General features: G+C 66.3%; 66 protein-coding genes (2 of these 66 cut by a window edge). 40 read left to right on the plus strand and 26 right to left on the minus strand.

Annotation, left to right across the window (positions count from 1 at the left end; genetic code table 11):
* The 8 genes from IEW02_RS03515 to IEW02_RS03550 all read left to right on the plus strand — a co-directional run.
* On the plus strand, positions 1 to 383 hold the 3' portion of the coding sequence (locus IEW02_RS03515; protein ID WP_188543284.1) for a Yip1 family protein. The gene continues 673 nt to the left of window position 1, outside the view; 383 of the gene's 1,056 nt are visible here — the last part of the coding sequence; the start codon falls outside the window, past its left edge; its stop codon occupies positions 381 to 383.
* A 14-nt stretch (positions 384 to 397) separates the two neighbouring features.
* A complete protein-coding gene (locus IEW02_RS03520) occupies positions 398 to 1,219 on the plus strand; it encodes a sugar phosphate isomerase/epimerase family protein (protein WP_188543986.1) in 822 nt (273 codons plus the stop codon).
* The gene (locus tag IEW02_RS03525) at positions 1,216 to 2,091 is read left to right on the plus strand and encodes a thioesterase family protein (protein WP_188543285.1); all 876 of its coding nucleotides are present in this window, start codon (positions 1,216 to 1,218) and stop codon (positions 2,089 to 2,091) included. The genes IEW02_RS03520 and IEW02_RS03525 overlap by 4 nt, the downstream gene beginning before the upstream one ends.
* A gap of 90 nt (positions 2,092 to 2,181) precedes the next feature.
* Positions 2,182 to 2,997, plus strand: a complete 816-nt coding sequence (proC, locus tag IEW02_RS03530) for a pyrroline-5-carboxylate reductase (RefSeq protein WP_188543286.1) — start codon at positions 2,182 to 2,184, stop codon at positions 2,995 to 2,997.
* Positions 2,998 to 3,122: 125 nt separating this feature from the next.
* On the plus strand, positions 3,123 to 3,362 hold the full coding sequence (locus IEW02_RS03535; RefSeq protein ID WP_188543287.1) for a helix-turn-helix domain-containing protein: 240 nt from the start codon (positions 3,123 to 3,125) through the stop codon (positions 3,360 to 3,362).
* A 222-nt stretch (positions 3,363 to 3,584) separates the two neighbouring features.
* Positions 3,585 to 3,686: a 30S ribosomal protein bS22 gene (locus IEW02_RS03540; protein ID WP_003402602.1), complete on the plus strand. Its 102-nt coding sequence runs from the start codon at positions 3,585 to 3,587 to the stop codon at positions 3,684 to 3,686.
* A 285-nt stretch (positions 3,687 to 3,971) separates the two neighbouring features.
* A complete protein-coding gene (locus tag IEW02_RS03545; protein WP_188543288.1) occupies positions 3,972 to 5,081 on the plus strand; it encodes an NAD-dependent epimerase/dehydratase family protein in 1,110 nt (369 codons plus the stop codon).
* Positions 5,078 to 6,139 carry a lysophospholipid acyltransferase family protein gene (locus IEW02_RS03550; RefSeq protein ID WP_188543289.1) on the plus strand — a complete coding sequence of 354 codons (1,062 nt, stop codon included), beginning with the start codon at positions 5,078 to 5,080 and terminating at the stop codon, positions 6,137 to 6,139. The genes IEW02_RS03545 and IEW02_RS03550 overlap by 4 nt, the downstream gene beginning before the upstream one ends.
* Positions 6,140 to 6,144: 5 nt before the next feature.
* On the opposite strand, the gene IEW02_RS03555 is transcribed toward IEW02_RS03550, so the two are convergent.
* Positions 6,145 to 7,077: an HAD family hydrolase gene (locus IEW02_RS03555; RefSeq protein WP_229745757.1), complete on the minus strand. Its 933-nt coding sequence runs from the start codon at positions 7,075 to 7,077 to the stop codon at positions 6,145 to 6,147.
* 109 nt (positions 7,078 to 7,186) lie between these two features.
* Here IEW02_RS03555 and IEW02_RS03560 point away from each other — a divergent pair, with 109 nt between their 5' ends.
* The 13 genes from IEW02_RS03560 (at position 7,187) to IEW02_RS03615 (ending at position 17,327) form a co-directional block, all read left to right on the plus strand.
* Positions 7,187 to 7,465 (plus strand): glutaredoxin family protein, encoded by a 279-nt coding sequence (locus IEW02_RS03560; protein ID WP_268236692.1) that lies wholly within the window; start codon positions 7,187 to 7,189, stop codon positions 7,463 to 7,465.
* Between the two features lie 124 nt (positions 7,466 to 7,589).
* Positions 7,590 to 8,348, plus strand: coding sequence for a redox-sensing transcriptional repressor Rex (locus IEW02_RS03565; RefSeq protein WP_188543291.1), 759 nt, complete (start codon positions 7,590 to 7,592; stop codon positions 8,346 to 8,348).
* The gene (locus IEW02_RS03570) at positions 8,345 to 9,715 is read left to right on the plus strand and encodes a glutamyl-tRNA reductase (protein WP_188543292.1); all 1,371 of its coding nucleotides are present in this window, start codon (positions 8,345 to 8,347) and stop codon (positions 9,713 to 9,715) included. Before IEW02_RS03565 ends, IEW02_RS03570 begins: the two co-directional genes overlap by 4 nt.
* A gap of 44 nt (positions 9,716 to 9,759) precedes the next feature.
* Entirely contained in the window at positions 9,760 to 10,728 is a 969-nt protein-coding gene (hemC, locus tag IEW02_RS03575; protein WP_188543988.1) for a hydroxymethylbilane synthase, read from the plus strand.
* 165 nt (positions 10,729 to 10,893) lie between these two features.
* On the plus strand, positions 10,894 to 12,447 hold the full coding sequence (locus tag IEW02_RS03580) for a bifunctional uroporphyrinogen-III C-methyltransferase/uroporphyrinogen-III synthase (RefSeq protein ID WP_188543293.1): 1,554 nt from the start codon (positions 10,894 to 10,896) through the stop codon (positions 12,445 to 12,447).
* 71 nt (positions 12,448 to 12,518) lie between these two features.
* Positions 12,519 to 13,493, plus strand: a complete 975-nt coding sequence (hemB, locus tag IEW02_RS03585) for a porphobilinogen synthase (RefSeq protein WP_188543989.1) — start codon at positions 12,519 to 12,521, stop codon at positions 13,491 to 13,493.
* Positions 13,490 to 14,062, plus strand: coding sequence for a hypothetical protein (locus tag IEW02_RS03590; protein ID WP_188543294.1), 573 nt, complete (start codon positions 13,490 to 13,492; stop codon positions 14,060 to 14,062). The genes hemB and IEW02_RS03590 overlap by 4 nt, the downstream gene beginning before the upstream one ends.
* Positions 14,063 to 14,134: 72 nt before the next feature.
* The gene (locus IEW02_RS25050; protein WP_229745758.1) at positions 14,135 to 14,254 is read left to right on the plus strand and encodes a DUF3827 domain-containing protein; all 120 of its coding nucleotides are present in this window, start codon (positions 14,135 to 14,137) and stop codon (positions 14,252 to 14,254) included.
* Between the two features lie 236 nt (positions 14,255 to 14,490).
* Positions 14,491 to 14,940 (plus strand): hypothetical protein, encoded by a 450-nt coding sequence (locus IEW02_RS03595; RefSeq protein ID WP_188543295.1) that lies wholly within the window; start codon positions 14,491 to 14,493, stop codon positions 14,938 to 14,940.
* Positions 14,933 to 15,424, plus strand: coding sequence for a transport-regulating membrane protein Mce1N (mce1N, locus tag IEW02_RS03600; protein ID WP_188543296.1), 492 nt, complete (start codon positions 14,933 to 14,935; stop codon positions 15,422 to 15,424). The genes IEW02_RS03595 and mce1N overlap by 8 nt, the downstream gene beginning before the upstream one ends.
* Complete coding sequence (locus IEW02_RS03605; RefSeq protein WP_188543297.1) at positions 15,421 to 15,660, plus strand: hypothetical protein; 240 nt, start codon at positions 15,421 to 15,423, stop codon at positions 15,658 to 15,660. Before mce1N ends, IEW02_RS03605 begins: the two co-directional genes overlap by 4 nt.
* Positions 15,661 to 15,747: 87 nt before the next feature.
* Positions 15,748 to 16,092 carry a YciI family protein gene (locus IEW02_RS03610; RefSeq protein WP_188543298.1) on the plus strand — a complete coding sequence of 115 codons (345 nt, stop codon included), beginning with the start codon at positions 15,748 to 15,750 and terminating at the stop codon, positions 16,090 to 16,092.
* Entirely contained in the window at positions 16,089 to 17,327 is a 1,239-nt protein-coding gene (locus IEW02_RS03615) for an RNA polymerase sigma factor (RefSeq protein WP_371829919.1), read from the plus strand. Before IEW02_RS03610 ends, IEW02_RS03615 begins: the two co-directional genes overlap by 4 nt.
* Here IEW02_RS03615 and IEW02_RS03620 read toward each other — a convergent pair.
* From IEW02_RS03620 to IEW02_RS03630, 3 genes are all read right to left on the minus strand, one after another.
* Entirely contained in the window at positions 17,317 to 19,272 is a 1,956-nt protein-coding gene (locus IEW02_RS03620; RefSeq protein WP_188543299.1) for an acyl-CoA dehydrogenase family protein, read from the minus strand. The two genes, IEW02_RS03615 and IEW02_RS03620, sit on opposite strands and share 11 nt — an antisense overlap.
* 40 nt (positions 19,273 to 19,312) lie before the next feature.
* The gene (locus tag IEW02_RS03625; protein WP_188543300.1) at positions 19,313 to 19,519 is read right to left on the minus strand and encodes an inositol 2-dehydrogenase; all 207 of its coding nucleotides are present in this window, start codon (positions 19,517 to 19,519) and stop codon (positions 19,313 to 19,315) included.
* A gap of 67 nt (positions 19,520 to 19,586) precedes the next feature.
* Positions 19,587 to 20,045: a group II truncated hemoglobin gene (locus IEW02_RS03630; RefSeq protein WP_188543301.1), complete on the minus strand. Its 459-nt coding sequence runs from the start codon at positions 20,043 to 20,045 to the stop codon at positions 19,587 to 19,589.
* Positions 20,046 to 20,085: 40 nt separating this feature from the next.
* Between IEW02_RS03630 and IEW02_RS03635 the strand changes: the two genes are divergently transcribed.
* The 9 genes from IEW02_RS03635 to IEW02_RS03675 all read left to right on the plus strand — a co-directional run bounded on the left by IEW02_RS03635 (position 20,086) and on the right by IEW02_RS03675 (position 28,267).
* Positions 20,086 to 20,652, plus strand: coding sequence for a TetR/AcrR family transcriptional regulator (locus tag IEW02_RS03635; protein ID WP_188543302.1), 567 nt, complete (start codon positions 20,086 to 20,088; stop codon positions 20,650 to 20,652).
* A gap of 80 nt (positions 20,653 to 20,732) precedes the next feature.
* Positions 20,733 to 21,245 (plus strand): GNAT family N-acetyltransferase, encoded by a 513-nt coding sequence (locus IEW02_RS03640; RefSeq protein WP_188543303.1) that lies wholly within the window; start codon positions 20,733 to 20,735, stop codon positions 21,243 to 21,245.
* A 35-nt stretch (positions 21,246 to 21,280) separates the two neighbouring features.
* Complete coding sequence (gene hemL / locus IEW02_RS03645; RefSeq protein ID WP_188543304.1) at positions 21,281 to 22,576, plus strand: glutamate-1-semialdehyde 2,1-aminomutase; 1,296 nt, start codon at positions 21,281 to 21,283, stop codon at positions 22,574 to 22,576.
* Positions 22,573 to 23,223, plus strand: coding sequence for a histidine phosphatase family protein (locus tag IEW02_RS03650; RefSeq protein ID WP_188543305.1), 651 nt, complete (start codon positions 22,573 to 22,575; stop codon positions 23,221 to 23,223). The genes hemL and IEW02_RS03650 overlap by 4 nt, the downstream gene beginning before the upstream one ends.
* Positions 23,224 to 23,230: 7 nt before the next feature.
* Complete coding sequence (locus tag IEW02_RS03655; RefSeq protein WP_188543306.1) at positions 23,231 to 23,827, plus strand: TlpA disulfide reductase family protein; 597 nt, start codon at positions 23,231 to 23,233, stop codon at positions 23,825 to 23,827.
* Positions 23,820 to 24,611, plus strand: coding sequence for a cytochrome c biogenesis CcdA family protein (locus IEW02_RS03660; protein ID WP_188543307.1), 792 nt, complete (start codon positions 23,820 to 23,822; stop codon positions 24,609 to 24,611). The genes IEW02_RS03655 and IEW02_RS03660 overlap by 8 nt, the downstream gene beginning before the upstream one ends.
* Positions 24,608 to 26,185: a cytochrome c biogenesis protein ResB gene (resB, locus tag IEW02_RS03665; RefSeq protein ID WP_188543308.1), complete on the plus strand. Its 1,578-nt coding sequence runs from the start codon at positions 24,608 to 24,610 to the stop codon at positions 26,183 to 26,185. Before IEW02_RS03660 ends, resB begins: the two co-directional genes overlap by 4 nt.
* 5 nt (positions 26,186 to 26,190) lie before the next feature.
* A complete protein-coding gene (gene ccsB, locus IEW02_RS03670; protein WP_188543309.1) occupies positions 26,191 to 27,162 on the plus strand; it encodes a c-type cytochrome biogenesis protein CcsB in 972 nt (323 codons plus the stop codon).
* A 58-nt stretch (positions 27,163 to 27,220) separates the two neighbouring features.
* Positions 27,221 to 28,267: a nucleotide-binding protein gene (locus IEW02_RS03675; protein WP_188543310.1), complete on the plus strand. Its 1,047-nt coding sequence runs from the start codon at positions 27,221 to 27,223 to the stop codon at positions 28,265 to 28,267.
* A 31-nt stretch (positions 28,268 to 28,298) separates the two neighbouring features.
* On the opposite strand, the gene IEW02_RS03680 is transcribed toward IEW02_RS03675, so the two are convergent.
* Positions 28,299 to 28,499 carry a hypothetical protein gene (locus IEW02_RS03680; protein WP_188543311.1) on the minus strand — a complete coding sequence of 67 codons (201 nt, stop codon included), beginning with the start codon at positions 28,497 to 28,499 and terminating at the stop codon, positions 28,299 to 28,301.
* A gap of 102 nt (positions 28,500 to 28,601) precedes the next feature.
* Positions 28,602 to 28,811 (minus strand): BldC family transcriptional regulator, encoded by a 210-nt coding sequence (locus tag IEW02_RS03685; protein ID WP_188543312.1) that lies wholly within the window; start codon positions 28,809 to 28,811, stop codon positions 28,602 to 28,604.
* Between the two features lie 136 nt (positions 28,812 to 28,947).
* On the opposite strand from IEW02_RS03685, the gene IEW02_RS03690 reads away from it, so the two are divergent.
* Positions 28,948 to 29,235 (plus strand): DUF4229 domain-containing protein, encoded by a 288-nt coding sequence (locus IEW02_RS03690; RefSeq protein WP_188543313.1) that lies wholly within the window; start codon positions 28,948 to 28,950, stop codon positions 29,233 to 29,235.
* Between the two features lie 105 nt (positions 29,236 to 29,340).
* Positions 29,341 to 29,727 (plus strand): VOC family protein, encoded by a 387-nt coding sequence (locus IEW02_RS03695; RefSeq protein WP_188543314.1) that lies wholly within the window; start codon positions 29,341 to 29,343, stop codon positions 29,725 to 29,727.
* On the opposite strand, the gene IEW02_RS03700 is transcribed toward IEW02_RS03695, so the two are convergent.
* Genes IEW02_RS03700 through IEW02_RS03710 form a run of 3 tightly spaced genes read right to left on the minus strand, consistent with a single transcriptional unit; the run spans position 29,697 to position 32,177 of the window.
* On the minus strand, positions 29,697 to 30,377 hold the full coding sequence (locus tag IEW02_RS03700) for a helix-turn-helix domain-containing protein (RefSeq protein WP_188543315.1): 681 nt from the start codon (positions 30,375 to 30,377) through the stop codon (positions 29,697 to 29,699). The genes IEW02_RS03695 and IEW02_RS03700 overlap by 31 nt on opposite strands.
* A 13-nt stretch (positions 30,378 to 30,390) precedes the next feature.
* A complete protein-coding gene (locus tag IEW02_RS03705) occupies positions 30,391 to 31,044 on the minus strand; it encodes a response regulator (protein ID WP_268236694.1) in 654 nt (217 codons plus the stop codon).
* Entirely contained in the window at positions 31,035 to 32,177 is a 1,143-nt protein-coding gene (locus tag IEW02_RS03710; protein ID WP_188543316.1) for a sensor histidine kinase, read from the minus strand. Before IEW02_RS03710 ends, IEW02_RS03705 begins: the two co-directional genes overlap by 10 nt.
* A gap of 135 nt (positions 32,178 to 32,312) precedes the next feature.
* Here IEW02_RS03710 and IEW02_RS03715 point away from each other — a divergent pair, with 135 nt between their 5' ends.
* Complete coding sequence (locus IEW02_RS03715) at positions 32,313 to 33,383, plus strand: alpha/beta hydrolase family protein (protein ID WP_188543317.1); 1,071 nt, start codon at positions 32,313 to 32,315, stop codon at positions 33,381 to 33,383.
* On the opposite strand, the gene pepN is transcribed toward IEW02_RS03715, so the two are convergent.
* Positions 33,376 to 35,793: an aminopeptidase N gene (pepN, locus tag IEW02_RS03720; RefSeq protein WP_188543318.1), complete on the minus strand. Its 2,418-nt coding sequence runs from the start codon at positions 35,791 to 35,793 to the stop codon at positions 33,376 to 33,378. The genes IEW02_RS03715 and pepN overlap by 8 nt on opposite strands.
* Positions 35,794 to 35,869: 76 nt before the next feature.
* On the opposite strand from pepN, the gene IEW02_RS03725 reads away from it, so the two are divergent.
* Genes IEW02_RS03725 through IEW02_RS03735 form a run of 3 tightly spaced genes read left to right on the plus strand, consistent with a single transcriptional unit; the run spans position 35,870 to position 37,029 of the window.
* Positions 35,870 to 36,085, plus strand: a complete 216-nt coding sequence (locus IEW02_RS03725) for a helix-turn-helix domain-containing protein (RefSeq protein WP_188543992.1) — start codon at positions 35,870 to 35,872, stop codon at positions 36,083 to 36,085.
* Positions 36,085 to 36,633, plus strand: coding sequence for a Clp protease N-terminal domain-containing protein (locus IEW02_RS03730; RefSeq protein WP_188543319.1), 549 nt, complete (start codon positions 36,085 to 36,087; stop codon positions 36,631 to 36,633). The genes IEW02_RS03725 and IEW02_RS03730 overlap by 1 nt, the downstream gene beginning before the upstream one ends.
* A gap of 12 nt (positions 36,634 to 36,645) precedes the next feature.
* Positions 36,646 to 37,029: a phage holin family protein gene (locus IEW02_RS03735; RefSeq protein ID WP_188543320.1), complete on the plus strand. Its 384-nt coding sequence runs from the start codon at positions 36,646 to 36,648 to the stop codon at positions 37,027 to 37,029.
* Here the strand turns inward: IEW02_RS03735 and IEW02_RS03740 are convergent.
* Positions 37,026 to 37,895: a 1,4-dihydroxy-2-naphthoate polyprenyltransferase gene (locus IEW02_RS03740; RefSeq protein ID WP_188543321.1), complete on the minus strand. Its 870-nt coding sequence runs from the start codon at positions 37,893 to 37,895 to the stop codon at positions 37,026 to 37,028. The genes IEW02_RS03735 and IEW02_RS03740 overlap by 4 nt on opposite strands.
* A gap of 41 nt (positions 37,896 to 37,936) precedes the next feature.
* Here IEW02_RS03740 and IEW02_RS03745 point away from each other — a divergent pair, with 41 nt between their 5' ends.
* Positions 37,937 to 41,194, plus strand: a complete 3,258-nt coding sequence (locus IEW02_RS03745) for an AfsR/SARP family transcriptional regulator (RefSeq protein WP_188543322.1) — start codon at positions 37,937 to 37,939, stop codon at positions 41,192 to 41,194.
* Between the two features lie 5 nt (positions 41,195 to 41,199).
* Here IEW02_RS03745 and IEW02_RS03750 read toward each other — a convergent pair whose 3' ends face one another.
* Together IEW02_RS03750 and IEW02_RS03755 are read right to left on the minus strand one after the other, a co-directional pair.
* A complete protein-coding gene (locus IEW02_RS03750; RefSeq protein WP_188543323.1) occupies positions 41,200 to 42,057 on the minus strand; it encodes an ABC transporter permease in 858 nt (285 codons plus the stop codon).
* Positions 42,054 to 43,004 (minus strand): ATP-binding cassette domain-containing protein, encoded by a 951-nt coding sequence (locus tag IEW02_RS03755; RefSeq protein ID WP_188543324.1) that lies wholly within the window; start codon positions 43,002 to 43,004, stop codon positions 42,054 to 42,056. The genes IEW02_RS03750 and IEW02_RS03755 overlap by 4 nt, the downstream gene beginning before the upstream one ends.
* Positions 43,005 to 43,208: 204 nt before the next feature.
* On the opposite strand from IEW02_RS03755, the gene IEW02_RS03760 reads away from it, so the two are divergent.
* Complete coding sequence (locus IEW02_RS03760) at positions 43,209 to 43,406, plus strand: hypothetical protein (protein WP_188543325.1); 198 nt, start codon at positions 43,209 to 43,211, stop codon at positions 43,404 to 43,406.
* Here the strand turns inward: IEW02_RS03760 and IEW02_RS03765 are convergent.
* From IEW02_RS03765 to IEW02_RS03805, 9 genes are all read right to left on the minus strand, one after another.
* Positions 43,397 to 44,428: a GAF domain-containing protein gene (locus tag IEW02_RS03765; RefSeq protein ID WP_188543326.1), complete on the minus strand. Its 1,032-nt coding sequence runs from the start codon at positions 44,426 to 44,428 to the stop codon at positions 43,397 to 43,399. The two genes, IEW02_RS03760 and IEW02_RS03765, sit on opposite strands and share 10 nt — an antisense overlap.
* Position 44,429: 1 nt before the next feature.
* On the minus strand, positions 44,430 to 45,620 hold the full coding sequence (gene menE, locus IEW02_RS03770; RefSeq protein WP_188543327.1) for an o-succinylbenzoate--CoA ligase: 1,191 nt from the start codon (positions 45,618 to 45,620) through the stop codon (positions 44,430 to 44,432).
* Complete coding sequence (locus IEW02_RS03775) at positions 45,617 to 45,895, minus strand: DUF3349 domain-containing protein (RefSeq protein ID WP_188543328.1); 279 nt, start codon at positions 45,893 to 45,895, stop codon at positions 45,617 to 45,619. Before IEW02_RS03775 ends, menE begins: the two co-directional genes overlap by 4 nt.
* 9 nt (positions 45,896 to 45,904) lie before the next feature.
* Entirely contained in the window at positions 45,905 to 46,213 is a 309-nt protein-coding gene (locus tag IEW02_RS03780) for a DUF3349 domain-containing protein (RefSeq protein ID WP_229745760.1), read from the minus strand.
* Positions 46,214 to 46,220: 7 nt separating this feature from the next.
* Complete coding sequence (locus IEW02_RS03785; protein WP_188543329.1) at positions 46,221 to 46,505, minus strand: hypothetical protein; 285 nt, start codon at positions 46,503 to 46,505, stop codon at positions 46,221 to 46,223.
* A 14-nt stretch (positions 46,506 to 46,519) separates the two neighbouring features.
* Complete coding sequence (locus IEW02_RS03790) at positions 46,520 to 47,677, minus strand: inorganic phosphate transporter (protein ID WP_188543330.1); 1,158 nt, start codon at positions 47,675 to 47,677, stop codon at positions 46,520 to 46,522.
* 131 nt (positions 47,678 to 47,808) lie between these two features.
* Positions 47,809 to 48,879 (minus strand): amidohydrolase family protein, encoded by a 1,071-nt coding sequence (locus tag IEW02_RS03795; RefSeq protein ID WP_188543331.1) that lies wholly within the window; start codon positions 48,877 to 48,879, stop codon positions 47,809 to 47,811.
* A gap of 19 nt (positions 48,880 to 48,898) precedes the next feature.
* Positions 48,899 to 49,699, minus strand: a complete 801-nt coding sequence (locus IEW02_RS03800; protein WP_188543332.1) for an SDR family oxidoreductase — start codon at positions 49,697 to 49,699, stop codon at positions 48,899 to 48,901.
* Positions 49,700 to 49,765: 66 nt separating this feature from the next.
* Complete coding sequence (locus tag IEW02_RS03805; RefSeq protein WP_188543333.1) at positions 49,766 to 50,434, minus strand: TetR/AcrR family transcriptional regulator; 669 nt, start codon at positions 50,432 to 50,434, stop codon at positions 49,766 to 49,768.
* 52 nt (positions 50,435 to 50,486) lie between these two features.
* Here IEW02_RS03805 and IEW02_RS03810 point away from each other — a divergent pair, with 52 nt between their 5' ends.
* Positions 50,487 to 51,020, plus strand: a complete 534-nt coding sequence (locus IEW02_RS03810) for an ester cyclase (protein WP_188543334.1) — start codon at positions 50,487 to 50,489, stop codon at positions 51,018 to 51,020.
* On the opposite strand, the gene IEW02_RS03815 is transcribed toward IEW02_RS03810, so the two are convergent.
* From IEW02_RS03815 to IEW02_RS03825, 3 genes are read right to left on the minus strand one after another with little or no spacing between them, the layout of a single operon-like run.
* Positions 51,000 to 51,365 carry a VOC family protein gene (locus IEW02_RS03815; RefSeq protein WP_188543994.1) on the minus strand — a complete coding sequence of 122 codons (366 nt, stop codon included), beginning with the start codon at positions 51,363 to 51,365 and terminating at the stop codon, positions 51,000 to 51,002. The genes IEW02_RS03810 and IEW02_RS03815 overlap by 21 nt on opposite strands.
* Positions 51,366 to 51,382: 17 nt before the next feature.
* Positions 51,383 to 51,826, minus strand: coding sequence for a hypothetical protein (locus tag IEW02_RS03820; protein ID WP_188543335.1), 444 nt, complete (start codon positions 51,824 to 51,826; stop codon positions 51,383 to 51,385).
* 23 nt (positions 51,827 to 51,849) lie between these two features.
* Positions 51,850 to 52,743 carry a 1,4-dihydroxy-2-naphthoyl-CoA synthase gene (locus IEW02_RS03825; protein WP_188543336.1) on the minus strand — a complete coding sequence of 298 codons (894 nt, stop codon included), beginning with the start codon at positions 52,741 to 52,743 and terminating at the stop codon, positions 51,850 to 51,852.
* Positions 52,744 to 52,772: 29 nt separating this feature from the next.
* Between IEW02_RS03825 and IEW02_RS03830 the strand changes: the two genes are divergently transcribed.
* Complete coding sequence (locus tag IEW02_RS03830) at positions 52,773 to 53,393, plus strand: PaaI family thioesterase (RefSeq protein ID WP_188543337.1); 621 nt, start codon at positions 52,773 to 52,775, stop codon at positions 53,391 to 53,393.
* On the opposite strand, the gene IEW02_RS03835 is transcribed toward IEW02_RS03830, so the two are convergent.
* A protein-coding gene (locus tag IEW02_RS03835) for a GNAT family N-acetyltransferase (RefSeq protein WP_188543338.1) crosses the window boundary here: on the minus strand, positions 53,362 to 53,641 show its 3' end. The gene runs 614 nt beyond the window's last position; the window shows 280 of its 894 coding nt (coding positions 615–894); its start codon lies off the right edge, out of view; its stop codon occupies positions 53,362 to 53,364. The genes IEW02_RS03830 and IEW02_RS03835 overlap by 32 nt on opposite strands.

The raw sequence follows: 53,641 nt of genomic DNA on the forward strand, positions 1-53,641 counted from the left end.
AGCACGTCGACGAAGCAGCCGTCGACGAAGCAGCCGTCGACAACCAAGCCACCGACGAACACGTCACCGACGACCCCGACTCCGAGGAACCGGCCCCGCCCGCGGCGACCGGTAAGCGCAGTCCGCTGCGTCAGTGGGCCGGCATCGTCGGTCAGGGTCTCGTGGCCATCGTGCTCGGTGCGTTGCTGTTCAAGGGCTTCGAACGGCTGTGGGACGTACTGCCGTGGGTTGCGCTGGTGCTGTCGTTCTTCGTCATCGTCGGGCTCGTTGCAGTGGTCCGGGTGTTGCGCAGGACCGACGACATCGTCAGCATCCTGCTGGCCGTCCTGGTCGGCGGTTTCGTGACGCTGGGTCCTCTGGCGTTCATTCTGAGTACGAATTGAGCGTGCGGATCCCGATAGGACTCTCGACGGCATCGGTCTACCCGCAGACGACGGAATCAGCGTTCCGATTTGCCGCCGACCTCGGGTACGACGGCGTCGAAATCATGGTGTGGGCCGACGCGGTCAGCCAGAACGTCGGCGCCGTCGCTGCGCTCAGCCGCAAGTACGGGATGCCGGTCGTGTCCCTGCACGCACCCTGCCTGCTCATCACGCAACGAATCTGGGGAGCGGATCCCGTCGCCAAGCTCGCTCGTTCGGTCCAGGCGGCGCAGGATCTGGACACGACGACGGTCGTCATCCACCCGCCGTTCCGGTGGCAGCGCAAGTACGCCGACGGGTTCGCAGATCAGATCGCGGAACTCGAGGACAAGTCGGACGTCGTGGTCGCGGTGGAGAACATGTTCCCGATGCGCGCGGACCGCTTCTTCGGCGCGAAGGAACGGTCGGCGGGTCGGTTGGCCAAGCGCGGCGGGCCCGGACCGGCCGTGTCGGCGTTTCAGCCGTCGTACGACCCCACCGATGTGGGCCACCGGCACTTCACGCTCGACTTCTCGCACGTCGCGACCGCGGGTTCCGACGCGATGGCCATGGCCGAGCGGATGGGTGACGGTTTGACTCACCTCCATCTGGCGGACGGACGCGGCGCCTCGGTGGACGAGCATCTGATCCCCGGTGACGGAACCGTGCCGGTCGCGGAGGTGTGCGCGGCGTTGATGAAGCGGGGCTTCGACGGCCGGGCGGCCGTGGAGATCAACACGCAGAACGCTCGAACCAAACCGGAGCGCGCGGCAATGCTGTCCCGCGCCCTCGACTTCGGAAGGAAACATCTGTCGTGAGCGGGCAGGCCGGAGGCCGGTCGGAATCAGGCGGGCAGGCCGGAGGCCGGTCGGAATCGGGCAGTCCGTTTCAGGACTTGACGACTTTGGAAAGACAGGGCGACGACGTCTTCGGCGCGACGATCGCCGACACCTGGACCATCGGTCCGAAGGTGCACGGCGGGGCGATGATGGCCCTGTGCGGCGCTGCCGCGGAGCAGCGACTGGCCGTTCCCGACGTGTTGCCCCTGGCGGTGAGCGCCAACTATCTGAACGCTCCCGACCCCGGTCCGGTGACACTCGAAACCGTCGTCCGCAAGCAGGGTCGACGGGTGTCCCACGTCGACGTAGTTCTGTCGCAGAACGGTAAGCCTGCGGTGAGAGCCGTTGTTACACTGGGTGTTCCGGATTCGCAGGCACCCCGCCACACCGTGGGTTCGAGCTCGATGTCGGCGTCGCCGCCCGACGACGCGTCTGCCGTCGCGGCGGGCCACCCCATGGCCGAGATCGTGCATGTGGCGACCGGCTGCGACATGCGGATCGATCCGTCGTCGGCGCATTTTCTCACCGGCGCGGTCGGTGAGTCGGAGATCCGGCTGTGGGTGCGGCCGAGACCGGACGACGAGGCCGACCCGACCACGGCGGCGCTGTTCGCGATCATGACCGGTGACATCTCTCCGCCCGCCACGATGAATCGCGGCATGTTCGGCTGGGCGCCGACGGTGCAGCTCACCACCTACCTCCGGCGACGCCCCGCGCCCGGCTGGTTGCGGGTGGTCGCGTCGAGCACGGTCATCGGGGAGACGTGGTTCGAAGAGGACCACACCGTCGTCGACTCCACGGGCGCCGTGGTGGTGCAGAGCCGCCAGCTGGCCATGGTGCCGTTCAACTGACCCGTGCCGTTCAACTGACCAGTGCCGTTCGACAGATCGACCGACTGCCGCTTTTCGGCTGAGGCACCGCGGCATGGCACGCTTGCCGCCATGACGAGGATTGCGGTGATCGGTGGTGGCCGGATCGGCGAGGCGCTGATCGCGGGACTGGTGGAAGCGGGCTTTGCTCCCAAGGACCTGGTGGTCGCGGAGAAGTCCCCGACGCGTGCGGCAGAGATCGCGAAGGAGTTCGGCGTCGCGACCCGCAGCATCGCCGATTCCGTCGAGGGCGCCGACGTGATCGTGGTTGCGGTGAAGCCGAGCGACGTCGACGCCGTGGTGACGCAGATCGCCGCCGGTGAGATCGACGGTGAGCAGGAGCAGATCATCGTCTCGCTCGCAGCCGGCATCCCCACGAGCCGGTTCGAACCCAAGTTGCCCGCCGGCATGGCCGTTGTCCGGGTGATGCCGAACACGCCGATGCTCGTGGGCGAGGCGATGAGCGTCATGTCGCCCGGTCGGCACGCTCGACCGGAGCACCTCGACGTGGTCCGCAAGATCCTCGGAACGGTCGGCAAGGTGGCCGAGGTACCGGAAAGCCAGATCGACGCCGTGACGGCCGTCTCGGGCTCCGGACCGGCCTATTTCTTCCTCGTTGCGGAGGCCATGATCGACGCTGCGGTGGGGCTCGGATTGACGCGCGCAACTGCGACGGAACTGGTGAATCAGACGATGACGGGTGCCGCCGCGATGCTGGATCGGTCGGGAGAGACCCCCACGGAGCTGCGCGCAGCGGTCACATCGCCCGGCGGAACCACTGCAGCGGCGGTCTCGGAATTGGAGCGAAACGGACTCCGAGCTGCCTTTTTGGACGCGTTGGATGCCGCGAAGAAGCGTTCGGTGGACCTGGGCCGGGCGCACGAATAAAAACCCGATAGTCCACATGTGTCGCAGAAACCCCACAAGTCCCGCTAAGCTCTCCCCAGCACGTGCGTGTCTGTTCAGCAGGAGGGGAAGCCTGCTGCGCGGACGTGCCGGAGGTAAGTGAATAGATGGCGTCCAATATCAACAAGCCGTCGAAGGGTTCGTCCCCCGACGGTCAACCGGCGGTTGCCGGAACGCAGTTCCTCACGGTCGCCGAAGTGGCGACGCTGATGAGGGTGTCCAAGATGACCGTGTACCGATTGGTGCACGGTGGCGAGTTGCCGGCTGTTCGAGTCGGCAGGTCGTTCCGAGTGCACGCCAAAGCGGTGCACGACTACCTGGAGACGTCGTACTTCGACGCGGGCTGACCCGCCCGGTTTCGCTCTCGTTCCCTCGCGCCCGATCCCTGCTGTTCGCAGCGGGAGCGGGGGCGAGTTTCGGTGTGGACGGTATCCGGCGGTAGTATGACGGTTCGTCGCGGCTGCGGCGCCGCATCCGGCGCCGACGCGTGCATCAGTACCTGTCCTGTTGTCAGCACCTGTTCGTGTTCCACACCGAGCAACGAAGAAAGAACGTGAGGGTCACCCACTATGGGTTCAGTGATCAAGAAGCGTCGCAAGCGCATGTCGAAGAAGAAGCACCGCAAACTGCTTCGTAGGACACGCGTGCAGCGTCGGAAACTCGGCAAATAGTCTTTACCGCAGGCAACTGCGTAGATGCCCGCTACCGGTCTCCGGTGGCGGGCATTGCCGTCGGTAAGGCGGCCTGCTCGGGCGCGGTGCGGGCTATGATCGACTCATCCAGTCGCCTGGATATGGTGTGTGAGGTTTCACAGGCTTCATGATCGATTTCTTGTTCATGGGCACAATGCTGATATGCGTGCAATCCTTGCGGGTACACGCTCGACTACCGATCGGTAAGTTCCGAGTCAGCGGTACGGGTCCACACGAAGAACAGCACGGTTGGGGGACAACACAGTGGCTGCCCAAGATCGAGGTGCATCGCCTCCACGAGTCGTCCTGGTGACCGGAGCGTCGCGGTTTCTCGGCGGTTACCTGACCATGCGTCTCGCGCAGAATCCTGCGATCGATCGAGTCATCGCGGTCGACGCCGTTGCGCCCAGCAAGGACATGATCCGGCGGATGGGTCGCGCGGAATTCGTGCGGGCCGACATTCGGAACCCCCTGATCGGCAAGGTCATTCGTAACGCCGGCGTCGACACGGTCGTGCATGCGGCGCTGATCTCCCGCCCGCCCACCGGCGGCGGTCGCACGGTGATGAAGGACATGAACGTTCTCGGCGCCATGCAGCTGTTCGCCGTGTGCCAGAAGGCGCCCAGCGTGCAGAAACTCGTACTCCGGTCGTCGTCCGCCGTGTACGGGAGCAGCGCCAAGGATCCGGCCAAGTTCACCGAGGAGATGGGCGCGAAGGTGCGCCCGCACGGCGGCTACGCACGCGACGCCATCGAGACCGAGGGATACGCCCGCGGGCTCGGTCGCCGCAGGCCCGACATCGCGGTGTCCATCCTGCGCAACGCGCCGATGATCGGTCCTCGAATGAACGGGACGGTCTCGCGGTACCTGACCTCGCCGTTCATTCCGTCGATCGTCGGACGAGACGCACGCATGCAGCTTCTGCACGAGGAAGACGCGCTGGCCGCGCTCGAACGGGCCACGCTGACCGGGCGGGCAGGCACGTACAACATCGCGGCAGACGGCATCGTCATGCTGTCGCAGGCCATTCGCCGCGCCGGTCGCGTCGAGATTCCGATCCCGTTCGCACTGTTCCGCACCACCGGCCAGTCGGCGATGGGGTCGGTTCTGCGTGGTCTCACCACCGAACAACTCGACTACTTCAACTTCGGTTGCGGACTGGACACCACGCGTATGAAGAACGATCTCGGCTTCACCCCGCGCTGGACCACCATGCAAGCTCTGGACGACTTCGTTCGCGGAGCAGGCCTCTCTCCGGTGATCAAGCGAGAGTGGCTGGACGCCATCGAGGCTCGGCTGACGGGCTTGCTCGGTGGGGCCGTGCACTCCGTGCCGGCTCTCGTCGGCGTCGACGAGCATCCGAGGGGGAGATGAGCAACATGGCGAAAGTCATTCCCCTGCGCGGTAATTCGGCGTCCCGACGCGTCGGGGCGAGCGATGGTCGCGACCGGCATCCGTCGACGATCCTGCGTCCCGACATCGCTCCCGACATCGCCGGCGTGCCCACCACCCCGTCCGGACTCGTCCCGACGGAACGCCGTGACACCACCGCGGACAGCGTCGCGGCGTCGGCTGTCGACGCAGTGCGTCGCACCCTGATCGACGGGGTCGCAGGCACCGCGGACTTCGTTCGAAAGCGACTCGCCGGTGACTACGAAGTGGACGAATTCGGCTACGACGAGCATTTCGCCGACAACGTCTGGCTGCCCCTGCTGCGGCCGCTGTTCGACAAGTGGTTCCGCGTCGAAGTGCGGGGCATCGAGAACATTCCCGACGTCGGCGGCGCCCTGGTCGTCTCCAACCACGCCGGTGTCGTCCCGCTCGACGGGCTCATGACGTCGGTGGCCGTGCACGATCACCACCCGATGCACCGGCCCCTGCGCATGCTGGCCGCAGACCTCGTGTTCGAACTGCCGCTGTCGGGTTCGCTTGCGCGCCGCGCCGGGCACACCCTCGCCTGCCAACCCGACGCCGAGCGTCTGCTGCGCGACGACGAGTTGGTCGCGGTGTTCCCCGAAGGCTTCAAGGGCATCGGCAAACCGTTCAGCGAACGCTACAAGCTGCAGAGGTTCGGTCGAGGCGGGTTCGTCTCCGCCGCGCTGCGCACGCAGAAGCCGATCATTCCGTGCTCGATCGTCGGATCCGAGGAGATCTACCCGAAGATCGGCGACATGACGACCCTCGCCCGCATACTCGGCTTGCCCTACCTGCCGATCACACCTCTGTTCCCGGCGTTCGGACTCCTCGGCGCAGTCCCGCTGCCGTCCAAGTGGTACATCGAGTTCGGCGAGCCGATCGCCACGGACACCTACGATCCGTCGGCCGCGGACGACCCGATGGAACTGTTCGAGGTCACCGACCACGTGCGCGAGACCATTCAGCAGACGCTGTACCGCTTGCTCGCTCGACGTCGAAACGTGTTCTTGGGCTGAGTTTCTCAGCTCCTGCGGCGACCCAGTACCGCAGCCAGACCGCCGCCGGCCGCCCCGAGTGCCAACGCGGTGGGCACCCCGATCTTCGCGGCCTTGCGGCCCGTGCGGAAGTCGCGAATCTCCCAGCCCCGGTTCTTGGCGAGCTCGCGGAGGTCGGCGTCGGGATTGACGGCCACGGCGGTGCCCACGAGCGAGAGCATCGGGACGTCGTTGTGACTGTCCGAGTACGCCGTGCATCGACGCAGATCGAGCCCTTCGCGTACCGCCAGCGTGCGGACGGCGTGCGCCTTGCCGAGCCCGTGCAGGATGTCGCCGACGAGGCGGCCGGTGAACAGACCGTCCTTGCTCTCGGCGACGGTGCCGAGCGCTCCGGTGAGGCCGAGACGTTTGGCGATGATCGACGCCAGTTCGACGGGCGTCGCGGTGACGAGCCAGACCTGCTGGCCCGCGTCGAGATGCATCTGGGCGAGGGCGCGAGTGCCGGCCCAGATCTTGTCGGCGATCAGTTCGTCGTAGATCTCCTCGCCCAGCCGGGCGAGCTCGGCGGTGGATCGGCCGGCGACGAACGACAGTGCCTTCTCCCGGCCGCTCGCGACCTCGCCGAGATTCTCCTTACCGCTGACCCTGAATTTGACTTGCTGCCAAGCGAATTCGCTGATGTCACGCGTGGTGATGTACTTACGCGACGCGAGGCCGCGGGCGAAGTGAATGATCGAGGCGCCCTGCACCATCGTGTTGTCGACGTCGAAGAAGGCTGCCGCGGTGAGGTCGAGGGGAACGGACGACTGTTCGGCCGGATCGGCGTCTTCCTGCGCAATCGCGATGGCGGCGTCGGCGCTCGCCTCCCCGGCCAGGCTCGCCCTGATCTGGGCAGCGGTGGGTCCGAGCGGATTACGGATCCGGCGCCGTCGCTTCTCGGATTCCCCGGTCTCGCTCACCCGCACCTCCTACGTTCTTCGCGTCAGGGGTAACCCTAGTCCGAACGGGCCGAGTGACCTCCGACTCACGGCATCGTCGCAGGTCCACCGACGGGTGCATCATCGATGGGTGACCGCAACGAAGCCCGACTCACAGATGCACGGCTTGATCTTGTTGACCCGTGAGGGGTGCGCGTCGTGCGTCGCCGCGAGATCGCAGTTGGAGGCGATCGGTGCGGAGTACGGGCTGACGGTGACGGTGATCGACGTGGACGAGGCGGCGAGCACCGATCCGGAGCTGCGAGCCGAGTACGGCGATCGGTTGCCCGTGGTCCTGCTCGACGGTGCGGAACACAGCTACTGGGATGTCGACGAAGTGCGGCTGCGACGCGATTTGACCGGAAGATGACGTTTTCGCGGGGGCGGAGGCGCATCGTACAACACGCCTCGGTGACTTTGTTCATCGCTGTACGAGCAGTTAACGTGGTGTCAATCAATCCACGGACCAGCCGCGATGACCGAGGGGACCCGACGTGAGCGAAGAGCAGCGCGTACCTGTCGTGGGTAACCTGCGCTCTCGCACTCGGCCCATCCCACAGGCTACGGTCACCCGTCTCGCGACCTACCTCCGGGTCCTGGCTTCGCTCGACGAGGACGGCGTGACCACCGTCTCCAGTGAAGCACTCGCGTCGGCCGCGGGTGTCGGTTCGGCCACTCTGCGCGAGGACCTGTCGTTCCTAGGCCCCACCGGTGTTCGCGGCGTCGGGTACGACGTTCGCTTCGTCCGCACGCGCATCGAGGCCACTCTCGGACTCGACGTCGGGCACCGAGTGGTTCTCGTCGGCCTCGGGTACCTGGGATCGGCCCTGGCCAGCTACCGGCTGGACCGCCTCGGGTTCACCACGGTCGGCCTCTTCGACAGCGACGAGTCCCGGGTCGGGACCGTCGTGGATCGGCTCGTCGTACGGCCGGTGTCCGAGCTCGTTGCCGGCTGCCGTGAACTCGACGCCACAGTGGGTGTTATCGCAACTCCGGACGCATCCGCGCAGGCGGTCGCCGACGAATTGATAAAGGGTGGGGTTCGATCCATTCTCAGCTTCGCGCAGGGCGACGTGCTCGTGCCGCCGCACGTCGAGGTGAAGAACATCGATCTCGCCCTCGAACTACAGGTCCTCTCGTTCAACAGCGTGCGCAACGGACTTGTCGGCGCTCAGAGCCCTCGCCTCGGCAGAGCGGCGTGTGCACCGCAGCCAGTGTCAATCAGTAGAAACGGATCGGTGATTGCACCGTGAGTGTCCTTCTTCTCGGGATTTCGCATCGAAGCGCACCCGTCTCGGTGCTCGAACGTGTCGCGATCAGCGACACCGAGCGGCCGAAGTTGACCGACAAGATCATGTCGAGCAGCCACGTCTCGGAAGTCATGATCGTCTCGACGTGCAACCGCGTCGAGATCTACGCAGTGGTCGACGCGTTCCACGGTGCCTTGACCGACCTCGGTGCGTTGCTCTCCACGCACTCGGGCCTCGAACTCGGTGAGCTCACCAAGCACGCGTACGTCCGCTACAGCGAGGCAGCCGCCGAGCACCTGTTCGCAGTGGCCAGTGGCCTCGACTCGATGGTCATCGGCGAGCAGCAGATTCTCGGCCAGATTCGCGCTGCGTACGCGGCGTCGGACGCGCAGCAGGCGTCGGGCCGTGTGGTGCACGAACTCGCACAGCAGGCGCTGCGTATCGGTAAGAAGGTGCACTCCGAGACCGGGATCGACGCCGCGGGTGCCTCCGTGGTGTCCGTTGCGCTGGACCGTGCGTCGGACGTCGTCGGCGGACTGACCGGCAAGACCGCGGTCGTTCTCGGCGCCGGGTCCATGGGCGGACTGTCCGTTGCACACCTCATTCGTTCCGGAGTAGGCCGCGTCGTGGTGGTCAACCGCACCGCGGCCCGTGCCCAGCACCTGGCGGCGTCCGTCACCGACGGCAGCGTGGTGGCCGAGTCGCGCCCGTTCGACGAGCTCGGTGACGCACTGGCCGACGCAGACATCCTCGTGACCTGTACCGGCGCGGTGGGCGCCGTCGTCACCATCGCCGACGTGCATCGCGCACTCGCCCGCCGCGACACCACCGACCGTCCCCTCGTGATCTGCGACCTCGGACTGCCGCGCGACGTCGAACACGCCGTCTCGGGTCTTCCGGGCGTCACCGTGTGGGACATGGAGACCCTCCAGCACGATCCCGCTGCCGGAGCCGCTGCGTCCGACGAGCGTGCCGCCCGCGAGATCGTGGCCACCGAACTGTCCGCGTACCTGGCCGGCCAGCGCCTCGCCGAGGTCACGCCCACCGTCACCGCACTGCGGCAGCGCGCCGCCGAGGTGGTCGAATCCGAGCTGATGCGCCTCGAGTCCCGTCTGCCCGGTCTGGACGATCCACAGCGCGACGAGGTCGCCCGCACCGTCCGCCGCGTCGTCGACAAGCTTCTGCACGCGCCGACCGTGCGCGTGAAGCAACTCGCGTCCACCCCGGGCGGCGACTCGTACGCCGAGGCGCTGCGCGAGTTGTTCGAGCTTTCGCCCAACACCGTTCAGGCCGTGGCATCGCCCATGGAGGTCCTCGCCGACGACTTCACCGTCGAGGGTGCCGACGTCGAGAAGGGGTTCCTCGGATGACGTCTGTCTCCACCGCGGCTCCCGGCAGCGCACTCGACGGCCGCGTGGTCCGAATCGGTACGCGCGGAAGCCTTCTCGCCCGAACTCAGGCCGAAACGGTTCGTTCTGCACTCACTGCGGCGGGCGTCACCACCGAGTTGGTCGTCGTTACCACCGCCGGCGACAAGTCGATCGCTCCGGTGCGGGAGATCGGCGTGGGTGTGTTCACCACCGCCCTCCGAGATGCACTGGCCGACAAGACGATCGACGTCGCCGTGCACTCGTACAAGGATCTGCCCACGGCCGAGGATTCGCGCTTCGTCATCGCCGCCATCCCGCCCCGCGAGGACGCCCGCGACGCGCTGGTCGCGCGCGACGGCCTGGTGCTCGGTGAGCTCCCGGCCGGATCCACCGTCGGCACCTCCGCTCCGCGTCGTGTTGCTCAATTGCGCGCTCTCGGACTGGGTCTCGACGTCCGGCCGCTGCGCGGCAACCTCGACACCCGCATCGGCAAGGTGGCGAGCGGCGAACTCGACGCCGTCGTCGTCGCGCGGGCGGGGCTCGCGCGCATCGGACGTCTCGAGGTGGTGACGGAAGCGCTCGAGCCCGTGCAGTTCCTCCCGGCTCCCGCGCAGGGCGCACTGGCCGTCGAATGTCGCGGCGACGACGATCATCTTGCCGCAGTCATCGCGACGCTGGACGACGAACACTCACGTGTCGCCGTCGTCGCCGAGCGCGCATTGCTGGCCGAACTCGAAGCCGGCTGCACAGCGCCCGTCGGAGCGACCGCTGAAGTGGTCGAATCCATCGACGAGGACGGCCGCATCTTCGACGAACTGTCGGTGCGCGGCGTGGCCGCGGCGATCGACGGGTCCGACACGATCCGCGCGTCGGCGGTCGGAAAGCCCTCCGACGCAGACGCATTGGGCCGCTCCGTGGCCCGTGAACTTCTCGACCTGGGCGCGCGCGAACTGGTCGACGTCACCGAACCATCCACCCCGAACGTTTCGAAAGGCGAATCGACCGATGCGTGACTCCAAAGCATGGCCGACGCCTGGCGAGAGAAAGCTACGCCGTCCGATCGCGCCGAGACCCGGCCGTACCGACCGCATTGCCACGGGACGCTTGATCCCGAAGCGGGGTCCGGCAACCCCCATAGAACTGAAATTCCGCAACAAGAGCGCACTGGAGAACAAGCAATGACCCGAGTCCGCAAGAACACCCCGGGACGGATCCTGTTCGTGGGTTCCGGTCCCGGTGACCCCGCGCTGCTGACCGTTCGCGCTCGTGACGCACTCGGATCGGCGGAACTTGCGTTCACCGATCCCGACGTCGACAAGGGCGTCATCGCTCTGGTCGGTATCGATCATGCCGCGGATCTCGAGAACGCGGTCGAGGTGCGTCCCGCGCTGGGCGAGCCGGCCGAGGTTGCGAAAACGCTTGTCGCCGAGGCGAAGAACGGCCACGACGTGGTCCGGTTGGTCTCGGGTGATCCGCTCACCACCGATTCGGTCATCGCCGAGGTCACCGCGGTTGCGCGGACGCAGATCCAGTTCGAGGTGCTCCCGGGACTGACCGCAGGGTCGGCCGTCCCGAGCTACGCGGGTATGGCGCTCGGCTCCGAGCACACCGAAGCGGACGTGCGCGGCGTCGTCGACTGGGCCGCTCTCGCCGCCGCGCCCGGCCCGCTGGTGCTGCACGCCACCGCCGGTCACCTGGCCGAGACCGCCAGTGCCCTTGTCGAACACGGCCTTGCGCCGCAGACGCCCGCCGCCATCACGGTGCGCGGAACCACGCGTCAGCAGCGCACCGTCGAAGCAACGCTGGCCACCCTGAACGATGCCGGAGCCGATCTCGTCGGGTCGCTCGTCGTCACCGTGGGCAAGGTCGTGTCGCAGCGTTCGAAGATGTCCTGGTGGGAATCACGCGCCCTGTACGGCTGGACCGTGCTGGTGCCGCGCACAAAGGACCAGGCCGGGGAGATGAGCGAGCGTCTGGTCACCCACGGCGCCATCCCGATCGAGGTACCGACCATCGCCGTCGAACCGCCTCGCAGCCCGGCCCAGATGGAACGGTCTGTCAAGGGTCTCGTCGACGGCCGCTACCAGTGGGTCGTCTTCACCTCCACCAACGCGGTACGTGCGGTGTGGGAGAAGTTCGAGGAGTTCGGGCTCGACGCTCGCGCGTTCTCGGGCGTGAAGATTGCGTGCGTCGGCGAAGCGACGGCCGAGAAGGTGCGGTCGTTCGGCATCAACCCCGAACTCGTTCCCGCCGGTGAGCAGAGCTCGCTCGGATTGCTCGAGGACTTCCCGCCGTACGACGAGGTGTTCGACCCGGTCAACCGAGTCCTGTTGCCGCGCGCCGACATTGCGACGGAGACGCTCGCCGAGGGTCTTCGTGAACGCGGCTGGGAGATCGACGACGTCACCGCCTACCGCACCGTGCGCGCCGCACCGCCGGCCGCCGAGACGCGCGAGATGATCAAGACCGGCGGGTTCGACGCCGTGTGCTTCACCTCGAGCTCGACGGTGCGGAACCTGGTCGGAATCGCCGGAAAGCCGCACGCCCGCACCCTCGTTGCGTGCATCGGCCCGAAGACGGCCGAGACGGCGGTGGAGTTCGGCCTGCGCGTCGACGTGCAGCCGGAGACAGCTCAGGTCGGTCCGCTGGTCGAAGCGCTTGCCGAACATGCAGCACGTCTGCGCGCCGAGGGTGCACTGCCTCCGCCGCGGAAGAAGAGTCGTAGGCGCTAGCGCACATGGGTGTGAAAAAGAGTCCCCCAGCACTCTTTTTCACACCCGAGCCGAACGAAGTGAGGCCCGTTATCTTTCCGACCGACCGACCACGCCGCCTCCGCCGCAACCCGGCCATGCGCCGCCTCGTCGCCGAGACGTCGCTGCAGCCACGGCATCTGGTGTTGCCGATGTTCGTGGCGGACGGCATCACCGAGGAACGCCCCATCACGTCGATGCCGGGCGTTGCGCAGCACACGCTCGATTCGCTGAGTACGGCCGTCGAGCAGGCGGTGACGGCGGGAGTCGGCGGCGTCATGCTTTTCGGTGTTCCGAAGCCGGAGGACAAGGACGGGCAGGGCTCTCTCGCGAGCGATCCGAACGGCATTCTGAATCGCGGGTTGCGGCGCCTGCGAGAGGATTTCGGTGACGACACCGTCATCATGGCGGACACCTGCCTCGACGAGTTCACCGATCACGGTCACTGCGGTGTTCTGGCGTCGGACGGCAGCGTCGACAACGACGCGACGTTGGTGCGCTACGTCGACATGGCGGTGGCGCAGGCCGAATCGGGCGCGCACCTGCTGGGCCCCAGCGGAATGATGGACGGGCAGATCGCGGCCATCCGTGACGGTCTGGACACCGCGGGCTTTCCCGATGTGGGACAACTCGCCTACACCGCCAAGTACGCGTCGGCGTTCTACGGCCCCTTCCGGGAGGCGGTCGGATCGTCGCTGAAGGGTGATCGCCGCACCTACCAACAGGATTCGGCCAACCGGCGCGAGGCAGTCCGCGAGTTGGAGCTCGACCTTGCCGAGGGCGCGGACATGGTGATGGTGAAGCCGGCGATGTCGTACCTGGACATCCTCCGCGACGTCGCGAACGTCTCGCCCGTTCCCGTTGCGGCTTACCAGATCTCCGGTGAGTACGCGATGATCACCGCCGCCGCTCAGAACGGGTGGATCGACCGTGACGCGGCGATCCTGGAATCTCTCGTCGGAATCAGACGTGCCGGTGCGGACATCGTATTGACGTACTGGGCAACGGAAGTGGCGGGCTGGTTGTGACCGATCCGAATTGGAACTGGCACCCCGAGGGGCTGCCGCCCAGCGCAATGCCGGGTCCGAACGAGTTCGAGAAGTACACGGCCCCGGTCGACGTCGAGACGGCTCGACACCTGTGGTTCGGCGCGGTTCTGCTTGGCTTGTTCGGCCTCGTGCTGGGTCTGTATTCGGTCTTCGCCGACCGCGACGCCTACGTCCGGGAACTGCTGCAGCAGGTCCAGGCGCAGGATCCGTCGGTGACCGTGTCCGCTGATACTGCCGATTCAGTGCTGACCGTCGCGATCGTGGTGGCCGTGTTGATGGGTGGTCTGGTGGCCGCGCTCTTCTGGCTCGTCGTGACGAAGATGCGGGCCGGAAAGTTGTGGGCGCGTGCGGTGCTGACGTTCTTCGGCGCCATCGTCGTGGTCACGGCAATTCCGTCCCTGTTCGCCCTCACCGCGTCGAACGGTGCGACATCGGTGCTGACCAGCGTCTCCGGCATCCTTCAGGCCGTGCTCGCCGCCGGCGCCATCGTGTTGATGCACCGGAAAGACTCGACGCGATACTTCATCGCGACACGTCCCAAGATGTGACCTGTGTTACACGTGTGACGGCTATGCTTCCGATCGAACGGAGATTTCGTCTCCCCGTCGGAAGGGTCTGCGATGACGCAGAAGGCTCCACCTCGTGAGAAGTCGTCGGGATCCATCTGGGCTCTGCTCGGATTGCTCGTCGCGGTTGCCGTGACGGTGATGATCGTGGCGTCGGGACTCGCGGCCGCCTGAGTCACATGGCCCGTGTAGCGTGACTGCTGTCACATAGTTCTGGGTCTCAGGGGGCAGCGTGCACGTCCAACACAAGCCGCAGCGCAACACTCGCCTCGAGTTCGCGCTCATCGCGATGATCGTCCTGCTGGGTGTTCTCACGGCTGCAGTGGTCATTCTCCCCGCCGTCCTGAGCTGACATTGTCGGTCGGGCCCGCAGTTGGTCGGGTCCGCCTCGCCGGGCAAGATGGACAGTCGTGACCGACTCTTACGAGACCCCCATCTCCCGACCGCGCGTGGTCACCATCGTGTTCTGGGTGTGGACGGCGTCTGCTGTCGTCCTGCTTCTCCTCGGGCTTCTGTCGGTCACGATCTCCGGCGACACCGTTCGGCAGTCCGTGACCAGCGCGGGCCTCAGTGCCGCCGACGCCGACGGCTACGTGACCCTCTTCCGTGCGGTCGGCGCCTTGATTCTGGTGGTCGGTGCGGCAATCGGTTTCATGACTGGCCGAGTCGGAAAGGGCGACATCCGCTTCCGCCGCGCACTCGCTGCGTTGTCCATGGTGTTCGCCCTCGTGCTGATCGGGGCCACTCTGGTCGGTGTCATCGTGGTGCCCATCCTCGGCCTGCTGTCCGCGGTGCTTCTTCTGGTGGCTGCTGTGCTGTCGTTCCGGCCGTCCGCCGAACCCTGGTTCTCGCGTGACTGAGTCTGCGGACGACGTGGTCTTCGTGGAGTGGGGTGGGCGGTGGCGCACCTTGGCGTTCGGACCGATCTTCTGCGGAATCGCGCTGGTGATCGAATTGCTCACCGGGCCCGTCGTGCACTGGATCGGTCTGGCGGTGATCGCCCTGGTGCTGGTCGGTTTCACCTACGTCCAGGTCGTTGCGGCTCGCCGACATGCGACGGTCCGGCTCACCCGCGACATGCTGCAGCAGGGAACCGAGGACGTCGACATCGACGAGATCATCACGGTCTTTCCCGAGCCCGATTACGAAAAGACGGGCGGGGATCCGGAGCGGTGGGAACTCGCCCGCGCGCTCGGCGAGCTGTCCGGAGTGCCGCGTAAGCGCCACGGCGTCGGCCTGCGGTTGCGCGGCGGGGGTCTGGTGCAGGCGTGGGCGAAGGACGAGGAGACGTTGCGGGAACGTCTGACCGAGCTGGTCGCGGCGCGCAAGCAGGACTCGGCGTGAGACGACAGATCGCCGCGGCCGAAATTCTGATGGCGGTGGTTGCCGTCGTCGTCGCCGTCCTCCTGTGGCGTGGCGGAGTTCGCGTCGACAGTTACGGTCCGCTGCTCCCTGGATCGCCCGGATTCACGACGACGTACTACTCCGGCCCGTGGATCGGCGGGTCGGTGGCCGTTATGGCGCTCGCCGCGCTCCTCGCGTTCGATGCAGCGCGTCGAAACACGCCGAACGAAAACTGATACTCCGACCCTGTCTGTTTCGGACTCGGCCATTCGTCGTCATGATGTGAGCGCAGCTGCGCACTACACAGCGACGAAGGAGAGACCATGAAGTACATGCTTCTGATCAACGCCGACACCTCACCCGGCGCACCCGCCGGCTGCAGCGGACCCGAGGATTGGATGGAGTACGAGAAGGCGATGAAGGACGCCGGGGTGTTCGTGTCCGGTCATGCGCTGGCCGATCTGACGACGGCCACGGCGGTACGCGTCGACCCAGCCACGGGCGCGCGCACCGTCACGGACGGACCCTACGCGGAAGCGCACGAGGTACTCGGGGGATACGACGTCATCGATGTCCCCGACCTCGACAGTGCGCTCGACTGGGCCGCCCGCTGCCCCGCCTCGATGGACGGCGGAGCGGTGATCGTCCGCCCGATCGCCGAATTCTGAGTGTGCACGCCGGGGAGATAGAGGCGGTCTTCCGAGAGGAGCGTGGGCGGCTGCTGGCGTCGCTCGTGGCGCAGTACCGCGATTTGGATCTCGCCGAGGACGTCACCTCGGATGCGCTCGAGGCGGCCCTCGTCCACTGGCCGGTGGACGGTGTTCCGTCGCGGCCGGGTGCGTGGTTGCTGACCGCGGCGCGGCGCAAGGCGCTCGACATTGTTCGTCGGGACACGGTGTACGCCAACAGGATCGCGCAGTTGGCCGTCGACGTCGAGCGGGCCGACCCGGTCCAGCACGGCGACGAGGTCGACCTGCCCGACGACCGTCTGCAGCTCTTCTTCACCTGCGCCCACCCGGCTCTGGCCGTCGAGGATCGGCTCGTTCTGACTCTGCGGTGCTTGGCGGGACTCACCACGCCCGAGGTGGCGAGGGCTCTTCTCCTCACGCCCGCGACGGCGGGGCAGCGCGTCGTCCGGGCGAAGAAGAAGATTTCGCAGTCTCGAATCCCGTTCCGCGTGCCCGGTGCGGACGAGCTACCCAGTCGGCTGCCGCTGGTGCTCCAGGTCGTGTATTCCGTCTTCACCGAGGGATATTCGGCGAGCAGCGGTGAGGATCTGATGCGCATCGACCTGGCCGAGGAGGCCATCGGTCTGGGGCGCGTGCTGCATCGGCTCATGCCCGATTCGCGGAACGTGAGCGGGCTGCTCGCCCTCATGCTTCTGGTTCACGCCCGGCGCGGCGCGAGGACGGACCCGGACGGCGACGTGGTGCTGCTGGCCGACCAGGACCGGTCGCTGTGGGATACCGATGCGATTGCGGAGGGCACTGCGTTGGTCGAACGGGCGTTGAACGGTGGTCCGCCCGGCAGGTACGCGGTGCAGGCGGCGATTGCGGCTCTGCACGACGAGGCAGCGGACGCCGCGTCGACGGACTGGCCACAGATCGTCGCCCTGTACGAGGTGCTGACGGGTCTCGCTCCGTCGCCGATCGTCGCGATGAATCATGCTGTGGCAGTGGCCATGTGCGACGGTCCGCAGCGAGGACTGGAACTGCTGGACGAACTGCGGAATCAGAAGGAGCTGGCACGGTACTACCCGTTCCCCTTGGCTCGGGCCGACTTGCTGCAGAAACTGGGGCGCGACGCGGACGCCGTGGAGGCGTACCGCGTCGCGCTGGCCTGTGTGGTGTCGACGCCGGTGCGGGAGATGATCGAGCGTCGACTCGCGACCGTCAGGAGGTGACGGATTCCTTGACATCCTCGGGCTCGTCGTCGGCCAGCATGGCTGCTCCGAGCAACGCCTCGGGAACGCCGAACGCGTCGATCAACGTCTGCGCGTGGGGACGCAGCGTCCGGCAGCGCTCGTTGATGCCGCGGGTGACGGCCTTTGCCCGCTCGGTGGAGATGTACCGATGCTCCATGAACCACGCCTTGTCCGCGTCGATGACCGACAGCGCGTACAGGTCGCAGACCTCGCCGAGCAGTTCCTTCGCGTCGTCGTCCTCGCAGTTGTCGATGCCGGCGACGAAGGCTTCGAGGATGATGCGATCGACGTGTGCGGTCGCGGCGTGCAGGATGTGGTCCTGGACGCTGTTGAACGCCTCGAACTGGCTCATCTTCTTCGACAGGCCGTTCAAACGCTTTGCAGCACTGGAGATCAGGTACTCCTCGCGGTCCTCGAACATCGAGATCTGAGTGCCGCGGTTGAACAGCGACCCCTCCTCCTCGTTGTCCTGCCGGCTGTCGACGAGGGTCTGAATGATCGGCGCCGCTGCGGTGCGCTTCTTGACGACGTCACCGACCGTGCTGGCCGCGAACTTGACCCAGTCCGCTGCGCCGAACGAGCGCACGTCGTGGGCGTAGGCGGTGAGCAGCTCCTTCGCGACGAGCTGCGTGAGCACCACGTTGTCACCCTCGAACGTGGTGAACACGTCCGAGTCCGCCTTGAGTGCGATGAGGCGGTTCTCGGCGAGATAGCCTGCGCCACCGCACGCTTCGCGTGATTCCTGAATAGCGCGCGTGGCGTGCCAGGTGTTGGCGGCCTTCAGACCGGCGGCGCGGGACTCGAGTTCGCGCTGTTCCGTGGCGTCGGGTTCCTCGGCGCTCTGGATGTCGTGCATCTTCGACACCAGCTCGTTCTGCGCGAACTGCAGCGCGAACGACTTCGCGATCAGCGGGAACAATCGGCGCTGATGAACGAGGTAGTCCATGATGACCACTTCGTCGTCGGAACCCGGTGCGCTGAACTGCTTGCGCTGCTGCGCGTACTTGGTGGCGATGGTCAGTGCGACACGTGCTGCGGCGCCGGCACTTCCGCCGACGGTGATGCGGCCACGGATGAGCGTGCCGAGCATCGTGAAGAAGCGACGGTTCGGGTTGTCGATGTCGGAGGAGTAGGTGCCGTCCTCGGCGACGTCGGCAATCTTGTTCAGCATGTTGGTCCGCGGAATTCGGACGTGGTCGAACTTGATGCGGCCGTTGTCGACGCCGGGCAATCCGCCCTTGTAGCCGATGTCGTAGGTGGTGACGCCCGGCATGTCGTTGCCGAAGTTGGCGTCGCGAATCTGGACGACGAAACAGTGGACGCCCGCGCTCTCGGGCTCCTCGCCGGGACCGCCCGTGATGAGTTGCGCGAACACCGCCGCGTACTGCGCGGATTCCGCGGCCCCGCCGATGTAGTCCTTGCGGGACGACTCGTCGGGGGTGTTGATGACGAATTCCTGCGTCTCGCGGTCGTAGGTCGCGGTGGTGCCGATGGACTGCACGTCGCTGCCGTGTCCGGTCTCGGACATGGCGAAGCAGCCGAGGGTGTCGAGATCGATGAGGGGCTTGATGAACTCGTCGTGATGCCTCTCGGTGCCGAGGTTCTCGATGGCGCCCCCGAACAGGCCCCACTGAACGCCGGCCTTGACCATCAGTGACAGGTCGGACATCGCGAGCATTTCGATCATGGTGACCGCGGCGCCGATGTCGCCCGTGCCGCCTACCGACTTGGCGAAGCCGGATTCAGCTGCCCCTGCCGAGGCCAGGATGCGCATCTGCTCCATGGCCTTGGTCCGCGCGATGGCGGTGTTGGGCGTGTAGTGCGGGGCGAATTCATGGCGACCGAGCTGTTCGCGCGTCTGGTTACGAACGTCGCGCCAGCGGCCGTCGAGCGTGTTCCTGAGGTGATCCGCAATGGTTGCCATACTCGACGGTAACCCCTGTGGACCTGCTGTAAACCAATTATCAGCGAGGCCACAGAAATTCATGCGCGACACTACGGATTTTGTGCCACATCCCACTCGTCGCGTCCATGGTGGCCGCTTGATGCCCGTACGGCCCGTCCTTGAAGAGTGAAGCGCCGTTGTCGGCGATCGCTCGCGACGTGATGGAGCTGTAGCCGTCGAGTTCGGCGACGAGATGTTCTTTGAAACCCTCCGGCCACGGTGTCATGCACACCAGCGTAATGCCTGCGTTACATCGTGTTAACACTTTCGATCAGGCTGATTCGAGCTCTCGCTCACGGCTGAAAGGGCGGGGCGACACCCCAGCTCCACTTCGGCACCGGCGCTTGTTGGATCGGTTCCGCTCCGGGTTGTGAGTTGCTCATCGCGAGACGGGTGCCCCATTCGACGTAGGCGAGCAGCGCCGACCGAAACTCGGGGTCGTCCGGGAGTTCCGCGTCGTCCGCGGCCACGCTCATCAGTTCGACGAAGCGACGGCGTTGGTCTGCGGTGATGCCGAGGTCGATGTGGTGAGCGAGCATGGTCGCGTATCCACCGTGCTCGCTGGTGTAGTTCGCCGGCCCGCCGAACACCTCGGCCCACCACACCGTCACGTGCGCTCGGTGCTGCTCGGACACACCGCCGGGAAACATCGGCGCCAGCAGCGCGTCGTTCTCGACGCGGTCGTAGAAGGCGTCGAGCAGGCGACGCAGTGCGGTGTCGCCGCCGGCCCACTCGTACAACGTCGGTGTCATGATTAAACGGTACAGAACTGTATTGATATAGTCCACGACTATGGCGAACAAGAACGGCCGCGCTCGGGACACCTCCATCGACGACCGCATCCTCGCCGTCGCCGCCCGCCATCTCGCGGAGTTCGGCTACGACGGGATGTCCGTGCACGGTGTCGCCGCGGACGCCGGCACCACCAGGCAGGCGCTGTACAGGCGATGGGCGACGAAGGCGGAGTTGGCTGCGGCCGTCGTCGCCCAGATTCCTCGTGGCGACGCACCGTCCGACGATGGCGACCCGTTCCTCGACTTGGTCTCCGAACTAGGGGACTTCCGGTCCGGCGTCTCGCGTCCCGGGCGGATGTCCCTCGTCGGAACCATGCTCCAGGACGGCACCGACGACGACGTCCGGGCGCGGTATCGCGAACGGGTGGTGGCGCCTCGGCGCGCTCGCATACGGGCGATCCTGGAGCGGGGTGAAGTGGCTGCTGATGCAGACCTCGACATCGTGGTCACCATGGCCACCGGCTCGTGGTATGCGAGAGCGCTTGCGGGAGAACCGGTTCCGGATGACTGGGCCGAGCGCACCGCTGCGGCGGTGTGGCGGGCGGCGGGCGGGGTGCCCGCGTAGACACCGTGCGCGGATCGGTGACCTGCTGGTGCGGGACCGCCGCCGCCCTGCACCCATTCCGAGGACCTACGATCCGCCCCATGCTGATTCGCGATGCCACCACCGCCGATCTCCCGCAGATCCTCGCGATTCACAACGCCTCCAACGCCTCCATCGCCGAGACCACCGCTATCTGGGACACCGAGCAGGTCGAGCTGAGCGAACGGCAACAGTGGTTCGACATCCGGCGCGCGTCGGGGCACCCGATCCTGACGGCGGAGATCGACGGCCGGGTGGCGGGGTACGCGTCGTACGGGCAGTGGCGGCCGAAGACCGGTTACCGGCGGACGGTGGAGAACTCGGTCTACGTCGCGGCGGGTTTCCAGCGCCGCGGGGTGGCGACGGAGCTGATGGTTGCCCTCATCCGACGGGCGGCAGATCTGGGTATGCACGTGATGGTGGCGGGCATCGAGTCGTCGAACGGCACGTCGATCCGGCTGCACGAGAAGTTCGGGTTCAGGACGGTCGGCGTGCTTCCCGAGGTGGGATACAAGTTCGAGCGGTGGCTGGATCTGACGCTTATGCAGCTGGACCTGTCGGAAAACACCCCCTAACGGCCTTCTCAGGTAGCGGTGAAACACTGGGGTGCGTGACTGCCCCCATCTCCGCCGACCTGTTCGAACGCGCGAGCGCCGTGATCCCGGGCGGTGTCAACTCCCCGGTGCGAGCCTTCCACTCGGTGGGCGGTACGCCCCGGTTCATGTCCTCGGCCACGGGCTACACGCTGACCGACGCCGACGGCAACGACTACGTCGACCTCATCTCCTCCTGGGGTCCGATGATCCTGGGCCACGCGCATCCCGCAGTGGTCGAGGCGGTTCGCGAAGCAGCTACGCACGGCCTCTCCTTCGGCACGCCGACGCTCGGGGAGATCGAGCTGGCCGAGGAGATCATCCGACGCGTCGACCCCGTGGATCAGGTGCGACTGGTCAACTCGGGCACCGAAGCCACCATGAGCGCCGTCCGTCTGGCGCGCGGCTTCACGGGCCGGTCCAAGATCGTCAAGTTCTCCGGCTGCTACCACGGTCACGTCGACGCGCTGCTCGCCGACGCCGGATCGGGCGTCGCCACGTTGGGCCTGCCCACCACGCCCGGTGTCACCGGAGCGCAGGCTGCCGACACCATCGTGCTTCCGTACAACGACCTCGACGCCGTCGCCAAGGCGTTCGTCGACTACCCCGGCCAGATCGCCTGCGTCATCACCGAGGCAGCGGCCGGGAACATGGGTGCGGTCGCGCCGCAGCCCGGATACAACGAAGGCCTCAAGCGTCTGTGTACGGCACACGACGCGCTGCTCATCATGGACGAGGTCATGACGGGCTTTCGCGTCAGCGCAGCGGGTTGGTACGGCATCGACGGAGTGGCCGGTGACCTGTACACCTTCGGCAAGGTGATGAGCGGCGGGCTTCCGGCCGCGGCGTTCGGCGGTCGCGCCGACGTCATGGCCTACCTCGCACCGGCCGGGCCGGTGTATCAAGCGGGCACGCTGTCGGGTAACCCGGTGGCCGTTGCCGCGGGCCTCGCGACGCTGAGAAACGCCGATGCGAGCGTCTACGCGGCTCTCGAACGGAACTCGACGAGACTGGGATCACTGCTCAGCCAGCATCTCACCACGGCCGGCGTGCCCCACACCGTCCAGTTTGCAGGCACCATGGTGAGTGTGTTCTTCTCCGAAACCCCCGTGATCGACTACGCAGGCGCCAAGGCTGCCGACACGTGGCGGTTCCCCGCGTTCTTCCACGCGCTGCTGGGGCGTGGGGTCTACCCACCGCCGAGTGCGTTCGAAGCATGGTTCGTCTCTGCCGCGCTGGACGACCGCGCGTTCGAGATCATCGACGCAGCGCTTCCGGCTGCCGCCGCGGCAGCAGCGGGGGCGACGAAATGACCGACGAGCAGCACGCCGAGACTCGCACCATCGTGCACGTCATGCGGCACGGTGAGGTGCACAACCCCAAAGGCATTCTGTACGGTCGGCTTCCGTCGTTCCGACTGTCGGTGAAGGGTCAGGCTCAGGCCACGGCTGTCGCCAATACGCTTGCAGCACATGACATCACGCACATCGTCGGGTCGCCGTTGCAGCGTGCGCAGGAAACCGCCGGACCGATCGCGTCATCGCACGGTCTGCAGATCCACACCGACGAGAACCTCATCGAGGCCGGAAACGAATTCGAAGGTCTCAAGGTCGCGGTGGGAGACGGCGCGCTGCGACGCCCACGCCACTGGTGGAAACTGCGTGACCCGTTCACCCCGTCCTGGGGCGAGCCGTACCTGCAGATCGCCCACCGAATGCTGGCCGCGGTCAACAACGCTCGCGTTGCGGCAGTCGGGCACGAAGCCGTCTGCGTCAGCCACCAACTGCCGGTCTGGACGCTGCGCCGGTTCCTGCAGGGCGACCGCCTCTGGCACGACCCCCGCAGCCGTCAGTGCGGTCTCGCGTCGCTGACCTCGCTCGTCTACCAGGGCGACACTCTCGTCGACATCGTGTACTCCGAGCCTGCCGGCGCGTCCGACCCCAGAATCACCGGAGCGTGACAGGCGCATGAAAAAGCTTGTCGCCCTTGCTGTCTGTGCCCTCGCCCTCTCCGGATGCGCGACGGGTACAGACGCGGTCGCCCAGGGCGGCACGTTCGATTTCGTCTCACCCGGCGGCAAGACGTCGATCTTCTACGACCCTCCGTCGGACCGCGGAACCGTCGGGAATCTGTCGGGACCGGACTTGATGACGGCGGACAAGACCACGTCGTTGTCGGACTTCGACGGCAAGGTCGTGGTGCTGAACGTGTGGGGTCAGTGGTGTGGTCCGTGCCGCGGTGAGGCGAACGACCTCGAACAGGTCGCCGAAGCCACGAAAGACCAAGGCGTGCAGTTCCTCGGGATCAACGTGCGCGACAACCAGCAGGACAAGGCGCAGGATTTCGTCACCGACAACAAGGTGAGTTATCCCTCGATCTACGACCCGCCGATGCGCACGCTGCTCGCGCTGGGTCAGAACTACCCGACGTCGGTCATCCCGACCACCATCGTGCTCGATCGCGAGCACCGCGTCGCGGCGGTGTTCCTGACCGAACTCCTGGCGAGCGACCTCCAGCCCGTCGTCGAACGTGTTGCTGCAGAGAGCAGTTCGACAAATGGGTGACGCTTTCGCCGACGCTGCCGCCTCCGGCCCTCTGCTGCTCGCACTCGGTGCGTGCATGCTGGCGGGCTTGGTGTCGTTCGCGTCGCCGTGCGTCGTTCCGTTGGTGCCCGGTTACTTGTCCTACCTCGCGGGCGTGGTGGGCGCCGACGCCCCCGCCGCCACCGCCTCGGAAGCGGCAACCATCACCAAGACGAAGGGCAAGGCACGCGTCGCCGGTGCGGCGGGTCTGTTCGTCGCCGGGTTCACCGTCGTCTTCGTCCTCGCTACGGCATCGGTGTTCGGCGCCATCTCGGTCCTGGCCGTCAACCGCGAGATCCTCATGCGTGTCGGCGGTGTCGTCACCATCGCGATGGGTCTGGTGTTCCTCGGCCTCATCCCGGCGTTGCAACGTGACACCCGCTTCGAGCCTCGGCGCATCGGCAGCATCGCCGGCGCTCCACTGCTGGGCGCGGTGTTCGCATTGGGCTGGACGCCCTGCCTGGGTCCGACGCTGGCCGGCGTCATCTCCCTCGCCGCCGGAACCGAGGGCGCCACCGCAGCCCGCGGCGTCACCCTGATCATCGCCTACTGCCTGGGACTCGGGCTTCCGTTCGTCATCCTCGCGTTCGGGTCCGTCAGCGCTCTGCGGGGCGTCGGCTGGCTGCGTCGCAACGCTCGCATCATTCAGATCATCGGCGGCGTCATGCTCGTCGCGGTCGGCATCGCACTGGTCACCGGTGCGTGGGACGTGTTCGTCAGCTGGATCCGCGACGGCGTGGTGTCAGGAACGACTCTCCCCATATGAGCAAGGTTCTCTCCACTGTCCGCAACACCTGGCGCGGCCTGACGTCCATGCGCACCGCGCTGGTGCTGCTGTTCCTCCTCGCGCTCGCCGCGATTCCCGGAGCTCTGCTGCCGCAACGCAGCCTGAACTCCGGCAAGGTGGACACCTACATCGCGAACCGGCCCACGCTCGGACCGCTGATGGACAAGCTCGAGCTGTTCGACGTGTTCGGCAGCTTCTGGTTCACCGCCGTCTACGTACTGCTGTTCATCTCGCTCGTCGGCTGCATCTTGCCGCGCTGCCTGGATCACGCGAAGGCGCTGCGCACTCCGCCCGTCGCGACGCCGCGCAACCTGCGCCGGCTTCCGCATCACTTCACCACCGAAGTCGACGGGGAGACGGCCGAGGAGGTCGTGGCCCGCGTCCGGGGGCAGCTGAAGGGGTGGCGCGTCGCCGAGCGCTCCGAGGCGAACTCCCTGACCCTGTCCGCCGAGAAGGGCTACACCCGCGAACTCGGCAATCTCGTTTTCCACCTCTCGCTGGTGGGACTGCTCGTCGCGATCGCCGTCGGCAAGCTGTTCAGCTACGAGGGCAACGTCGTCGTGATCGCCAACGACGGCCCGGGTATCTGCACCACGTCACCCGCGGTGTTCGACTCCTTCCGCGCCGGCAACGTCGAAGACGGAACCGGCATGACGCCGCTGTGCGTGCGCGTCAAGGACTTCACCGCCGATTACCTGCCGAACGGTCAGGCCGAGCAGTTCACGTCGAACATCGAATATCAGGCCGGGGACGACCTGACGACCAACACCTGGCAACAGGACCAACTGCAGGTCAACCATCCGCTGCGCGTCGCCGGCGACCGCGTCTACCTGCAGGGCCACGGGTACGCACCGACCTTCACCGTCCTCTTCCCGAACGGCGAGACGCGCACCGAGACCATCCAGTGGGAGCCGACGGACGGGACGACGTTCCTCTCGAGCGGCGTCATGCGGTTCGATCCGCCCGCCGGGCTGTATCCGGACAACGACGAGCGACGCAAGAATCAGATCGCCATCGAGGGTTTGTTCGCGCCCACCGCGTCGCTGCACGGCGGCTCGCTGCTCTCGTCCAGTTTCCCAGCGATGAACGACCCGGCCGTCGCAGTCGACATCTACAAGGGTGACGCCGGTCTCGACACCGGCGCCCCGCAGTCGTTGTTCTCGCTGAGCCCGGATCTGATCGATCAGGGCCGGCTGGTCAAGCAAGACCGCGTCAACCTCATGCCGGGCGAGAGCTCGACGCTCTCGGACGGCACGCAGGTGCGCTTCGACGGGGCCGAGGAGTTCGTCAACCTGCAGGTATCGCACGACCCGGCGCAGACGTACGTCCTGATCTTCGCCCTGTCGATGATGGCCGGACTGCTGGTCTCGCTGGTGGTCAAGCGCCGCCGCATCTGGGTGCGGGTGACGTCACAGCCCGACTCACGACGTACCGTAGTAGAACTGGGAGGACTCGCCCGTACCGATCAAGCCGGGTGGGGCGACGAGTTCGACCGTTTGACGTCTCGCCTGCTGAGCACCGAGCGCAGCCGAGACCTATCACTTCAGGAGTAACTGTCATGCCGATCAACGAGACTCTCGCCCAGTTCAGCGACTGGTCGTTCCGGTCCGCGTTCGCCGTGTACCTTCTCGCAGCTGTCTTCCTGGTTGCGCAGTACGCGACGGTGAAGGTGACTGCGTCCGAAGCGAAGGAGCAGAAGGTCCTGGTCGGCAGCGGGCCCAGCAAGCCCGTCCAGACCGGACCGGGCCGCATCGAGGCGCCGGTCAAGCGTCCCGCGTCCGAACGCTACGGCGGCATGGGCTTCGCCCTCGTCGGACTTGGACTGCTGTTGCAGATCGTGTCGATCGTGCTGCGCGGTTTCTCCACCGACCGTTTCCCGCTCGGCAACATGTACGAGTTCGTCACGATGGCTACGGCCGCCGCCACGGTGACGTCCGTGATCGCGCTGCGCAAGATGCGCGTGATGATGATCTTCGTCGTCATCCCGGTGCTGATCCTGATGTTCCTCGCCGCCACCGTCCTGTACGCCGACGCCGCTCCCGTGGTGCCGGCGCTGCGGTCCTACTGGCTGCCGATCCACGTCACCATCGTCAGCGTCGGCAGCGGCATCTTCCTGGTGTCGGGTGTCTCGTCGCTGCTCTTCCTGCTCCGCATCCGTCAGCCGCGGGGTCAGGAGAAGCCGGGCCGGTTGGGGGCGTTCGCGTCCCGTCTGCCCGACGCACAGACTCTCGACCGGCTTGCCTACAAGACGACAATCATCGGGTTCCCGCTGTTCGGCGCCGGTGTCATCCTCGGCGCAATCTGGGCCGAGGCCGCCTGGGGACGCTTCTGGGGCTGGGACCCCAAGGAGACGGTGTCGTTCATCGCCTGGGTCGTCTACGCGGCCTACCTGCACGCGCGCGCCACCTCCGGATGGCGCAACACCAAGGCGGCGTGGATCAACGTCGCAGGTTTCGTCGCCATGCTGTTCAATCTGTTCATCATCAACATGGTGGTCTCGGGCCTGCATTCCTACGCCGGCCTGAACTGAGCTGACCTGAATTCATAGCGACGAATGCGACTCGGGGGTGTCGTCAGGGGGAGAAGAGATGTCGGACGAGCAGTACCGCTACACCGAGCCCGACTATCGGGACCAGCAGAACTACTACCCGCCCGAAACGCACGAGCCGTGGCCGCGGGGCGGTCACATCGACGTCTCACCCTCGGCATCGCCGGACGGCGTCACGGCCGACGACCTGTCGACGGCCAAGCTTCTCGGTGACGTCAAGCCCGTCCCCGCTGCCGGGTGGCGACGGGTTCTCCACGACGCGACGGGTGGCCGCTGGAACGTCGGTAACAGCGCCAAGGAGCAGCGGCGGATCGAGCTGACCAAGCAGGTGAACCGGCCGCTGCACGGCAGCGCCAAGATCGCCCTGCTGTCCCTGAAGGGTGGCGTGGGCAAGACGACGATCACCGCAACCCTGGGGTCGACGTTCGCCTCGATTCGCGGGGACCGCGTGATCGCTCTCGACGCGAATCCCGATCGCGGCACCCTCAGCCAGAAGATGCGACTCGAGACCGACGCGACGGTCCGAAGCCTGCTGCACGACGTTCGCACTCTCGACAAGTACAGCGACGTCCGTCGGTACACCTCCCAGAACGAGTCACGCCTGGAAATTCTGGCGTCGGACTCGGACCCCGCGGTGTCCGAGGCGTTCAGTGCCGAGGACTACGACGAGACGGTCAGATTGCTCGAACGCTTCTACAGCATCGTGCTGACCGACTGCGGCACAGGGCTTTTGCACTCGGCGATGCGCGCAATTCTGCACGGAGCCGACTCGTTGGTGATCGTCAGTTCGGGTTCCGTGGACGGCGCGCGCAGTGCGTCGGCCACCATGGACTGGCTCGACGCACACGGGTACCGCGAGTTGGTGGAGCAGTCCATCGCGGTCATCAACATGGTGAGGCCGCAGGCGAAGGGTGTCGATCTGCACCGCATCGTCGAGCATTTCGAGCAGAGGTGCCGCGCAGTGCGTTTGATCCCGTTCGACCCACATCTGGAACAGGGCGCGGAGGTCGATCTCGACAGATTGCAGCCGAAAACTCGTGCTGCCCTTCTGGATCTCGCTGCCGCGGTGAGCGTCACGTTCACCTAGTTCTCAGGCGACACGACGCTCACCGACGGCGTTACTCGCGACTTTCAGGTGTCCCCTTTTCGGGACGATCCGTCCGCGACTTGAAATTGTCTCTGTCCATCTTCCACAGAAACTCCGGATCGTCGTCCGGTCCGCTGACGCGCTTCGTGTCGGCCCCGGTGTCAGGCCCGAAGGCTTTCCACAGGAGGACGATCACGACGACGAAAGCAATAAGTGCCAATAGGTAGATCACAACGCACCTCCTCCTACGAGAGTAGCTGCGGATCGTGATCCGGGCACCAAGGTGAAGGCCCGAGAATTCTGAGAATTCCCGGCCTTCGTCGTGGACAAGCCCTCAGCGGTGCGCTTCGGTGGTGAGCGAGGTCAGCAGCTGCATGACTTCGGTTTCACGGAAGCGGCGGTGGCCACCCGGTGTGCGGAGTGATCCGAGGCGACCGGCGTGTGCCCAGCGGGTGACGGTCTTGGGATCGACATGGAAGAGCGACGCCACCTGTCCCGGGGTGAGCAGGTTGTCCGCCGTGGTGGGGTAAGTCGGTGCACTCATGTGTCTTCCTCCGTTGTGTCTTTCAGTTCTGGTCACCATGGTGACACCGAGACCCCTAGGTACTCGACTGATCTTGTGTTGGTAAAGGGGAGGTAATGGACAAATCGGATAGGAGGGACACGGGTAATCTGGGGTGATGACCGACTCCTCCAAGGGCAAACTCGTCCGTGATCTGGCGCTGTACACCGGCGCCCGCCTGGGCCTCATCGCCGTGGTCGCCGCGGTGATCTTCTTCGGCGCGATGCTTTTCGGCGTTCAGATCCCGCTGCTCGTGGCCATGGTGTTCGCGCTCGTCGTCGCGTTCCCGCTCTCGATCGTGCTGTTCAAATCGCTGCGCATCCGTGTCAACGAAGACATCGCCGCAGTGGACGAGCAGCGACGCGTCGCCCGCGCCGACCTGAACTCGCGGCTGCGGGGGGAGTAGGCGCCTGCGGCACACGGGTGTGAAAAAGCGTCCCCTGACACTCTTTTTCACACCCGACCGATTTGTTCAAGACAGCGCACCTGAGCAGGTTCTAGCGTTTCCCGCATGACACCACGCTTCGCAGTGATCGAACTCGTCGTCGTCGACATGGCCGCGTCGCTGAACTTCTACCGGGCCTTGGGCTTGGAACTATCGACCGATCTCGATGCGGCACCGCATGCCGAATTGGAACTCCCCGGCGGCCTGAAGATGGCTTGGGACACGGTCGAGACGATCGCGTCGTTCGACCCGTCGTTCGTCAAGCCCGAGGGGAGCGGAATGTCGCTCGCGTTCGAGTGCGAGTCTCCGGCCGAGGTCGACGCCACGTACGAGGCGATGACCGCCGCGGGGTACGACGGCCATCTGAAACCCTTCGACGCCTTCTGGGGACAGCGCTACGCCGCCATCACCGACCCGGACGGCTACGGCGTGGACCTCTTCGCCGCCAGCTGACCGAGGGTGAGGCCCGACAGCGCCTTCACTTCACGGGAGAGGTGCGCCTGGTCGCTGTATCCGAGGCGGCCGGCGACGACCGACGGTGCGACGCCGCTGTCCGACAGCGCCATCGCCCGGTCGAAGCGCAGGATGCGGGCGAGCGTCTTCGGTCCGTAGCCGAACGCCGGCAAGCACTTTCGGTGCAACTGCCGTTCGCTCCAGGCGGTTCGGCGTGCAAGGTCACCCACCGTGGCGCCCGACGCGATCGCCCGTGCGACGAGACGAGCGGGAAAATCAGAACTCGCTACTGAAAGGCGTTGGGCAGCAACAGTGTGCAGCGCGGAAGCGGGATCGTCGGCGTCGTGGATCAAGCGGGCATCGCGCCCGGACCACACCTCGTCGAGCCGGACCTGTGTGTCGCGAAGCTCGTGTGCCGGAACACCGAGCACCAACGGACCCACTCCGGGCGCGAAGCGCAGCGCCACCAACGTGCGCCCGGCCCCAAGGGTCGACAGGTGCGCGCCGGTGTCGGGTCCGACGACGAGTACACCGTCGCCGTGCCAGATGATGTCCATGCACCCGTCGGGCAGCACTCGGGTGGGTGCGTCGGTGCCCGAGCTCGACCACAACACGGCACCGTCGACGGGCGAGTCCCACTCGGTGTACATGATTCGAGGGTAGTCACCCCGGCAGCACCAGTCCGATCTCGTACGCGAACACCACCGCCTGCACCCGATCACGCAGATCGAGCTTGGTCAGGATCCGGTGCACGTGGGTCTTCACGGTCGCTTCGGCGACGAACAACGATGACGCGATCTCGGCGTTGCTCGCGCCGCCGGCGAGCAATACGAGGACTTCGCGTTCGCGATCGGTCAGCGTGTCCACGCTGGTTCCGTCCGGCGTACGAGCCGGCGCGGTGAAGCGGGCGAGCAACCGTCGCGTGGTACTGGGTGCCACGATCGCATCGCCCGCGGCAACGACCCGGATTGCGTAGACGAGTTCGGCGGACGGGACGTCCTTGAGCAGGAACCCACTGGCGCCGGCCTCGATCGAATCGTAGACGTACTCGTCGAGGTCGAACGTGGTGAGTACGAGCACCTTCGGCGGCGAGGGAAGAGTCACGAGCTTGCGTGTGGCGTCGATACCGCCCATCCCCGGCATCCGGATGTCCATCAACACCACGTCGACTCGGGCGCCGGGCACCACGTCGAGGGCCTCTTCGCCAGAGCCGGCCTCGGCGACCACCTCGATGCCGTCCTGGGCCCGCAGCACCATACGAAACCCGACGCGCAGCAGTTCCTGATCGTCGACCAGGGCGACCCGGATCACCGACACGGAATCGACACCGATAGGTCGAAGCCGCCGTCCGGACGTCGACCTGAACGCGCAGTTCCGCCGAACATGGCTGTACGTTCGGCGATGCCGGTCAGGCCGTGGCCCGCCGCGCTCGGGACCCGAGTGTGTGCGTCCTCGCCACCGTCGTCCGTCACGGTGACCAACAGGACCGACTCGTCGACGGTCACTGCGACATCGACGACCGCGGTTGGTCCTGCGTGTTTCAAGACGTTGGTCAGGGCTTCCTGGACGACCCTGAACGCCGCCACTTCGACGCTCGCCGGCAGCGCGAGCCCGCTGGGTGCGACATCTGATCGCACTGTGATCCCACTCCCGCGGAAGCGATCGATCAGGTCTTCCAGGTCGGCCAGTCCAGGTTGCGGCGCCGCGTCGTGCTCCGTGCCGTCCCGCAGGACGCCCAGTACGAGACGTAGTTCCGTCAACGCCGACCGCCCCGTGTCGGCGATCGTCGAGACGGCGGTGCGCGCGGACTCGGGATCGTCGTCGATCGCCCACGCGGCGCCCTCGGCCTGCACCACCATCACGCTCACATGATGCGCCACCACGTCGTGCATCTCGCGCGCGATGCGGAGGCGCTCGTGTTCTGCTGCTGCTACGAGGTCGGCGTCCCGTTCACGCTCGAGACGGCGAGAGTGCTCCTCGAGTCCTAGAAGGTACTGCGTGCGCAACTCGACCGTGCGACCGAGCAAGTAAACCAACACGACGGCGGCGAGTGCGGCAATGACGCTGGCCGCATCGGTGAACGGCTGACGAAGCGGCGCAACGACAATGAGCACCATTGCCGCTCCCACGAATGCGACGGATACCGTCGCCCGTCGCTCTCGGGCGACGGTGTAGATCGCGATCAGCGTAGCCAGCTGCGCACCGGAGTAGGGCAGCGACAGGCCCCACGTCACGATGTCCAGCAAGAGGACGGTGGTGGTTACCGCGCACGGGAACCCGCGGCGGACGGAGATCGCGACGGGCGGGACCACGTGAAGGACGAGCGCGGCGGCCCAGCCGACGAGGGTGGCCACGTAGAACACCGACGCGAGGGAGAACAGGGCCGCAGTGACAGTGAACGCGACATCGGCTGCCCACGGGTGGTCCCTCGTCCAGGTCGCCGACGCCATGGTTCCCGAGACTAATCGGCGGACGGACCGTTGTCGTCATCCCTGAGGGTGGTTCCCGCGTACACCTCGAGGTGCACGTCGATTCCACCGGACGGTGAATGTGGTTGCTTCCGTTCGAAATTAGCGTTTCTACCCATGAACGCAAAAATTGCTCTGGTCGCCGCGGCGATGCTGCTGTCCATCACCGCCTGTGCGGGCCCTCTGGGGAAGATCACCGTCGGCGACCACCCCGAGTTGCCCACAGCAAGCGCCCCGGCCCTTCCCGCACCGACCGGTGACCTGCCGGTGGGGAGCACCGTCGTCGATCTGATCGACGAGTCCCGCCCCGACCCGTGGGTGCCCGACGAGCGCCGCGAGCTGATCACCACCGTGTGGTACCCAGCGGACCCAGAGGGCCCGAATTTCGTTCCAGCGCAATACATGACGGTCGACGAGTCGACTCGATTCATGGCGACGCAGAGTGTGGATGTGCCAGCAGACGTCCTGAGCACGGTCACGACGAACTCCACCCCGAACGCTGCTCCCATTCCGGCGGAGCGCAGTCGTCCACTGGTCGTGCTGTCACCAGGATTCTCGTTTCCGAGGGCGACGCTGACCGGGCTTGCCGAAGATTTTGCCAGTCGTGGCTACGTGGTGATCGGCATCGACCATGTCCACGAATCGTGGGGCACCAGCTTGCCGGACGGTCGGGTCGCGGAGTGCGTCGCCTGTGAGGGTGAACTGGACGGCCCGAAGGTCACGTCGTCTCGGGCGCAGGACATCTCGTTCGTGCTCGATCGCTTCTTCGGTAAAGATCCGATGTGGCCGGGTGCAGTGTCGGTGGACCCGAATCGTATTGCGGTCGGCGGACACTCGATCGGCGGTTCATCGGCATTGCAGACCATGCTGGCCGACCCTAGGGTCGATTCCGGCTTCGACCTCGACGGCACCTTGTTCCCGCCGCTAGCCACGGATCTCGACCGGCCGTTTCTCATTCTCGAAGCCGAGAGTCACCCGACGCAGGACACCAGCCTCGACGAGACGTGGGAGCACCTTCGTGGCGTCCGCGAGCGCGAAGTCGTTCCCGGAACCACGCACAGTTCTTTCACGGATCTCGCTCCGCTGGCCGACGCGGTGGGAACGCCCCTTCAAAAGCTGGCCGGCGACGAAGCCATGCGCATCACACGAGAGCGCACCGTGCGATTTCTGGACCGCGTGTTCAGCTGACCGCCCGAGCCCGCAGCGCCCGCTCCTGATGATCCCGCTGCTCGATCACCAGTCGACGCAGCGCAGCCGGTGCCTCGGAGTGCGCCGACAGCCACCGATCGACGAGGTCGAGACCGTCCGTCTGCGGGTATAGGCCCACGACCAAGCGCCGCGCGATTTCGATGCTTCTCGTTCGCCACAGGCCTTCGATCAGCACGAAGTAGGCACCGTCGTACGACGAGATCAGCTCGCGTGACGGTCCCGCTCGGAAGCCGGCGATCGTGGCGTCGACGAGGTCGTTCGACAACGTGTCCGATTCGGTGAGCGACGACCACGCCAGGGTTTTGATCTCCGCGTCGGGCTGGGCAGACACGGACGCGAGGTGATGGCGCCGACCGGCCGAGGTTCGGTCGGCCGCGAGGGCGCGATCGAGCTCGTCGCGGGTGGCGAGTCCGGTGGCCGCGAGCGCGAACCACAACGACCATCGCTGGTCGCTGTCGAGGTTGTCCGCCAGTAGAGTTCGCACCTGTCCGGCGTGCGAGGGCGTACGAGCGGCTGTCGACGCGAACGCCCGGAACCATTCCAGTTGACTGTCCGAGGACGGCGCAGCTGCGGCCATCTGTGCGTACGAGGTGTCGATCCATCTCTCGCGCAACGCGTCTCGGTCCGCCGAGTAGCGTTCGATCGCGTACTCGGCATTCGCCAGCACCGATCCCAGGAGACCGTTGTCGGTTTCCGTGGGCGCGAAGCGAATTGCGAGGTCGACGTACTCCGCAGCCAGTAGGCGGGCGTCGCGGGTGGCGTTCCACAGAGCCGACCAGATCAGACCGCGCCGCAGGGGTTCGGTGATGCGGTCGAGCGAGGTGCGCACGAACTCCATCGATCGTTCGTCCAGCACGATCTTGGTGTAGGTCGAATCGTTGTCGTTCAGCAGAATCAGATCGGCGTCGGGAAGATCGAGCCGTGTGGTCGCCTCGGTCAGGCGCAGTTCGGTTTCGACGACCTCCTCGCCGATGCACGCCACGCGCACCACCTGTGGTCGTGAGACGCTCTGCGTGAGAACGCCACTCGACCGGTCGTAACTCAGTTCGCCCACTCCGGAGGTCTGCAGCCACGCCCGGGCCCAGTCGTCGAGTGGCTGTCCGCACGCCGCTGCCAGTTCCGTGAGCAGGTCCGGCAGCGTGGTGTTTCCGAACGCGTGCTTGCGGAAATACGTTCTCGCACCGGCAAAGAACGCATCTTCACCTACGAAGGCGGCGAGTTGCTTGAGAACCGAAGCGCCCTTGGCGTAGGTGATCCCGTCGAAGTTGAGCTTCGCCGCTTCCAGATCGGGGATGTCGGCAACGATCGGATGCGTGGTCGGCAGTTGATCCTGCAGGTACGCCCACGCTTTGCGGCGGTTCGCGAACGTCACCCAGGCGTCGGTGAACTCGGTGGCACGGACCGACGCGAGCGCACCCATGTAGTCGGCGAACGACTCCTTGAGCCACAGGTCGTCCCACCACTCCATCGTGACCAGGTCACCGAACCACATGTGCGCCATCTCGTGCAGGATCGTGTTGGCGCGACGTTCGTACTGCGCAGTCGTTGCGGCACTGCGGAACACGTACGACTCGGTGAATGTGACGCACCCCGGATTCTCCATCGCACCGAGGTTGTACTCGGGCACGAACACCTGGTCGTACTTTCCGAACGGGTACGGGTAGTCGAACGCGTCGTGGAAGAAGTCCAGTCCCTGCTTCGTGACCGTGAAGACGTTCTCGGGGTCGAAGCGGTCGGCGAGCGACGAGCGGCAGAAGGCGCCGAGCGGAACCGTGAGTTCACCTCTGCTCCAGCTGGACTCGGCTCGGAAGTACGGTCCGGCGATGATCACGGTGATGTACGTGGAGATCGGAAGAGTCGGCGCGAAGGTTCGTCGTTCACCGTCGTGCGACACCACCGACTGGTTCGAGAGCACCGTCCATCCTTCGGGAGCCTGCACGGAGAACGTGAACGGCGCCTTGATGTTCGGCTGCTCGAAGCACGCGAACACCCGACGCGCGTCGGCCGGCTCGTACTGGGTGTAGAGGTACGTCTGCTCGTCGGCGGGATCGAGGAAGCGGTGCAACCCCTCACCCGATCGGCTGTAGGCGCCGACCGCCCGGACGGTCACCACGTTGTGCGCCGCAAGGGCGACAAGTTGGATCCGCGCGCCGTCCCAGACGACGTCCACGGCGGTCCCGTTCACCTCGACGGAGTCGACACGCTCACCGATGAAGTCGAGCCAGGTGGATTCGGAGGTGGCGTCGAAGGTCAGGGTGGTGACCGTTCGAAACCCCGACACGTCGTGGTCGGGAGCGGATCGGAGATCGAGGTCGACGGAGTAGGTCACGTCCGAGACCGTCTGCGCACGGGCGGCGGTTTCGGATCTGGTCAGGTTCGCGGTAGTCATCGCCTGCCATCTTGCGTCATGACCGAATCTGTCAATCAACGTTGACAGATATTGCGTGTCAATTTACATTGACATCATGACCGATTCACGAACGCTGGCCGAATCCGCCGGGGCGGCGGACCCCGCCGAGGGCTTGCGGGCCGTCATGGCGCTGCGCCGGCTGGCCGACCGCCTCGAAGCGGTCCAGGTGAGCAACGCGCGGGACCAAGGCTGGTCCTGGCAGGCAATCGCCGAGTCCCTTGACGTCAGCCGGCAGGCCGTCCATCACAAATACAACCGAAGGATCCACTGATGTTCGAGAAATTCGCAAAGAGTGCGCGGGTGAGTGTCACGTGCGCACAGGAAGAGGCGCTGGACGCCGGCGCCCGCTCCATCACGCCCGGGTATCTGCTGCTGGGAACGGTCGTCGCCGCCGACGGCCCGTTGTCCGAATTGCTGGACAGGACCGGTTTGACGGCCGAGGCGGTGCGCGCCGAGATCGGCGTGTCCCCGCCGCTCGGCGACCAGGATGCCGATGCGCTGAAGTCCATCGGCATCGACCTCGAGGCGGTGCGCGCCAGCGTCGAGGACAGGTTCGGCGTCGGGGCTCTCGACGCTCCCGAACCGAAACCGCGGCGGCACCACCGCGGACACATGTCCTTCGATCGCCCCGCCAAGAAGGTTCTCGAAGCGGGTTTGCGGGAGGCGGTGTATCGCAGAGACCCGTCCATCGAACTCGAGCACATCGTGCTGGGCATCCTGCGCAGCGACGACCCGGCGGTCGTGACGATGATCGAGCGACACGTCTCGGTGGCCGCACTACGTCTGGATCTCGAAGCCCTGCTCGACCGGGCAGCGTGAGAGCATCGACCGATGATTCTCGTCGTACGGCTCGTCATCAACGCCATCGCGATCTGGGTGGCGGCGCACTTCGTCGGCGGCATTGCGCTCGCCAGTTCGGGGAAGGGCACGGGATGGGACATCGTTGTCGTGCTCGGCATCGCCGTCGTGTTCACCGTGATCAACGCGTTCATCAAGCCGGTGGTCAAGCTGCTGTCGCTGCCGCTGCTCATCCTGACGCTCGGCCTGTTCACCTTGGTGATCAACGCGCTGATGCTGTGGCTGACCGCCGCGGTCACCGATTCGACCGGTTACGGACTGACCGTCGCGGGATTCGGAGCGGCGTTCTGGGGCGCGATCATCATCTCGATCGTCAACTTCGTCCTGGGCGCCTTGGTTCCGGAGCGCCGGGGTTAAACCAAAAACAGCGCGACAGAAGTTCCGACGGACCACAGCAGCATCGCGAGACCGGAGTCACGCAGCGCCGGAATGAGTTCCATACCGTGCTTGCCGCCGCGCACCGGAGCGTTGGCGCGAACTGCGAACACGAGTGCGAGCAGCCCGAGCAGCGACCACGGGGTGGCGATCAGCAGGAGCAGGCTGATCACGAACGGGACGGCGATCAACACGAGATGCAGAGTGCGCGTGCGGGTGTCACCGAGACGAACGGCAAGCGTGACCTTGCCGGATTCGGTGTCGGTAGGGATGTCGCGCAGGTTGTTCGCCACCAGTACGGCACTCGAGAACGAGCCGACGGCGACGGCGCAGACCAACCCCACCCAGTCGACCCGCTCGGCCTGAACGAACTGGGTTCCGAGAACCGCGACGAGACCGAAGAACACGAACACCGCGATCTCACCGAAACCGCTGTAGCCGTAGGGCTTCGATCCGCCGGTGTAGAACCAGGCGCCGGCGATGCAGACGACACCGATCAGCACGAGCCACCACGCTGTCGTGACGGCCAGCACCAGACCGGCCACCGCCGCGAGAGCGAAACAACCGGCGGCGGCGAATTTCACCGACCGGGGCGACGCCACCTTGGACCCCACCAGGCGAAGGGGCCCGACACGGTCGTCGTCCGTGCCCCGGATGCCGTCGGAGTAGTCGTTGGCGTAGTTGACCCCCACGATCAGGGCGAGCGCGACGATCAGCGCGAGCACCGCCTTCCACCACGTGACACCGTCGATCGCCGCGGCGGCGCCGGTTCCGGCGACGACGGGCGCAATCGCGTTCGGCAGGGTGCGCGGTCTCGCGCCTTCGATCCACTGGGCTGCTGTCGCCATGCGTCGATCCTTACCTACGATGTGGTTCTGGTGAAATTCACATGAGTGTTCCCGACGTTCTCGTGCGTCTGCTCGGCGACGTGTCGACCCGCCGCGGCGACGAGTTGGTGCCGCTTCCCGGAGCGCGTTCCCGCAGCGTCCTCGCGGCGCTCGCCGTCCGACCCGGTCGAAGCCGCACAGCGCACGCGCTCATCGAGGACGTGTGGTCCGATTCTCCGCCGCGCTCGCCGATGAACGCGCTGCACACGCAGGTGTCGCGTCTGCGTGCCGCACTGCCGGACGGCGTGCTCGAGATCGGACCTGCGGGGTATCGGTTGCTGATCGATCCGTCACGGATCGACCTGACCTTGGCACGGGCGTGGGAGCGTCGAGCGGCGCAACTTCTCGCCGAAGGTTCCCCGCGCCGCGCAGTGGATCTGGCTCTGGACGCGTCGGCGCTGTGGTCGGGCACGCCCGGGGCGGACCTCCCCGAAGGCGACCTGCGCGACGATCTGGTGACGGAAGCGCAGCGGTGCCGTGCCTCTCTGGAGTCGATCGTTCTTCGTGGCTCTATCGAGGACGGTGACCACGAGACCGCGCTGCCACTGGCCGTCGCCGCGTGCGAGGCGCGTGATCTCGACGAGCCGGCGCATCTCGAACTCATGCGGGCGCTGCACGGATTGGGTCGGACCAACGAAGCGTTGTCGGTGTACGCGGGTCTGCGTGCCCGTCTGGCCGACCGTCTGGGTTCGGATCCGTCGCCGCGTATTTCGGCTCTGCACGCGGATCTGCTGCGCGGGGACAGTGCGCCGCGTCGTGGGCGGCAGAGCGCGGCGCCCGGGGTGCCGGCGGCCATCGGCATTCGTGCCTCGCCCAACCCGCTGGTGGGCCGAGAGGACGACATCGACGCCATCGAGGACATGACCCGGCGGTTCCGGGTGACGACGATTCTGGGCCCGGGAGGCACCGGGAAGACGCGCGTGGCGCACGAGATCGGTGCGCGTTCCTCCAGCGGGAAGGCCGGAGGCCGGTCGTCATTCAATACGGCTGCTCGGCAGGTCACCCTCGTGGAGCTGGCGTCGCTTCGCAGCGGCGACGACGTCGTGACGACGATCGGTGCGACCCTCGGCGTCAGCGAGTCGGACATGCGGTACGCGGGTCTGGCCCGTGCGGACAGCGTGTCGGCTCGTGCCCGCGTGAGAGAGTCGTTGGCGGCCAGGCCGATGCTGCTCGTTCTGGACAACTGCGAGCACGTGATCGCCGATGTCGCGGACATCGTCGCGGACCTGACGGCGGCGAGTCCCGGTCTGACCGTTCTGTCAACCTCGCGAGCACCGATGGCCATCACGGCGGAGTCCGTGTATCTGCTTCCGCCGCTTGCCGTCTCCGCCGCAACGGAACTCTTCACGAGCCGCGCCCGCGCGGTACGCCCGACGGTGCGCATCGACGCGGCCGAGGTGATCGCTCTGTGCCGACGGCTCGACGGTCTCCCGTTGGCGATCGAACTCGCAGCCGCGAAGGTTCGCACGATGTCGGTGGAGGAGATCAGTGTTCGCCTGGCGCAACGCTTTGCGCTGTTGAAGACCGGAGACCCGACATCGCCCGCGCGGCACCGGACGCTGCGTGCGGTGATCGAGTGGAGTTGGAACCTGCTCGACGAATCGCAGCAGATCGCGCTGCGACGGCTCTGCCGATTCCCCGCCGGATTCACCCTGTCCGCGGCGGAGGCGGTTGCCCAGTTCGGCGCCGTCGACGACGTGAGCTCGGCCATCGACGGTCTCGTCGGGCAGTCGATGCTGTCCGTGGTCGAAGACACCGGTTTGCGCTATCACATGCTCGAGACGGTGCGCGAGTACGGCGAGGAGCGATTGGTCGCGTCCGGCGAGGGCGACGAGGTGACCACGCGCACGGCCCGCTGGGTGACGGACCTGAGCCTTCGCGTCGCCGCCGACGTGACGACCGAAAATCAACTCGCAGCGATCCACCGGATCGAGGCCGAGCACGACAACCTCGTCTCGGCACTGCGGCAGGCAGATTCGGCCGGCGACAGTGCCGTCGTCCTGACGGTGTTTCCCGTTCTCGCGTTCTTCTGGTCCATCCGCGGTTCGCATTCCGAGGTGATGGCGTGGGCGCCGAAGATCCTGTCGATCGACATCACGGACCCGGTCACGGCACAGGTGCCCGACGACGTGCTGGGAACCGCGATCTTCTACGCCGCAGTACATCTCACGTTCGGAATGACGCCGCGCCGACTCGCGCGGGCCCGGACGACCATCCGCCGCACGCTGCGTGCTCGACCCGGCATGCGACCGGCCGTGCGCCTGCTGTTCGAACTGTCGACGCTTCCGGACGCCGGGCGGGGCGCTCCCCGGCTGCTGGCGACCGCGCTGCACGACGCCGACCCGGCCGTTCGGGTCGCGGCGTACATGGCGCGGGCATCACTGCGGGAGAACCTGGGAAACCTGCGCGGTGCTGAACGCGACGGGAGGGCCGGGCTCGCGGTGGCGCGGTCGGTGTCCGACACGTGGTCGGTCAGCGTGATCACTCAGAATCTCGGCAGCATCCTTTCGCAGACAGGCAGATTCACCGCCGGTATCGGGTTCTACGAAGAGGCGGTGGCGCAGCTGCGGGAGCTGCACGCGTACGAGGAGAGCATGCAGGTCGAAAGCTACCTGTGCGGCGCCATGATCGGTGCCGGGAGGCTCGACGAGGCCCGCGTGCGGTTGGCCGACCTCACGGGAGGCCGCATGTCGACGACGGATGCCGTCGACCCGATGCAGCGCAACGCGACGCTTGCCATGCTGACCGCCATGGCGGCGGAATGCACCCTGGCGGAGGGGGATACGGTCGCCGGCCTCGCCGGGTATCGGCGTGCCGTCGACCACGCGGGTGGGCCGGATCCGCTGGAATCGCCGGATCCGGGGACGTTCGTGATCATCAGCGGTGCGGTGGCCGCCCACGTGGCGGCCGGCCGGTGGCAGGACGTTCGGGAGTGGATACCCCGTCTCGCGACCGGAGCGCGGCGCAGGCTCGGACGCGGGGGCATCCCGGACTATCCCCAGATCGGTTGCGTCGCAGTCGCAGTGGGCGCGTTCCTGATCGCGAGCGGCGACGACACCTCACGAGGCCTGTCCCTGTTGCTTCTGGGCATCAAGGCGCGCAGCCGCCAGGACTCGCCGTCTCTGTCGTGGGAGCGACTGCTCGCCGACGCACGCACGGCCCTCGGCGACGAACGGGTCGCGGAGGGCCGTGCTGCGGTCGCCACGAAGACGAGGGTCAACGCGCGATCGGAACTGTTGGAGTTGCTCGAGGGTGTGTGAATCTCCTACGTCTTGCGCATGTAGGTGCGCACGGCGAGCGGAGCGAAGACGGCGACGATCACCGCGGCGCCGAGGAGAGACAGCCCGAAGTCGACGCCGATCGAGCCGTTGTTGGCGAGGTCTCGGACGGCAGTGACCAAGTGCGACACCGGGTTCACCTTCACGAACGCCTGCAACCAGCCCGGCATGGTGTCCACCGAGACGAAGGCGTTGGAGAGGAACGTGAGCGGGAACAGAACGAGCATCGACACACCCTGTACCGACGACGCCTTGTTCATCAGCACACCCATGAGCGCGAAGATCCAGCTGATGGCGAACGCGCACACCATGACGAGCAGCGCGGCGACGAGCACCCCGACGACGCCTCCAGCGGGCCGGTAACCCATGGCGAAGCCGACGATGAACGTCACGGTCGTGGCGATGGCGTACCGCACCACGTCGGCCAGCAGGGCGCCTGCCAGCGGCGAAATACGGGCAATGGGAAGCGATTTGAAGCGATCGAACACTCCCTTGTCCATATCCTCGCGTAACTGGGTGCCGGTGACGATGGACCCGGTGATCACGGTCTGCACGAGGATGCCGGGAATGATGGTGGGCAGGTAGGCCGAGATGTCGCCGGCGATGGCGCCGCCGAAGATGTAGGTGAACATGACGGTGAAGATGATGGGCTGCAGCGTCACGTCGAACAGCTGCTCCGGGTTGTGCCGGATCTTGAGCAGGCCCCGGTAGGCCATCGTCAACGAGTGTCGGACCGTCTGTTCGAGTGAGATCGTCCGAGCGGCCGGAACGGGTACGGCGCGGGTGGCTTGTGGATCGGAGCGGTTGGGCCGAAGGCCGGTCGGGGTCAATGGCGTGGTGGTCATGCGGGAATCCTTTCGGGCTGACCGGTGATGGTCAGGAAGACTTCGTCGAGGCTCGGCTTGCTGACGGTGATCTCGTCGACCTCGATACCGTTCTCGCGCAGACGAATCAGGACGTCGGTGGTGACGGAAGGGGAGGTGAGGGGCGCGGTGAGGCGAGCACCGTCCGGGGCGACGAGGACGTCGACTCCCAGCACGCCGATCACCAGGGTGCGCGCCTCGTCGATACGGGTCGGGTCGGCGATCGCGAGGTTCAGGGAGGACGTGCCGACGGATGCTTTCAGTTCGTCGGCGGTACCGTCGGCGATGACGCGACCGTGGTCGATGACGGCGATGCGGTCGGCCAGCTGGTCGGCTTCGTCGAGATACTGAGTGGTGAGCAGGACTGTCGAACCCTGTGCGACAAGGTTTCTGATGGTGTCCCACATCTGCGCGCGGGTGCGCGGATCCAATCCCGTCGTCGGCTCGTCGAGGAAGAGGAGGGGCGGTGCGGCGATCAGGCTGGCCGCGAGGTCGAGTCGTCGACGCATGCCGCCCGAGAAGTTCTTGAGTGGTTTGGTTGCCGCTTCGGTGAGACCGAACTCCTCGAGCAGTTCGCCGGCCTTGATGCGTGACGCCGTTCGGGTCAGCCCCAGCAGGCGGGCGAACACGACGAGATTCTCGGTTGCGGTCAGGTCCTCGTCGACCGACGCGTACTGACCGGTGACGCCGACGAGGGAACGGACCGCGGTGGGTTCGTGCACCACGTCGTGGCCGAAGATGCGGGCGGATCCGGCGTCGGGACGCAGCAGCGTCGCGAGCATGCGGACGGTCGTGGTCTTGCCGGCGCCGTTGGGCCCGAGGACGCCGTAGACCGCACCCATGGGGACGGTGAGGCTGACGCCGTCGACGGCGCGTTGGGTGCCGAACTTCTTGACGAGGCCCACGGCCTCGATTGCTGGAGTGGTCATGGAGTAACTGTGAACCCGAGTTCTTGCACGGCTCTTGCACCGCGCATACGCCCCCAAGCGCGGCGGAGGTTTTGCGCAAATCGCGCCGACGCAGCTAATATCGCTGAGCGCCCCGTTTCCAGGGTTTCCCGAGGCTTGAGTCGACAGCCCCGGACGTAGCTACCTCATCTAGATGCGTGTGCCGTTGCACACTGCGGGAGACTCGTGAGCTGCGATTTCGTCAATGTCCGAGAAGTGGTCGCGTCGATGGACGCAGACGAACTGGACAATGCCATCTTCGCGCTCACGGCCCGCCAGCGCGCGTTCCTCCTCAGCGGTGACCTCGAAGACGTGTGGTCGGTGACCAAGGATCTCGAGGTCTGTCTGGCCGAGCGGTCGCGGCTCGGAGAGTCTCAGGTCTGATAGCCGGTATCGGTCGGCGGCACCGGGTCGGGGTCGTCGGAAAAGCCGATCGTACGGAACTCGGCCAGCAGCAATCCCGGCCCGTCCGGCACCGAAACGAGTGTGGCTCGCGCGTCGACCACCGTCCACCCACCGCCGAGCCGTCGCAGACGAATCCTGCCCAGGTCGGATTCGGTCGATCCGCGGTAGAAGGTGCGAATCGAGGTGACTATCCGGTCGACATCGTCCGGGTGCGGGGTGTCACGCTGATCCCGCACCCCCTTCCAGGCAATGTTCGGTATCGGCTCGGTGATCCACCGCACGATACGCACCTTCTCGAGGTCGATGAGGGCGACCGCAGTGTCCGAATTGCGCGACAGCGCTTCCAGCGCAAGGGATTCTACCAACCGGGTCGACGGTACCGCTGGGCGCCGCGACTCGAATGTCACTGCACGCCAGTATGATTCGTCCGGCGCAGAGAGTGAACGCATGGCCGTTCGTACTGGCATCGGCCCATCCCCGGTGCGTACGGTCAGCGACCCGATCCACTTGTTGTCCGATGCGCGGCGCAAGGTAGCGGACATGAAACCGAGTGCGCCGTCATCGAATTCGATGACGGACTGAAACGCCTCCGCCATCGTGATGGACGGCCGGGTGTCGTCCAACCCGAGCAGGGCTCTCAGTTCACGAGCCAGCCTGACTTCGCGAGTCTCGCTCGACCAATCGAAACCTGCGGCGGCCGGCCAGCTCGCCGGTACTGCGTCGGCCGGGCCGTGCCACAGAACGACGCCGTGAACGGTCCCCTGCGGACCGAGCGCGGGACGAGCCACGATGCAGTCATCGGTTCCGCTGATCGCCACGGTTGCATTCGATGCGGTCTCGACGCAGCGCGTTATCGCCGGGACGGCCGCGGCATAGGCCCCTTTCGACGGAACGGCACGCGTCAGCGATGCCCACTCCTTGTCCCGTTCGCCCAATCCGACAACCGTTGCTTGCGCTGGGTCGCCGCACAGGGTCTCGACGAAGATCCAGACGCCGGACACGTCAGCCGCCCACGGTGAACATCGACCGCACCGCGGCTCGGTCGACTTTGCCTGGCCCGCGCAGCGGTAGGGCGTCGACCAGCAGCATCTCCCGAGGGGATGCGTGTGTGTTCAGCGATTGCGCGACGTGAGCCCGGACGTCGTCGAGCGTGACCGTCGATCCCCGTGCAGGCACGATCGCCACCGCTACCCGTTCGCCGAGTCGCGCGTCCGACACTCCCACGACGGCGCATTCGGCGATGCCGTCGTGCGTGGCGAGTGCCGCCTCGACCACCTGCGGCACGACGGTCAGGCCGCCCGTCGTGATGGCCTCGTCCAACCGGCCCACGATGCGCAGGACACCGTTCTCCGTCAGCACGCCGGCGTCGTCGGTGCGGAACAGGCCGGGCTCGGCGAAGGCCGGGTGATCGGGTAGGCCGCGGTAACCCGAGGCGAGGGTGGCACCGCCGAGGAATACCCGTCCTGATGCGGGTAGGCCGGAGGCCGGCCGGTTCGACGCGTCCATAGAGACGGTGACTCCGTCCAATGGAACGCCGTCGTACACGCACCCACCGCACGTCTCGCTCATTCCGTAGGTCCGCACCACGGTGATGCCGGCGTCGACCGCACGGGCGAGGACGGGCGCGGGGGTTGCCGCACCGCCGAGCAGGACGGCATCGAGGGATGCGAGCGCCGCCGTGGCAGCGGGGTTGTCGAGCACCTTGATCAGTTGGGTCGGTACCAACGACGTGTACCGGCGAGGGCCGTCCATGTTCTCGATCGCAGCGGGCAGTGTGTTCGGGTCGAACCCGTGCCGGACGTCGAGTACGACGGGTTCGGTGTTCGCGGCGATGCTGCGCAGCAGCACCTGCATGCCGGCGATGTGGTGGGCGGGGAGGGCGAGGAGCCACGATCCGGCACCGCCCAGACGGGCGTGGGTTGCAGACGCGCTCGCGCGCAACGCAGCAGCAGAAAGCAACGCGCCCTTGGGAATTCCGGTCGATCCGGAGGTGGCGACCACCAAGGCGACACCGTCCTCGATCGGCGCCCCCGGCGCCAACGCGTCGGTCAGGCGGGCGGCGTCTCGTGCGTCGTCCGCGGGGACGGGAAGGATGGGATCCGCTGCGCCGGAGAGAATGTCGGACAGGATGGGCAGAACGGAGGACACCGCGGGTCCGGACGGAACCGCCAGGGTCCGGAGAACGGCGGTCACGATCTGTCCGGCCAGTCGTCGAGGTGACGACGCACCCGTTCGATGTCGGCTTCGCTGGGCACTTCGTCGGTCACCTTGCTGATCCCGACTCCGATGTCCGCGGTGTCGACCGACGCGTCGGAACCGAACGCGGACGCCACCTGCGCGACTTCGTCGTCGGTGAGTCTGCGACGAAGCAGCGCCAACAACGGGACGTAGTCTCGTTCCGGTACGCCGTCCGGATATCCGGTCCGAAGCCACGCCACGATCGCGGCCAGGACGGGCGGAAGCGGCATCCGGTCAGTTTACTGCTCGGACGTCTTCCAGGGTTCGAAGGGATCGGCCAACGGCCAGCCGCCCGCAGCGAGGCGCGAGCGCACGCGATCCATGTCCGTGTCCAGAGGTAGCTCGTCGGTGACCTTGGTGATGGCCGCACCGATGTCGGCCTTGTCGGCTCCCGTCCGGGCGAGCTCGTCGACGAGTTCCTGCACCTCGCCGGGCGAGAGTCGACGGGACAGGAGCGCCATCAACGGGACGTAGTCGTGCTCGGGCACTCCGTTGGGATACCCCGCACGCAACCACTGCACGATCGAATTGATGACGCCCCCGGCCACGATTCGGCTACTTCGCTTTGGCGCCGAGGATGTAAACGCCGGTGTGGTGTCCGATGAAGTCGCGGGAGATGAAGAGAACTCCGAGTACGACGGCGATGGCCACGATGGCGAAGGCGAGGAATGCCAACGCTTTTCCGGCGGGTGAGGTGGAGGTGGTGGTTCCGTCGGCGCCGGCGGTTCCCATGGCGGCGGAGCGGACTCCGAGCGCGAACAGGGCGGGGAGTCCGGCGCCGAGGACGAGCCCGAAGACGATCACTTTCCAGAGTGCGCTGACGTTGAGCCAGGTGGACATCGTGTGCTGCCTTTCTAGACTGTCGCGGCGGCGGGAACGGCGGGGGAGGTGCTGGACGAGTCCCACTCGTCGTTCACGTTGTCCGGGTTGATGGGTGTCTTGCGCGAGTGCAGGTACATCCACGTTGCCGCGGCGATGAGGATCGCGAAGACGACGAGGATGCCGGGCAGTCCGCCGATGACGTGGGAGAGGAAGTAGCAGAGCGCGCCGACCAAACCTGCCGCCGGCAGCGTGATGAGCCATGCGGTGGCCATGCGGCCCGCGACGCCCCAGCGCACTTCGGCGCCGGGCTTGCCGACTCCGGATCCGAGGATGGAGCCGGTCGCGACGTGGGTGGTGGAGAGGGAGAAGCCGAAGTTCGATGCGAGGAGGATGACGACGGCCGAGGACGATTCGGCGGCCATGCCTTGCGGGGACTTGATCTCCACCAGTCCCTTGCCGAGGGTGCGGATGACGCGCCAGCCGCCGAGGTAGGTGCCGGCGGCGATGGCCAGGGCGCAGGACACGACGACCCAGATCGGGGGCATCGAGTCCGAGCTCGAGACCGATCCGTACGAGATCAGGGCGAGGAAGATGATGCCCATCGTCTTCTGTGCGTCGTTGGTGCCGTGCGCGAGCGAGACCAAGGACGCCGAGCCGATCTGGCCGTAGCGGAATCCCTTCTCGGACTGCTTCTCCGGGACCGTGCGTGTGGTGCGGTAGACCAGCCACGTCCCCGTCGCCGCGACGGTTCCCGCGATGATCGGCGAGAGCGCGGCGGGGATGATCACCGAGGAGACGAGACCGTGCCAGATGACACCGTGGCCGCCGACGGCGGCGATCATGGCGCCGACGATTCCGCCGATGAGGGCGTGCGAGGAGCTCGACGGGATGCCGAGCAGCCAGGTGGCGAGGTTCCAGGTGATGCCCCCGACGAGACCGGCGAAGACGATCTCGAGGGAGACGAGGTTGGCGTCGACGAGTCCCTTCGCGATGGTGGCGGCGACCGCGGTGGACAAGAAGGCGCCGACCAGGTTCAGCGACGCCGAGAGGGCAACCGCGACCTTCGGCTTCAGTGCGCCCGTGGCGATGGAGGTCGCCATGGCATTCCCGGTGTCATGAAAGCCGTTCGTGAAATCGAAGGCCAGGGCGGTGACGACAACAACCGCCAATACGATGAATTCCGCAGTCACGAGGCAAAGTGTGCGGCCCGGATTCGCGGAAGTAAAACCGCGGGAACGCTTTTTCCGACGTTCCGATCCACCGGTCCGGATATGTTCATTCTCCGTTCACCTTGAATGTCCGTTTCGCCCGAATTGCCTGGTCAGCGCCCGATCCGTGCGGCGACCGACGGCAACTGGTCCAACGCGTTCAGCCGTTCGATTCGGTATCGCTGATCGGAATCGAAAACGTCGCTCAGCCCGGGCGCGGGGTCGGTCGTGGTGTCGGCGCGGTAGACGAGTCCGCTGAACGGCCAGTCGGATCCGAACACGATGTTGTCGATGTCCGTCACTTCGAGAACGCTGCGCATGGCCGCCGCCGACGCGGAGAGCGAGGTGTCGTAGAAAAACTTCCTGATGGAGCCTCGGGTCGCGAACACGGAGACCTCGGGCGCCGCTGGAACCGCCGATCGAGGGAGCGCCAAGCGGGCGGACAGAAACGGGAGGCAGCCGCCGGCGTGAGCGAGGGAAAAGCGAATGTTCGGGTACCGGTCGATCGTTCCCGATGCCATGAGAATGGCCGCGGCGCGCGTGGTGTCGAAAGGGTATTCCTCGTAGAAAGCGGGGAACGGCAGCTCGGGCCGGTTGTCGGGCGGCAACTCGGCGGGGTGGACGAAGACGAACGCACTGCGTGCGTTCAAGGCGGCCATGACCGGTTCGAAGCGGGCGTCCCCCAAATAGATGCCGTTGTAGCTCGACAGTAGGACGACGCCGTCGAGTCCTCGAACGTCCAATGCGTGGGTGAGTTCGGCCAACGACGCCACGACATCGGGGAGTGGCAGAAACGCGAAGGCCCCGAACCGGGTGGGGTGTTGCTCGACCAGGTCGGCCGCATAGTCGTTGGTGTAGCGGACCATCTCGACGGCAGCGGGGCCGGACAGGAACCCGACTCCGGGATCCGAGATCGACACGACCTGGGTTCCGATGCCGTGTGCGTCCATGAACTGCAGTGCTTCCGCCGGAGACCACGACGGGACCGGTGCCAGCGACTTCGCGGTGTATCCGCTTGCAGTCAACGCATCGCGATAGCGAGGAGGAAGGAAGTGCGAATGCAGGTCGATCCGGTAGTTGCCGGTCGGGGCGGCCGACGCTGTACGTGCGCGCACTCCGAGCCCGGCCACCACGCCCCCGGTGGCGAGTGCCCGGATGGCATTTCGACGTGAAACCTCGACCATGTGTCCCCCCCTGGACTGTTCAGTGAATGTCGTGCTGCCTCAGAACGATCTTTTCCATGACGGCATCGGGCGCGACCCGTTTCAGGGCGAACGCCAACGGTGCTCGGCTGCCGACCGCGTAGAGGGGCTTCGGGTTCTCCGCTTCGATCGCGGCGACGACGGTGCGTGCCACCCGCGGGGCCGAGATGCCGACTGCCTCGTTGGCGTCGAGTTTGCCGATCACCGTTCGATACTCGTTCCGATACACCGAATCCGGAGTGATGCAGTGGTTGCGCCGCGTCGAGATCCCGGTGTCGATGGCGCCGGGTTCGACGGTGGTGATCTTGACCCCGTACGGCTCCACCTCGGCGCGGGCGCTGGTGGCGAAACCCTTGATCGCAGCCTTGGACGCAACGTACGAGGAGCGGAACGCGACCGGAAAGCTGGCCAGCATGGACCCGACCATCACCACGCGCCCGTAGCCGCGAGCGCGCATACCCGGCAGGAGAAGCTGAGTGAGGTGAACCGGTCCGAACACGTTGAGCTGGAAGATTCGCTGCAGTTCCTCCTGCGGCAGCTCTTCCAATGGGCCGCACTGACTTTCGCCGGCGTTGTTCACCAGAATGTCGATGTCACCGACGGCAGCGGCGCACCTCTCGACGCTGTTCGGGAACGTCAGATCGAGGTCGACGTACTCCACACCGTCCGCATGGCCGACGCCGGTCGACGTGTTCCGGCCGGTCCCGATGACGCGGTAACCGCGGTCGGCCAACTCGCGTGCAACCGCGTACCCGATCCCGGACGTGGCGCCCGTGACGAGCGCTGTTCTCGTAGTACTCATCGGAGCCTCTCAGGTGACGAAGTGATGACAGTATCAGCACTGATCGTTCGCCCTGTCAATCGTCGATCAGGCCAGGATCGACCGTCGAATGGTGTCTGCGAGCCACGTCGTGAACTCGGCTGAGCTCCACCCGATGTCCAATAAATGCCAGCGTGGCCCCGGCGAGTTCAGAGCCCACAAGATCTGGCCGGCCTTCTCGGCCGTCAGATCCGGGCGGATCCATCCCGCCGCGAACCAGTGGCGAACGACGGCGGAGCTGCCCGCCAGGCGCTCCGCGTCGACCTCGTCGGCGAACTCGCCGAGGGCAGGATCGCTCCCTCGGGCGCCGAGCAGCAGGCGTAGAAGTGGATCGGTACGCGCGGACACCACCGCCGCGAGTTCGGCGTACGCCGTCGCAGCCTGATCAGGATTCGTCGCGGCTCGCACCGCCTGCGCCTCGGGCCGCGCCGCGAGCGGAAGGTCTTCGTCGTCTCCGGCCAGGGTCACGTCCCAGACCGCCTTGAGCAGCGGCGCTTTGCCGCCCGTCGACTTGTAGATCGTTTCCTGGGACACGCCGGCGGCCCGTGCAACCTCCCGGATGGTCGTTGCCCCATATCCGTTCGCGAGGAACAGGTCCGCGGCCGCCCGCAGAATGCAGGCCCTGGTCCGCCGAGCCGCCGCTGCACGACGGCCGTTGTCGTACGCCAACGAGTGTCTCCGGATGTGTTGTCTCGAGAGTGTTGTCCTCGAGTTCATTACAGGCTACTGTCTCGTTTTAATACAGGGCACTGTATCGAAAGGTGGAGCAATGACTGTTTCCGTCCATCGCGTCGAGATGACCACGGTTGCCGACGCTGCACTGCATGCCGTCGTAGAGGAGGAACGCGAGGCCAACGACGTGTTCCATCCCGATGCGGTGAATCACGAGTCGATCGCAGAACCCCCGGATGCTCGCGGAACCGGGCCGGCAGCGTTTGCCGCGACCGGTCGATGGCTTCGAACTGCGTTCAGCGAATTGGCGTGGACCACCACGCAACACGTGGTCGAGGGCGATCTCGTGGTGTCCTACGGACTGCTCTCCGGTCGACAGACCGGGGACTTCGTCGTGTGGACCCCCGACGTGACCGTCGAGCGTGCGTTCGCGCCGACCGGCAAGACCTTTCAGGTCCGTCAGGTGCATTTCCAACGCATCGTCAATGGTTTCGTCGTCGAGCATTGGGCCGTCCGAGACGACCAGTCGATGGGACTGCAGTTGGGCTGGGTCCCGCCCAGCCCGATATATCTGTGGCGCTGCGGACGCGCGACACGCAAGGCGCGTCGCTCAGCGCTGGTCCCTGCGTAGCGGATGGTCCTCGGGAATCTGCACGAACACGATCGGCACGCCGTCGGGGTCCTTCGTCCACATTTCGATCAGTCCCCACGGCTCTTCTGTCGGACCCCTGTCGACATCCACCTTCGTTGCGATGTCGTGGACGTCGCGTACCTGCAACCACAGCGCGCCGTCGAATGTCGACGGCACGCCGCTCGCCCCGTGCGCTGCGATCTCGATCAACGACTGGCCGGCGAAAAATACTGTGCCACCCGGATATTCGCGCGCAATACCCAAGCCGAGGGTGTCCCGGTAGAACGCCAAGGTGACGTCGTAGTCCGCCGGCCTCAGGATGACGCGACTGCTCAGAATCTCCACGGCTGCCACGGTAGCGGTCACGGGGTGGCTTCGTGGCCCTGTCGGCCGTGCGTACGACGGTTCTCCTTCATCTCCGCCTCGAAGATGTGGCGCTTGCCCTCGAGTAGTTCGTCGCGCACGGTGCGTTCGTGGCTGCGGAACTCGTCCCAGTAGCCGTCGTCGAATTCTTCGACGATCTGGAATGTCCACCGGCCCGGAATCGTGTTGCGGCCCAACATCTTTTCCTGCAGTCGGTCCGCGATCTTCGAGTGGCCTGCTTCGCGAAGTTCGTCGATCGCGTTGCCCAGCAACAGGTCCGCATGACCCATGAGCTGGTGGAATTCGTAGAGTTGTCCACGGGCGCGCTCGACGGTCTCGAGGGCCTCGGACAGCGTTCCGACGGCGGACACGGTGTCGTCGTCGACGCCGTCGGGACGGATGTGCTCGGGAGCTGGCATTTCGGGGGAGGGCTGGTCTTCCATGCCCTCCGAGTACCCAGCAGGGTTCAGAAGTACCAGGGGTACGGCGACCAGTCCGGTTCGCGCTTCTCCAAGAACGAATCGCGCCCTTCGACCGCCTCGTCCGTCATGTAGGCGAGGCGGGTTGCCTCACCGGCGAAGAGTTGCTGGCCCACCAAACCGTCGTCCTGAAGATTGAACGCGTACTTGAGCATGCGCTGCGCTTGAGGCGACTTGCCGTTGATCGTCTTCGCCCACGCGATGGCCTCGTTCTCGAGCTCGGCGTGATCGACGACCTTGTTGACCGCGCCCATGCGGTGCATGTCCTCCGCGGAGTACGTCTCGCCGAGGAAGAAGATTTCGCGGGCGAACTTCTGCCCGACCATCTTCGCGAGGTAGGCGCTGCCGTACCCCCCGTCGAAGCTGCCGACGTCGGCGTCGGTCTGCTTGAACCGTGCGTGTTCGCGACTGGCCATCGTCAGGTCGCACACCACGTGCAGGCTGTGTCCGCCGCCGGCTGCCCACCCGTTGACCAGGCAGATCACGACCTTCGGCATGGTGCGGATCAGCCGCTGCACCTCGAGGATGTGCAGGCGGCCGGCCCGCGCCTTGTCGACGGTGTCGGCGGTCTCGCCCTCGGCGTACTGGTACCCGCTGCGACCGCGGATACGCTGGTCACCACCCGAGCAGAAGGCCCACACCCCGTCCTTGGGGGCTGGTCCATTGCCGGTGAGCAGCACCGCACCCACGTCGGACGTCATGCGCGCGTGGTCCAAGGTGCGGTAGAGCTCGTCGACCGTTCCCGGCCGGAACGCATTGCGAACCTCGGGGCGATCGAACGCCACGCGGACGGTGCCGTCGGTGATGTGTCGGTGATAGGTGATGTCCACCAGATCGTCGAAACCGGGAACAGGTCGCCACAACTTCTCGTCGAAACTCACATCGCCCACGATAAGTTACGGTGCTTCGAATGGCTGTCGACGAGCATTACAACGAGCACGGTGGGTTCCCCAAATTCGAGACGGCGAAGGTCGAACCCGAGTACGGAGAGCTGATCGAAGCGCTGCGGCGAGTACAGGACCTCGCCGTGTCGGTCGACATGCCCGCGGATGCGTTGAAGGCCGCGCTGGCGCAGACCCAGCAGCTCGTCGCGACGATGGAGCCGCACGTGGTACCCGAGCGCAAAACGCCGGCCGGCCGTGTCCCGCGCCTTCCCGGCCGTGGCAGCCTCCTGATGCTGCCCTGGACGGTCGAGAAGTTCGACGCCGACGGTGTGCGCAGCCGTGGGGTGTTCCGGCGCTTCCATCTCGGTGGCAACGGTGCCGCGCACGGCGGCACCCTGCCGCTGTTGTTCGACGACCTCTTCGGCCTGACGCAGCACGCGTACGGACGGCCCATCAGCCGAACCGCGTACCTGCACGTCAACTACCGCAAGATCACACCGCTGAACCAGCCGCTGGTGGTCGAGGGCCACGTGGACAAGGTCGAGGGCCGCAAGACGTTCATCAGTGCGACGTTGAAGAACGAAGACGGTGAGCTGATCGCCGACTCCGATGCGCTCATGGTGCAGCTGTTGCCGGGTCAGCAGTAAGAACCAGCCGCACCTCGGTCACCCGATAGCCGGCGCGCTCGAACGCTGCCGCCATCGGCTCGTTGGTGACGTCCGTCGTCGCGGTGATCCTCTCTGCGCCCGCGTTGATTCGTGTCACCTCGGCGAGCAGATCGTCGACGAGTCCCCGCCCTCGATGCTCGGGCAGCACGCCGAGGTAGCCGACATTGCGGGAGTAGGGCGTCGCGGACGGAAGGATGAACCCGACCACCTCGTCGTCCTCTTCGGCC

The organism is Rhodococcoides trifolii (assembly GCF_014635345.1).
Taxonomy (GTDB): domain Bacteria; phylum Actinomycetota; class Actinomycetes; order Mycobacteriales; family Mycobacteriaceae; genus Rhodococcoides; species Rhodococcoides trifolii.

Excerpts from the sequence above, each read along its gene's own strand:
- proC (WP_188543286.1), top strand. The coding sequence starts at position 2,182 with ATGACGAGGATTGCGGTGATCGGTGGTGGCCGGATCGGCGAGGCGCTG.
- IEW02_RS03535 (WP_188543287.1), top strand. The coding sequence starts at position 3,123 with ATGGCGTCCAATATCAACAAGCCGTCGAAGGGTTCGTCCCCCGACGGT.
- IEW02_RS03540 (WP_003402602.1), top strand. The coding sequence starts at position 3,585 with ATGGGTTCAGTGATCAAGAAGCGTCGCAAGCGCATGTCGAAGAAGAAG.
- IEW02_RS03550 (WP_188543289.1), top strand. The coding sequence starts at position 5,078 with ATGAGCAACATGGCGAAAGTCATTCCCCTGCGCGGTAATTCGGCGTCC.
- IEW02_RS03580 (WP_188543293.1), top strand. The coding sequence starts at position 10,894 with ATGACCCGAGTCCGCAAGAACACCCCGGGACGGATCCTGTTCGTGGGT.
- IEW02_RS25050 (WP_229745758.1), top strand. The coding sequence starts at position 14,135 with ATGACGCAGAAGGCTCCACCTCGTGAGAAGTCGTCGGGATCCATCTGG.
- IEW02_RS03610 (WP_188543298.1), top strand. The coding sequence starts at position 15,748 with ATGAAGTACATGCTTCTGATCAACGCCGACACCTCACCCGGCGCACCC.
- IEW02_RS03620 (WP_188543299.1), bottom strand. The coding sequence starts at position 19,272 with ATGGCAACCATTGCGGATCACCTCAGGAACACGCTCGACGGCCGCTGG.
- IEW02_RS03625 (WP_188543300.1), bottom strand. The coding sequence starts at position 19,519 with ATGACACCGTGGCCGGAGGGTTTCAAAGAACATCTCGTCGCCGAACTC.
- IEW02_RS03630 (WP_188543301.1), bottom strand. The coding sequence starts at position 20,045 with ATGACACCGACGTTGTACGAGTGGGCCGGCGGCGACACCGCACTGCGT.
- IEW02_RS03635 (WP_188543302.1), top strand. The coding sequence starts at position 20,086 with ATGGCGAACAAGAACGGCCGCGCTCGGGACACCTCCATCGACGACCGC.
- IEW02_RS03640 (WP_188543303.1), top strand. The coding sequence starts at position 20,733 with ATGCTGATTCGCGATGCCACCACCGCCGATCTCCCGCAGATCCTCGCG.
- IEW02_RS03650 (WP_188543305.1), top strand. The coding sequence starts at position 22,573 with ATGACCGACGAGCAGCACGCCGAGACTCGCACCATCGTGCACGTCATG.
- IEW02_RS03655 (WP_188543306.1), top strand. The coding sequence starts at position 23,231 with ATGAAAAAGCTTGTCGCCCTTGCTGTCTGTGCCCTCGCCCTCTCCGGA.
- IEW02_RS03660 (WP_188543307.1), top strand. The coding sequence starts at position 23,820 with ATGGGTGACGCTTTCGCCGACGCTGCCGCCTCCGGCCCTCTGCTGCTC.
- resB (WP_188543308.1), top strand. The coding sequence starts at position 24,608 with ATGAGCAAGGTTCTCTCCACTGTCCGCAACACCTGGCGCGGCCTGACG.
- ccsB (WP_188543309.1), top strand. The coding sequence starts at position 26,191 with ATGCCGATCAACGAGACTCTCGCCCAGTTCAGCGACTGGTCGTTCCGG.
- IEW02_RS03675 (WP_188543310.1), top strand. The coding sequence starts at position 27,221 with ATGTCGGACGAGCAGTACCGCTACACCGAGCCCGACTATCGGGACCAG.
- IEW02_RS03685 (WP_188543312.1), bottom strand. The coding sequence starts at position 28,811 with ATGAGTGCACCGACTTACCCCACCACGGCGGACAACCTGCTCACCCCG.
- IEW02_RS03690 (WP_188543313.1), top strand. The coding sequence starts at position 28,948 with ATGACCGACTCCTCCAAGGGCAAACTCGTCCGTGATCTGGCGCTGTAC.
- IEW02_RS03695 (WP_188543314.1), top strand. The coding sequence starts at position 29,341 with ATGACACCACGCTTCGCAGTGATCGAACTCGTCGTCGTCGACATGGCC.
- IEW02_RS03700 (WP_188543315.1), bottom strand. The coding sequence starts at position 30,377 with ATGTACACCGAGTGGGACTCGCCCGTCGACGGTGCCGTGTTGTGGTCG.
- IEW02_RS03710 (WP_188543316.1), bottom strand. The coding sequence starts at position 32,177 with ATGGCGTCGGCGACCTGGACGAGGGACCACCCGTGGGCAGCCGATGTC.
- IEW02_RS03715 (WP_188543317.1), top strand. The coding sequence starts at position 32,313 with ATGAACGCAAAAATTGCTCTGGTCGCCGCGGCGATGCTGCTGTCCATC.
- pepN (WP_188543318.1), bottom strand. The coding sequence starts at position 35,793 with ATGACTACCGCGAACCTGACCAGATCCGAAACCGCCGCCCGTGCGCAG.
- IEW02_RS03725 (WP_188543992.1), top strand. The coding sequence starts at position 35,870 with ATGACCGATTCACGAACGCTGGCCGAATCCGCCGGGGCGGCGGACCCC.
- IEW02_RS03730 (WP_188543319.1), top strand. The coding sequence starts at position 36,085 with ATGTTCGAGAAATTCGCAAAGAGTGCGCGGGTGAGTGTCACGTGCGCA.
- IEW02_RS03735 (WP_188543320.1), top strand. The coding sequence starts at position 36,646 with ATGATTCTCGTCGTACGGCTCGTCATCAACGCCATCGCGATCTGGGTG.
- IEW02_RS03740 (WP_188543321.1), bottom strand. The coding sequence starts at position 37,895 with ATGGCGACAGCAGCCCAGTGGATCGAAGGCGCGAGACCGCGCACCCTG.
- IEW02_RS03745 (WP_188543322.1), top strand. The coding sequence starts at position 37,937 with ATGAGTGTTCCCGACGTTCTCGTGCGTCTGCTCGGCGACGTGTCGACC.
- IEW02_RS03750 (WP_188543323.1), bottom strand. The coding sequence starts at position 42,057 with ATGACCACCACGCCATTGACCCCGACCGGCCTTCGGCCCAACCGCTCC.
- IEW02_RS03755 (WP_188543324.1), bottom strand. The coding sequence starts at position 43,004 with ATGACCACTCCAGCAATCGAGGCCGTGGGCCTCGTCAAGAAGTTCGGC.
- IEW02_RS03775 (WP_188543328.1), bottom strand. The coding sequence starts at position 45,895 with ATGCCGCTTCCGCCCGTCCTGGCCGCGATCGTGGCGTGGCTTCGGACC.
- IEW02_RS03785 (WP_188543329.1), bottom strand. The coding sequence starts at position 46,505 with ATGTCCACCTGGCTCAACGTCAGCGCACTCTGGAAAGTGATCGTCTTC.
- IEW02_RS03795 (WP_188543331.1), bottom strand. The coding sequence starts at position 48,879 with ATGGTCGAGGTTTCACGTCGAAATGCCATCCGGGCACTCGCCACCGGG.
- IEW02_RS03800 (WP_188543332.1), bottom strand. The coding sequence starts at position 49,699 with ATGAGTACTACGAGAACAGCGCTCGTCACGGGCGCCACGTCCGGGATC.
- IEW02_RS03805 (WP_188543333.1), bottom strand. The coding sequence starts at position 50,434 with ATGAACTCGAGGACAACACTCTCGAGACAACACATCCGGAGACACTCG.
- IEW02_RS03810 (WP_188543334.1), top strand. The coding sequence starts at position 50,487 with ATGACTGTTTCCGTCCATCGCGTCGAGATGACCACGGTTGCCGACGCT.
- IEW02_RS03820 (WP_188543335.1), bottom strand. The coding sequence starts at position 51,826 with ATGGAAGACCAGCCCTCCCCCGAAATGCCAGCTCCCGAGCACATCCGT.
- IEW02_RS03830 (WP_188543337.1), top strand. The coding sequence starts at position 52,773 with ATGGCTGTCGACGAGCATTACAACGAGCACGGTGGGTTCCCCAAATTC.